Source organism: Nannocystis punicea, assembly GCF_026965555.1.
GTDB lineage: Bacteria > Myxococcota_A > Polyangia > Nannocystales > Nannocystaceae > Nannocystis > Nannocystis punicea.
In genome coordinates, this window is the sequence record NZ_CP114040.1 from 10,990,001 (window position 1) to 11,047,671 (window position 57,671).

Here is a 57,671-nt window from a genome sequence, read left to right on the forward strand (position 1 = left end):
GTTCTAGTCTCTCGGCCCCGCGGGGTCAAGCTTTTCTCGAGGCTTTTTCGAAACTCTTTTCAGAGGAAAGTGCGGGAGCTGCGCGGGCGGCATCGGCGCGGATCGACGACGCCTTCGCGCCCTCGACGCGTCGGAGCTCCGCGCCGATCGAGGACACCTCGGACGAGCGCGAGCGCCGGCCCTGCAGGCGGTGGATCCGGGATGAACGAAATGCATGTCCTAATGAACATGTACTTTTGCCCATGTCCGAAAGGACTCCTCACGCCGCCGCGCGCAGGCGCAACAGCTCGCGCCACTTGCGGGCGCTCATCACCAGGATCGCCAGCACGCACGTCAGCAGCGTCCCGGTCACCGCGGTGTTGACGACGCCCATCGTCGCGGTCGCCGGGTCGCGGGTCATCGGCACGTAGACCTCTACCAGGGAGCGGAAGCCGGCCGTCAGGGTGGTCGTGCCGACGAACAGGAGCGGCCCCAGGGTCACCCACGCGTAGGCGGCTCGGCGGCCCTCCTTGAGCACGATCGTCGTCCCGACCGCCAGCGCGACCGCGGCCAGCAATTGATTGGCGATGCCGAACATCGGCCAGATCGTGGCGATCGAGCCGGTCAGGATGAAGTAGCTCCAGCCGGCCACGATCACCAGCGACGACAGCACCGCGCCCGGCATCCACGACGGGTCGCCGAGCTTGCGATGAAAGCGCCCCAGGAACTCCTGCAGCAGGAACCGGCCCACCCGCGTCCCCGTGTCGATCGTCGTCAGGATGAACAACGCCTCGAACATGATGGCGAAGTGGTACCAATAGTCGAGCAGCGTCCGCATGCCGGGCAGGCCGGAGAACACCCGCGCCATGCCGACCGCCAGCGACACCGCCCCGCCCGTGCGCGCCGCGATCACCTCGTCGGTCGCCTCGGCCAATGTCGGCAGGTCCTCGACCTTCACGCCCAGGCGCTTGAAGTCGGCGGCGCTGAGCTCCGACGCGTGCAGCGAGCCCGGGTCGGCGTGGTAGCCCAATGCTGCGAGTGTCCCATTGGACAGGCGCAGCACCTCCGACAGCTTGAGCGTCTTGCCCGCCGCGACCGTCGCCGACTGGCCCTCGGCGAGGCCGAGCCGGCGGCGGTCGTCGCTCGTCATCACCGGGTCGAGCGCGGCCAGGGCCTCCTTCGACGGCGACAGCCCGCCCTTGCCGTCGGCGACCACCGCGATCTTCGGGTCGGTGTTGATGGCGAAGTAGTCGGCGGGCGGCAGCGCGGTGGCGGCGAGCAGCGCGGTGATGCCGACCAGCCCCTCCATCAGCATCGCCCCGTAGCCGATCGGCCGGCAGTCGGACTCCCTGTCGATCATCTTCGGCGTGGTGCCCGAGGCGATCAGCGCGTGGAAGCCCGAGATCGCCCCGCAGGCGATGGTGATGAACACGAACGGGAACAGCGAGCCGCGGACCACCGCCGGGAACACCTCGCCGTCGACCGCGATCGTCCCGGCCCCGACCGCGTTGACGAGCGGCATCTCGATCACCGGGTTGACCAGCACGATCCCCAGCACGAGCAGCGCGATCGTCCCGATCTTCATGTACGACGACAGGTAGTCGCGCGGGCACAGCAGCATCCACACCGGCAGCACGCTGGCGACGAACCCGTAGGCGGCGATGAGCAGGGTGATCGTCGTCTCCGACAGTTGCAGCAGCTGGCCGGGACCCGAGTCCTGGACCTGCTTGCCGAACACCACGCACACCAATAATAATAGCACCCCGACGGCGGTCGCCTCGCGCACGCCCCGGGAGCTGCCGGCGCGCACCTTGTAGATGTAGAGGCCCATCGCCAGCGCGATCGGGATCGACGCGCCGATGGTGAACACGCCCCACGCGCTCTCTGCCAGCGCGCCGACGACCACGCGGCCGAGGCCGGCGAGGGCGATGACGACGATGAACAGGATCGCCACGCCGGCGACCGCGCCGACGCCGGGGCCGAGCTCGTCGCGGGCGATCTCCGCCAGCGAGCGGCCGCCGCGCCGCACCGACGCGGTCAGCATCACCAGATCGTGGACTGCGCCGCCGAGCACCACGCCGATCAAGATCCACGAGTACCCGGGCAAGAAGCCGAACTGGGCCGCGAGCACCGGGCCGACCAGCGGGCCCGCGCCGGTGATCGCCGCGAAGTGGTGGCCGAACAGCACCCAGCGCGACGTCGGGTGGTAGTTCTGGCCGTCGTTGCGCTCGTGGGCCGGCGTGGGGCGGGCGTCGTCGAGGGCCAGCACCTTGGCCGCCAGGAACGCCGAGTAATAGCGGTAGGCGATCGCCAGCACCGCCAGAGCCAGGATCATGAACCACAGCGCATGCATGGACGGGGCGACAGGTTACCACGCCTGCGCCCGCGCGACGTCACCGGGCTCAGACGTGGCGCCCCACCCTCAAACGCGGCGCCACCACCTCAAGCGCGGCACCACCACCTCAAACGCGGCGCCACCACCTCAAGCGCGGCGCTTTGCGGCGGTGGCGAGGGCGTGGGCCACCCCGGCTTTGAGGTCGCCGAGCACGGTGACCTGGCCGAAGTCGACGCCCAGGCGCACGATCGCCTGCGCCACCGTCGAGCCGACGCCCGTCACCACCGCGGCCGCGCCGAGCAGCCGCACGCCCGCGGCGGCCCGGGCGAGCGCCTCGATCGCCGTGGCGTCCATGCGGCGCACGCCGGTGACGTCGAGGATCGCGGTGTGGGCCCGGTGCTGGGTCACCCCGGCGAGCAGCGTTTCGGTCATCTGCGCCGCCCGCTGGGCGTCGAGCTTGCCGATCAGCGGCATCACCAGCACACCGTCGGCCACCGGCAGGAGCGGCGTCGCCATCTCGAGCGTCGCCTCGAGCTGCGCCTGCGCCTCAGCGTCCTCGGCCAGCTTCCTGGTGGTCACGTCCTCGAACCACCCGATCACCCCGATGATCGCCCCGCTCGGGTCGCGCAGCGGGATGCGGTGGCGATCGATCCAGATCGTGCCGCCGTTCTCGCCGGGGAACGGCAGGCGCACGTACAACCGCTGCTCGCCCGACTCGATCACGTCGAGGTCGTCGGCGCGGTACTCGGCGGCGTTGTCACGCCACCACAGGTCCGTGTCTGCGAGCCCCACCAATTCGGTGGGGGCCGAGAGGCCCGACAACTTCGCCATCGCCTGATTGCCGCCGAGGTACCGCGAGTCGCGGTCCTTCCAGAAGATCGCCCACGGCATCGAGTCGACCACAGCCTGGAACAGCGCCAGTTGCCCGGCGAGATCGGGACCTTGAGTCATGCGCGGCGACCGTATCACGCCGCAAAACGCCGTAAGAGGGGGGTCCTCAGACGGCGCGTGCGGCCGACGGAGACGCCTGCGTCACCGGGAACGCGTGCTCCAGCGCGGCGAGGTCGTCGCTCGAGAAGGTGAGCGCCCCGGCCGCCGCGCTGTCGATCGCGCTGGTGATCTTGCTCGCCCCCGGGATCGGGATAATCACGGGTGAGCGGGCCAGGAGCCACGCGAGGGCGATCTGGAACGGGGACACGCCGTGGTCGGCGGCGATGCGACGCAGCGTCGGATCGTCGGCGATTCGGTGCTTGCCGCGGGAGCCCCCGACCGGGCTGTAGGCGAGGTAGGCGATCTTCTCTGCCTCGCACAGCGAGATCACCCCGTTGCTGAAGTCGCGGCGGTCGAACACACCGCAACGATTTTGCACGCTGACGATCGGCGCCACTTGTTGGGCGCGACGAATTTGCGCGGCTGTCACATTGGACAGGCCGATGTGAACGATCTTGCCGGCCCGGCGCAGCTCGGCGAGCGCACCGACGCTGTCCTCGAGCGGCACCACGTCATCGACCGAGTGCAGCTGGTAGAGCGTGATCGCCGGGACCTTGAGCGCCTTGAGGCTCGCCTCGCAGGCGGCCTTGAGGCGGCGGGGGTGGGCGTCGGTGACCCATGCGCCGCCGGGGCGGGTCAGCCCGCCTTTGGTCGCCACCACCACCGACTCGGGCTCCGGCCACTGCTCGAGCGCCGCTTCGATCAGCTTCTCGTTGTGGCCGATCTCCGACTGGTCGAGGCAGTACACGTCGGCGGTGTCGATCAGCGTCACGCCGGCGCGCAGCGACGCGTGGATCACCTTGATCGCCTCCGACTTGGCGGGCCTGCCCTCGAGCGAGAGCGGCATGCCGCCGAGACCGATGGAGGACACTTGAAGGCCTGTGGAGCCGAGCGGTCGGAGGTTCATGGGTTGCGTCCTCGCAGGTGCGAACCGACCACTTAGCACAGAACCCAGAACATCGGACACGGGCACTTCTGCCCGCGTACATGGCCTCTGCGCGTTGTCGCACGAGCCCGCGCCGGCGCGTGTCCACCGCCGTGAAGTCGATTTCATCTCACCAGGGATTTCGCGGTCGTCGATCGAAGGACGAGCGTCGTGTTGCGACCATGTCATCCGGCCGACGCGCGCACGTGCGCCGAGCGTCGCCTCGCTGCGACGACAGTCCCCGGCCGCGCGGGCTCGTGGTATGGCGGAGGCGATGGTCTGGACAACTCGCAGCTTGCTTACTCTTGGTGTCGCGCTCCCACTCGCCGCGTGCAGCGACGACGGAGGTCGCCTCGATTCGGCCTCGGCCACGTTGCCGACCACGAACCCGACGCTGAACCCGTCGACGACCGTGAGCACCACCGACAACGGGACGAGCACCGGCACGCCGACCGAGGGCGGCACCGTCAGCGACAGCGACACCGTCGGCAGCAGCACGACGGAGGGCGTCGACACGGTCACCACCCAGCCGACCTCGACCACCACGGTCGGCCCCACCACCGACGGCCCTGGCACCACCACCACCGGCGAGGGGCCCTGTCTCGAAGACCAGATCGAGTGTGACGGCAACACCGCCAAGGTGTGCGACGGCATGGGCGGCTACAAGTCGGAGACCCCGTGCGCGACGGTCTGCGCCGAGCCGCTGGGCTGCGTCGTCTGTGCCCCGGGCTCGACCCAGTGCAACGGTCAGGTCTCGCAGGTGTGCAAGCAGGACGGCAGCGGCTGGGAGGACCAGAACGAGTGCGACCCGGTGCAGGGCCTCGCGTGCGACCCGGGCACGGGTCAGTGCCTCGGCGCCTGCGCCGACCTCGGCCTGTCGTACATCGGCTGCGACTACTACCCGACGGTGCTGCAGCAGCTCGACGGCTTCATGTACAACCCGTACGCCATCGCCGTCGCCAACACCAGCGCGAGCCCGGCCAACATCACAGTCACCCGCGGCGCCAACCAGGTCGCCATGGACACCGTCCCGGCCAACAGCGTCAAGGTACTCGAGCTGCCGTGGGTCGCCGAGCTGTCGAACGGCACCGGCCCCAGCGTGCTCGTGACCGACGGCGCCTACCGCCTGCGCTCGACCCAGCCGGTCACCGTCTACCAGTTCAACCCGCTCAACGCCGACGTCACCAACGACTCCTCGCTGCTGCTGCCGGTCAACACCTGGACCGGCAACTACCTGGTCGCCTCGTGGCCGTTCTGGGACGCCGGCTACCCCGGCTTCTACGCCGTCACCGCGCGCTACGACAACACCACGGTCACGCTCAAGGCGCCGAAGGGCGGCACCCCGACCCAGGCCGGTGGCGGCGTCGACGGCCAGGGCAACGGCGTCGTCGTCCTCAACGAGGGCGACGTCATCCAGGTCATGGCGGCCAGCAACGGCGACGAGACCGGCGCGATCGTCACCGCCGACAAGCCGGTCCAGGTGTTCGGCGGCCACGAGTGCACCCAGGTCCCGATCGGCGTCACCGCCTGCGATCACCTCGAGGAGTCGATGTTCCCGATCGAGGCGCTGGCCAAGGAGTACATCGTCGTCCCGCCGGCCCAGTCCAACGGCAACGCCGAGAAGGCCGTGATCGTCCGCATCATCGCCTCCGAGGCCAACACCACCCTCACCTTCGACCCCGACCAGCCGGTGGGCAAGGTCCTCGCCAACGCCGGCGACTTCGTCGAGATCCCGACCACCGTCGCCAAGTTCGTCGTCAAGGCCGACAAGAAGATCCTCGTCGCCGAGTACATGGTCGGCCAGGACGCCGGCTACGGCACCTCCGACCCGGCCATGCTCCTCGCCGTGCCGACGGCCCAGTTCCGCTCCAACTACCTGATGTACGCCCAGCCCGGCTGGAGCGCCAACTTCGTCGACATCCTCGCCCCCACCGGCGCCAACGTCCAGGTCGACGGCGCCGCCGTCGGCAACTTCACCGCCATCGGCGCCACCGGCTTCAGCCTCGCCCACGTCCCGCTCAACAACGGCACCGGCGGCAGCCACAGCGTCACCGCCGATCAGAAGGTCGGCATCAGCGTGTACGGCGTGCTCAACTACGGCAGCTACTGGTACCCCGGCGGCCTCGACCTCGACGTCATCCCGCAGTGACGCTCAACGATGTCTCAAGGGACATGTCTCGATCGACATGTCCCGCGAGACTCACGCCTCGCGCCGCTCGAGCGTGCGGAACAGGTCGGCCGTGAACTGCACCTCGTCGGTGGTCGCGTGCAGGTCGCGGCCGAGCGTCAACGCGGCCACGGAGATCAGCATCGCCACCACCTTCGAGCGGACCAGGTACTCGACGTGGTCGAACGCGTCGTTGTGCTGCTTGCCCCACCGCTTGAGCTCGTCGCGGGCCGCCGGGTCGTAGCCGGCCATCTCGGCCCACTCGTGGAACACTGTCAGGCGGCCGAGGCTCATCTCGCGCTCGGCCCGGCCCATGTAGAACTGCAGCGCCCCGAGGGTCGCCTGTCCCTTGAGCCTGGTGATGAGGAACCGCTCGGCCGGGCGCCACAGCAGCACCTCGGTGCCGCCCACCTGATAGACGTCCGCGTCTGCGTCGTTCCAGGCGAAGGCCACCTCCGCAGGTGTGCCCGAAACGCTCGGCGGTGGGAAGTGCGCAAACGGCGAGCGGACATTATCGCCCGCCCTCGCGGCCGTTCACGGCGTCGTATCGGCGGTCAGCTCGACCGTCACGCCGCGCGCCAGACCGAGGCGCAGCGTCGTGCCGACCGGCACGCGCGTCAGCTGGTCGTACAGGTAGCGCCGCTCGCCGGTCACGTCCTCGCCGTCGACGCTGACGATCACGTCGCCGGCTTGCAGTCCGGCGATGGCCGCCGGCGAGCCGGGCCTGACCAGCGCGACCTCGAACTTGCGCTGCGTCGGGTCGGCCGCCGGCGCCCCGAGCTTGATCGCGTAGCCGAGGTCCCCGCTCGTCTCGCCGGACTTGACCCGCTGCTTGGCGACCCGGATCGGCGCCAGCTCGATCTCCGGCCCACCTGCGAGGTTGGTCGTCATCACCGTCTGGCTGTACTCCGCCGCCGCGCCGCGCGGCGCCGCCACCAGGATCGTCACCAGCCCCACCGGCGCCCCCTCGACCTCGAAGCGACCCTGGGCGTCGGTGCGCGGCAGGTCGCGGTTGTCCACCACGAACACCTGCCCCTGGCTGACCCGCACCGCCGCCCCGACCACCGGCGCGCCCTCGAGGTCGACCACGGTCCCGCGCAGCTTGACCTTGGCCGCCAGCTCGACCCGCACCCCGGACCGCTCTTCACCTGACCCGAGAGACACCTCGGCGTCCTGCGTGCCCTCGGGCGCGCTCACCGACAGCTTGTAGTCGCCGGCCGGCAGCTCGGCGAAGCTCCACGCGCCACCTGTCCGAAAGAACCGGTCGGTGCGCTGATAGCCCGAGGACGGATCGACGAGCGTCGCCGAGAACTCCTGCGGCGCCCCGCCGCCCTTCAGCGCCACAGTCCCCGCCAGCCGGCCGGTCGGCGCGATCGTCAGCGTCACCTCCGTGCCGAGCGCCACGTGCTCGACCGACGTCTCGCCGCCGCCGCGGCGGAACGCGCGGACCGTGTACTTGCCGGGGAACAGCTCCTCGACGGCGAAACGGCCCTCGGGGTCGGTCAGGTGCGGCCGGTCGTTCAGCGCGAAGAACCGCGGCAGCGCCCCGCCGGGCCCACGCGCGCTCTCCGACTCGCGCGTGGCCTCGACGAACGCGTCGCTCACCGGCGCCCCGCCCTCGTCGCGCACGACCCCGACGATCTTCCCGTTGCCGGTCTCGACCACCAGCTTGACCGTCGCCACCGCGTCGGCTGCGACCGTAACCTTGACCCCCTGCACGTCGTCGTCGCCGGTCCCCGGCGCGCGCAGCTTGATCCCGTCGCGCGTCGCCGACACCCGGTACTCTCCGGCCGCCGCCTCCGCCACGTGGAACGACCCGTCGTCGCCCGTCATCGCCGAGGTGCGCCGCCCGGGCGCCTGCAGCGACACCTGCGCCCGCGCGACCGGGTTGCCGTGGACGTCGCGGACCTCGCCGCGGACCTGCCCCGCCGCCAGCAGCTCGACGCGGATGTCCTCGAGGTCCTGTCCCTCGGGCAAGGTCACTTCGAGCGGCTTGTCCGGGGTCGGCCGGGGGGTCCCCGTGGTGTACGCGCGCACCTCGTACTTGCCGGGCAACAGCCCCGCCAGCTCGAAGCGCCCGCGCGCATCGGAGTCGCCGAACGCCGGCCCCCTCGCGTGCGAGCTCGCCTGCCCGCCATCGATCTTCACCCGCGCAGACACGGTGAGCCCCGGCGCCGGCTCGCCCTTGGCCGTCGTCACGGTGCCGCGGATCGCTCGCCCCGGCGCCACGTCCCACCGCAGGTCCTCGATCGGTCTGTCCACGACCGCCACCGGCGGGTACTTCTCCGCCGACACGAACCCCTCGCAGCGCACCGACACCTCGTAGGTCCCCGGCAGCAGGCCCGGGATGCGCACCCGCCCGTCGGCCTCGATCTCCGCCCCGAACTCGCGCTCGCTGCCGCCGCGCAAGGTCACCTGTCCCTGCGGACAGGATGCTCCGCCCGGCGTCACCACCACCGCGCCGGCGATCGTCGTCGCCGGGTGGGCCTCGATCACGAGCGACTGCGACGTCTCGCCGAGCCCGAGCACCACCTGCTCCGCCGCCATGCCGAACGCGTCGTCGGCCGTCACGCTCGGCTTGTACGCGCCGGGTGACAATTGCGAGATGCGGAAGTTGCCGCCGGCGTCGGTGATCGACACCCCGCCGCCGCCGCCGAAGAACGTGTCGCCGCGCTCCGCGGTGACCTTCGCGCCCTCGACCGGCGAGCCGTCGCTCGCGCGCACCACCTTGCCGACCAGCACCGACTCGGGCGTCAGGTACAGCTCGAAGCGGTGCCCGGGCGCCGCCCCGCGGTCGCTGCCCGGCGCGTAGCCGTCGGCGCGCGCGAACACCTGCGGCTGCCCCGGCGCCACCCACAGCGAAAATTGTCCCTCCGCGCCCGACGTCGCGAACGCCATGCCCGTGCCCGCGAACACCCCGCCGGCGCTGACCACCGCGCCCTCGACCGCCCCGCCGCTGAGGTCCTTGACGACCCCGACGATCTCCACGCCCCCGCCGCGCAGGGTGATGTCGATGCCCAGCGCCTCGCCGCCGGGCGCGAGCGCGACCATGTCGAGGCGCGTCGGTCGGTCGCCGCGCGTGTAGAACGCCGGCACGTGCCCCGGCGCCGTCGCGCTCACCGAGTGCCGCACCGCCCACAGCCCCTCGATGCGGTAGTGGCCGTCGCGCTCGCTGGCGGCGCACGGCGGCGTGAACGTGTCGCGCGCGTCGAGCAGCCCGTTCGCCGCGATCGCACACACCTGCGCGCCGGCGATCGGCTGGCCCTTGTCGTCGCGCACGGTCCCGGCGATCGCCGCCTTCGCCAGCTTGCGCGGATCGATCTCCAGCGGCGCCGCGGGCAATGCCGCGCTCGGCGCGGCCGCCGGCGCCTTCACCGGTTCGGCCGCGACCGGTTTTTCTATCTGACCTTCAAGACATGTCGCCCAGGCCAGCCCCGCGACCCCGAGCCCGATCGGCAGAAACCACAAGATCCGCGACCGACCCTCGCGCCCGCCGTTCCGATTGGTCATGCGCCTCCTGTCTAGGCCGCCGGGCCGGCGATCGTCAAGGCGGCTTGACCTCATCGGGGGCTCTCGGGCATTGCTGCTGTCGTGGCCCGGAGGAGGTTCGTCGCGCTCGCCGTCGCCGCGCTGGTCGGCCTCGGCGGCGCGGTGTGGTGGAGCGTCACGCCGGCGCGGCGAAGCATCCCGCTGGTGCGCGGCCAGGCCCCGCCGGCGTCCTTGAAGGCGCACTGCGACGAGGCAGTCGGCGCCCCGCGCGTCGAGAGAGTCACCGACCGCGTGTTCCTGGCGATCGGCTACGACCTCGCCAGCACCGTTCTCGTGCGGACCGACGTCGGCAACGTCATCGTCGACGTCGGCATGAGCCCCGCTCGCGCCGCCCCCGTGCGCGAGGCGCTGCTTCACGCCAGCCCCGGCCCGATCGCCGCCATCATCTACACCCACAGCCACATCGACCACGTCGGCGGCGCCAGCGTGTGGGCCGACCCTGGCGTCCCGATCTGGGCCACCGCCAGCTTCACCGACCACTTTTTAAAACAATACGGCGCGTTTCGTCGCGCCGAGAGCCGACGCGGCGCGGCGCAGTTCGGCGAACATGTCTCGGAGGACAGCTTGCCTTGCTCGGCGATCGGGCGCCGGCCCGACCTCGCCGCCGCCACGACCACCGGCGCGCGCTTCCCCAGCCACACCTTCTCCGGCGCGCAGGACCTCGAGATCGGCGGCGTGCGCCTGCACCTGCGCGAGGCCCACGGCGAGACCCACGATCAGCTGTTCGTCCACCTGCCCGACGAGGGCGTGCTGCTCGCGGGCGACAACTTCTACCGCAGCTTCCCCAACCTCTACACCCTGCGCGGCACCAGCCCGCGGCCGATCGACGCCTGGATCGCCTCGCTCGACGCCATGCGCCGGCTCGCGCCCGAGCACCTCGTGCCCTCGCACACCGCCCCGATCTCCGGCCGCGACCAGGTCCGCGAGGCGCTGACGCGCTACCGCGACGGCATCCAGTGGGTCCGCGACCGCGTCATCCAGCTCGCCAACGCCGGCCGCAGCGTCGACCACATCGCCGCGGACGTCGGCCTGCCCCCGGCCCTCGCCGGCGCGCCCGAGCTGGCCGAGCGCTACGGCCAGGTCGACTGGTCCGCGCGCGCCATCTACGACGAGCGCCTCGGCTGGTTCGACGAGCGGCCCGAGCGGCTCTACCCCCACGCCCCGGCCGAGCGCGCGCGTCGCTTCGTCGACGCCATGGGCGGCGGCGAGGCCGTCCGCGCCCGCGCCCGCGAGGCCGTGGCCGCCCGCGATCCGCGCTGGGCCGTCGAGCTCTACTCCCTGCTGCGCGACGCTGCCCCCGAGGGCATGTCCCCGGGGACACCTCTCGCCGGCGAGCTGGCCGCCGCCCTCGACGCGCTGGCCAGCGAGGTCGGCAACACCAACGGCCGCGCCTACCTGCTCGAGACCGGCCAGCGCCTGCGCCACGGCGAGCCGCCATTATCGGCGCCGACGCTCGACCCGGCCTTCCTCGACGTCCTGCCGGTCTCCCATTTCTTCACCATCATGGCCACGCGCCTCGATCCGGAGCTGGCCGCGGACGTGCACGAGTCGGCCCGCTTCGAGTTCACCGACACCGGCGAGCGCCTCACGGTCACCATTCGCCACGGGATCGCCGAGGTCGTCGCCGGCGAGCCGCTGCCCGGCACGCCCGAGCCGCTGGCCATCGTCACCACCACCACCGCGACCTGGCGCCGCCTCGCCACCGACCTCCGCAGCCCGCTGGCCGCCGCCGCCAGCGGCGAGCTAGCGATCGCGGGCGACGCTCTGGCCTTTCGCCGCTTCACCGGCCGCTTCCGCCGCGGCCTTTGACCTGTCTCCAAGGACATGTCGAAGAAAGGCGGGGGTGCAGGCCAGGCCTCGTCCGGACCGCGGCGGCCGTCCGTGCGCGCGGACGACCGCCGCGATCCGGGCCGAGAGGTGGTCGAGATCCCGCATCGAGCCGGGCGCTCATCGGCCGTCGTACGTGGTGGCGGCCGCCACATCGGGGGCGGCCAGGGCGGACAGGGCGGCGATCGAGCCGCCGAAAACAAGGACCCCGAGCAGATAGAGCGCACTGGGGCCGCGAGGGCGATAGCGTGAGCGCGTCATGATTCGGGTCAACGACACAACCTCCTTCGCGGTCTGCCGGCGCTGTCACACTTCTCGCGCCGGGCGACCTCGGGTACCCTCGGCGTCGGTTTGGCCACCTCATCCACTTTCTTGCGCGACGCCTGGCTGATCGCCGGCTTCGACCTGCGTGAATCGATACGGACCCGCCGCGCCCTCGTCCTCGCGCTCCTCTATCTGCTGGTCGCCTCGGTCACGAGCTACATCTACGTCGAGGTCGTCAAGTTCGCCCAGCAGGCGACCTCCGAGGCCATCAGCGGCATCAGCGACACCGGCGAGAAGATGGCCGCCGCTGCTGCCGCCGGGGCCGCGCAGGGCGCCGGTTACACCGGCCTCCTCTACGTCATCGCCGGCGGCGACCAGCAGATCGCCGGCCACCTGGCGACCTATCCGCCGATGGTCCTCGTGTTCGCGTGGTTCTCGCTCGGCGCCCTGCCGTGGCTGATCGCGCTCACCAGCTACGACCTCGTCGCCGGCGACCTCCACCTGCGCACCGTCCGGTTCGTCGCCCTGCGGACCAGCCGCGGCGCGTTCGTCCTCGGCAAGCTGCTGTCGCAGGTGCTGCTGGTCGCGCTGATCGCCGGCCTCGGCATGATCCCGGTGCTGGTGATCGGCGGCGCCTACCTGCCGAGCTTCGACGTCCTCGACTGCTTCCTCGCCCTCCTGCGCGCCTGGCCGATCCTCGCCCTGTTCGCGTTCGCGGTGCTCGGCCCGGTCGCCTGCGCGTCCCAGCTGGTGCGCGGTCCCGGGGCCGCGCGCGCCCTGGCGACCTTCTTCCTGTTCGTCCTGTGGATCCTCGGCGTGTGGGCGCTGTTCACCCCAGCGCCGCTGTCGCTGCTGCGCTGGCTGACCCCGTTCGCCTACAAGACGCAGTTCTTCCACCCTGACCTTTTGCACAGGTTGATGAACGCGGCCGGCTGCGCCGCCCTGTGCGCCGGCTACACCTGGCTCGGCTTTCAAGTGTTCCGCCGGAGGGACCTGTGAACGCCCCCGCGCTCGCGCTCACCGCCGTGCACAAGCGCTTCGGCGCCGTGCACGCCCTCCGCGGCGTCGACCTCCGCGTCCCTCGCGGCTCGATCTTCGCCCTCATCGGCCCCAACGGCGCCGGCAAGACCACCCTCTTCTCGGTCGTGTGCGGCTTCCTCCGCGCCGACCAGGGCACCATCACCGTGCTCGACGGCCCGCCCGACGTCATGCGCTTCAAGGGCCGCCTGGCGGCCCTGCCGCAGGACGCGGTGCTCGGGCGCGAGCTGACCGTGCGCGAGCATCTGACCTTTCTAGCCCGCCTTCAGGGCATGTCCCCGGAGACAGCTCGCCGCGAGGCCGAGCGCGTGCTCGGGATCGTCGACCTGAGCGAGCTGGCCGGGCGGCGCGCCGGCACCTTGTCGCACGGGCAGGTCAAGCGGGTCGGGGTCGCGCAGGCGTTCCTCGGCGACCCCGAGCTGATCCTCCTCGACGAGCCGACGGCGGGCCTCGACCCGCGTCACGCCCACGACCTGCGCGAGGCGCTCCGCAGCCACCGCGGCCAGCGCACGATCGTGGTGTCGTCGCACAACCTGCAGGAGCTCGAGGCGATCTGCGACGAGGCGGCCTTCATCGAGAAGGGCCAGACGCTCGAGGCGGGGGCGGTGTCGGCCCTGACCGCGCAGGACGCCGAGGTGTTCGTGGTGCTCGCGCCGGGCCCCGAGCCGATCGATCAGCTGCGCGCGCACCTCGGCGACGTCGCGGTCGAGTGGGACTCGCAGCGTCGGGTGCTCCGGGTGTCCTTTCAGCCAGGTCCGAACCGCGCCGCCGAGGACGTCATCGCCGCGGCGCTGCGCGAGCTGCTGGCCCAGGGCGCGCGCATCTCGGGCGTCGGCAAGGGGCGCTCGCTCGAGCAGCGCTACCTCGAGGCGACGCGCTGAGCTGTGACGCCATCCACGGTCCTCGGCGCCGAGACGGCGCTAAGGAATCGGCATGGCTCGCTCGATGTCGCATCCTGTCCACCTGTGGTTCGCGTGGACGCTCGTGCTCGCGTGCACCGACAATGACGGACAGCGTGGGGACCTCACGGACGGTTCACCACCCCACGGGAGCGGCCTGCCACCGGGCCTCTTCGGCACCTCGGACACCGAGGGCGAGAGCGAGGCCGGGAGCGCGGCCGAGAGCGCGGCCGACAAGCTCGACCTGCCCGCAGGCGACAGCAGCGGCGGCGTCGTCGTCGAACCCCCCGGCTGCGACAAGGTCGACTTCCTGTTCGTCATCGACAACTCCAACTCGATGGCCGACGAGCAGAGCAGCCTGATCGCCTCGTTCCCCGGCTTCATCGCCGCGATCAACGAGACGCTCGAGGCCGACGACTACCACGTCATGACGATCTCCACCGACGACGGCAACCCCGGCGACGGCGACCAGGACTGCGACTTCAAGGAGTGCATCTGCGCCCCCGCGCCGACCTGCTGCCGCGACGTGTGCGACACGATCTTCAAGGGCACGACCTGCAACGGCGAGCCGTGCGACCTGATCAGCATCGACAGCTGCGAGTTCGAGTACGGCAGCGGCCGCGTCTACGATCAGTACGGCACGCGCTGCCCGATCGCCGCCGACCGCCGCTACATGCTCGCGTCGCAGCCGGACCTCGTGTCGACCTTCGCCTGCGCCGCCGGCATCGGCGCGTTCGGCAGCGGCGACGAGCGGCCGATCCAGTCCGCGCTGGCCGCTCTCGGCGCCGTGCAGAACGGGACCGGCGGCTGCAACGAGGGCTTCTTGCGCGACGACGCGATCCTCGTGCTCATCCTCATCACCGACGAGGAGGACGATAACCTCGAGGCCAACGAGGGCTCGCCCGGCGAGCCGGCCGGGTGGTACGAGGCGGTCGTGGCCGCCAAGCACGGCGTCCCGGAGGCCGCCGTGGTCCTCGGCCTGGTCGGCGACAGCAACCTCCCTGGCGGCCTGTGCCCGCCGGTCTGGAACCCCTACGAGGACGGCGGCGAGGCGGCCCCGCGCCTGCAGTCGTTCGTCCAGATGTTCTCCGGCGGCGTCCTCGGCAGCGTCTGCGCCGCCGACTACACGCCCTTCTTCCTCGAGGCGGTCAGCGTCATCGACACCGCCTGCGACATCTTCGTGCCGATCGGTTGAGCGTCCCGCCGGCACCAGCTCGCCCCGCCCTCGCGCCGCGCGCCCCGCCGGCTCGAGGGCGGACGACGTCCGGCGCCCGGCTCGCCGCGGGCGCGCGCGGCGGCCCCTATGATCATACCGAGCGCGGACGCGGCGATGATGGTCGTCACGCCTCATGGCATTCGCCGGATCCGCCCGTCCGCCCGAATCGGCCCTTGGAACATTGTTATTGCGGGTAACACCCTGTATGATGATTGCCGCCGCCGGTGATGGCACCCACGGCGCCGGTCATCTGTTCGCACGGTCGGGGCTAAATAGTTGGACATGACTCGCACTACGAAGACCGTTCTCGGCGGGTGGCTGATGTGCGCCTCGGCCCTCGCCGCCTGCGTCGACAACGACACGCCAGGGGTCGAATCCGACACCGACGCCACGGCCGGCGCCGTCACTGCCACGCCGCCGCCGACCGGTGTCGCCGACACCGAAGCGCCGTCGGACTCCTCGTCCGTGCCGCCCGACGACAGCTCGGGCGGTGGCTCGGGGGCCGAGAGCGCGGGCAGCTCGGACACGTCGACGCCCGGGACCACCGGCGTCGACGACCCGACGGGCTCCGCCGCGACCGGCTGCCAGAAGGTCGACCTGCTGTTCGTCATCGACAACGACCTCACCATGAAGTCCGAGCAGGAGGGCCTGATCGGCGCGTTCCCGGCGTTCTACGACGGCATCAAGTCGACCCTCGGCATGCAGGACACGCACGTGATGGCCATCGGCGCCGACGACGGGAAGGGCGTGTCCAACACCAGCCAGTGCCTCGGCCCCGGCAAGTGCTTCTGCGGCCCGGCCCCGCTCTGCTGCGCCATGACCTGCGAGGGCGGCAACGCCGAGACCTGCAACGGCATCCCGTGCGCCGGCCTGGCGATCAGCGAGTGCGCCTCGCAGTACGGCGCCGGCCGCGACTACAGCAACTCGGGCAAGTTCTGCGAGATCGCCGACGGCCGCCGCTACATGCTCGACAGCCAGCCGGACCTCCCCGCCGCCTTCGACTGCGCCGCCTCCGTCGGCCAGTACGAGGCGCAGAACGACAAGCGGCCGATGTTCGCGGCGACCGAGGCCGTCAGCGCGGCCATGAACGGCGCCGGCGGCTGTGACGAGGGCTTCCTGCGCAGCGACGCCCTGCTCGTGGTGGTGTTCGTGTCCGACAAGGACGACACCAACGAGAACGGCGGCACCGGCTCGCCCGGCGGCCCGCAGGAGTGGTACGACGCGCTCGTCGCGGCCAAGGGCGGCAACGCCGGGTCGGTCGTCGTGCTCGGCCTCGTCGGCGACGGCAACATGACGGGCGGCGGCTGCGCCCCGAACATGGCCCCCGACATGGAGGCGCTCGCCGGCGGTCCGGCGCCGCGCCTGCAGGAGTTCGTCAGCAAGTTCAGCCACAGCGCGATCGGCAGCATCTGCGCCGCCGACTACGGGCCGTTCTTCACCAACGGCATCACCGTCGTCGACCAGGCCTGCGACGCCTTCACCCCGGGCTGAGCCCCTCAGGACGCGAGCCGCCGTCACTGCCCGGCGGCCCGCGGCGCCTGCAGCTGCGCGACCGCCAGCCGCGTCACCGCGCGCAGCGTGTCGAACACCCCGTCCCCGCGGACGGCCACCGCCGCGAACTCGGGCCACCCCGCGGGGTTGAGCGCCGCGCGCAGCTCCGCCAGCGGGAGCGCGTCCGGCGTGTCGCGCTTGTTGTACTGCATGACGTAGGCGTCGCCGAGATCGAGCCGGTGCTCGGCGACGTCGCGATGGAGGTTGTCGAGGCTCTCGACGTTGGCGTCCATCCGCTGCTCCTGCGAGTCGGCCACGAACACCACCCCGTCGGCCGAGCGCATCACCAGCTTGCGCGTCGCCGCGTAGTAGATCTGCCCCGGCACCGTGTACACGTGCACGCGCACGCGGAAGCCGCGGATGGTCCCGAGCGTCAGCGGCATGAAGTCGAAGAACAGCGTGCGCTCGCTGTCGGTCGTCAGCTGCAGCAGCGCCCCGCGCCGCTCCGGATCGGTCTTCCGGTGGATCCACTTCGCGTTCTCGGTCTTGCCCGAGAGACCTGGCCCGTAATACACGAGCTTCAGGTTGATCTCCTTGGCCGCGTAGTTCACAAACGGCATGATCACCCTCCCCGGGTCCAGCCCGGACGGACTTGTTTTCAACGACTACAAGATGTCCTTCGGGACATACCGACCCGAAGCTGCGACAGGCTGGCGAACAACGATCAGCGGGCGAGCACCGACAGGCCGACGTCGAGCATCTGCCGCAGCGCCGCGCGCGAGGCCCCCGAGCGGCTCATGACGCCGAGCCCGTAGAGCGTGTTGACCAGGTGCCGCGCCAGCCCCCGCGGCTCGCTGCCGGCCGGGAGCTCGCCGGCCTCGTGGGCGCGGGCGAGGGCGGCGTGCAGCGCGTCCTCGACGCGCACGAAGTAGGCGCGCACGACCCCCTGGATCTCCGGGTCCGCCGGGCCGACCTCGATCGCAGTGTTCGCCATCAGGCACGAGCCGCGATCGCGGTCGAGCACCACCTCGGCGAGGAACAGCTCGAAGAACCCGCGGATCGCCACCAGCGCCGTCAGCGGCCGCTCGATCGGCCGGCTCCAGTTGGTGCGCGTCAGCGTGTCGAGCATGCCCTCGACCGCCAGCGCCTCATAGCGGGCCAGCACCTTCAAAAAGAGCGAGCGCTTGTCGCCGAACGTGTCGTAGAGGCTCTGCCGCGAGATCTCCATGTGCTCGAGCAGGTCCCGCAACGAGGTGCCCTCGTAACCCCGGCGCCAAAACAGATCGAGCGCGCGGTCGAGCGCCTCTTCGGGTTCGAACTCCTTGATGCGCGGCATCGCTTGTAAGTGCTGGTAGTAGGCCCGCGGACGGGGGCGCTCTTGAGCGTAGAAATTCTGGACCACCCAGTCAAGATAGTGGTACCAGACCGGTCGGTCAAGAAAAATTGCGGCGCAGCCGGCCCTGCGCTCGCGCTCCCGAGGCGGTCAGGTGCCGATCTCGCGGGGCTCGGCGGAGCCATGTCCGAATGTACATGTTCCATTCAACATGCCCTGAGAAGCATGTTTCATCGAACATGTAAACGCGCAGCGACCGTCCCCGCGGGTCGTCGACCCGCCGGCGCACAACCCGTCGCTCTCACCACCGTCGCTGCGCGACGGCCCTGTTCACCGCGGCGCGACGGACACCCGGCGCGTGCCGCCGGGCGCGTCGGTCACCTCGAACTGGACCGGCAGGAAGCGACCGACGATCTCCATGTTGGTCATGGTGTGCTGGGTCAGCGCGTGCGAGCGGAAGCTGCCGCCGCCGGCGAGGGCCAGCGGGATGAGCAGTTGGTCGGCGAGGTGGGGCCCGACGGGCGCGTCGGAGCCGAGGTGTTCGCCGAGCTCCTTGACCACGCGGGCGGCGACCTGCTCGGCGGAGATCCGCTTCTCGCCGAAGGCGGAGAACAGCTCGCTGCCGTGCTCGAACTCGACGGACAGCAGCAGCGCGTTGCCGGGCCCGGCGCTCTCGACCTCGATCGCGCGCAGCTCGGAGCGCTCCCAGCCGAGCAGGTTCTGCACCGCACGCAGCTCGCGGTCGGCGATCGACTTCGGCAGGTTGGCGTAGATCGCCCGCGCCTGGCGGCGGACGATCTGGCCGCGGTCGTGCCACTGCAGCGGCTGCAGCGGCTCGCCGCCCGTGACCTTCGCCGTGAAGCGACCGCCGCCGGCCGGGTAGAAGCCGACGCGGTCGAGGTTCGCCTGCACCTGCGCGCCCATGCGGCGCAGCAGCGGCAGGAACACCTCGGCGATGAACTCGAACGGCGGCGCCATCGGGTTGTGCGTCCCGCCCTCGAAGCTGAGGGTCGACGTGCCCGGCGCGTGGAGCAGCGGCCAGATCACCGTCTGCAGCACCAGCGTCACGCTGCCGGCGCTGCCGACCGAGAACGAGTAGTCGCCGTGCTTGACCGGACCTGGCTGAAAGACCAGCTCTTGCGAGCCGAGCGCGTCGCCCTGGACCTTGGCCCCGCCGACGCCGGTGGCCGCGCGGACGGCCGTGAGGTGCTGGCGGAGCAGCCCCGGCTTGTGCCTGCGGGCCCGCAGCTTGACCAGGTGAAAGGGCCGCCCCGTGATGAGCGACAGGGCCAGCGAGGTGCGGAGGATCTGGCCTCCGCCCTCGCCTTCCGAGCCGTCGATCACGATCGCGTCCTTGGGCGCCTGCATCCTATCCCTTCACGCAGACGACCTGGCGCAGGGTGTGGACGACCTCGACCAGGTCGCGCTGCGCCTCCATCACCGCGTCGATGTCCTTGTACGCCATCGGCGTCTCGTCGATCACGTCCTCGTCCTTGCGGCACTCGACGCCGGCGGTCGCCTTGCGGTGGTCGGCCACCGTGAACCGCTTGCGCGCCTCGGTCCGCGACATCGCCCGCCCCGCCCCGTGGCTGCACGAGTGGAAGCTCTCCGCGTTGCCCTTGCCGCGGACGATGTACGAGCGGGTCCCCATGCTGCCCGGGATGATCCCCAGGTCGCCGGTGCGGGCCCGCACCGCCCCCTTGCGGGTCACGAGCACGTCCTTGCCGTAGTGGTGCTCGCGCGCGACGTAGTTGTGGTGGCAGTTGACCGCCGTCGCCTCCGCGGAGAACGGCGGGATGCCCTTGCAGCCGGCGACCGCCTTGATCGTCGCCTGCATCATCAGCTCGCGGTTGTACCGCGCGAAGTCCTGCGCCCACTCGACCGCCTCGACGTAGTCGTCGAAGTACTTGGTACCTTCGGACAGGTACGCCAGGTTCTGGTCGGGCAGGTTGACGAACCACCGCTTCATCTCCTCCTTGGCGAGGGCGATGAAGTGCGAGCCGATGCGGTTACCGACCCCGCGCGAGCCCGAGTGGAGCATGAACCACACCTGGTCGCGCTCGTCGAGGCAGACCTCGATGAAGTGGTTGCCGGTCCCGAGCGTACCGAGGTGGACCGCCGTGTTGCTCTTCTCGATCGCCTTGTGCTTGTCGACGATCGCGTCGAAGCGCCGCTCGAGCTGCTTCCACACCGTCGCTACCGGCGCCGGCGGGTCGTGCCACGCGCCCTTGTCCCGCCCGTGATTCGTGGTCCGGCCGTGCGGCACGGCCTTCTCGATCGCCGAGCGGACCTCGCTCAAGTTGTCCGGCAGGTCCGACGCCTTGAGCGTCGTCTCGACCGCCATCATCCCGCAGCCGATGTCGACGCCGACGGCCGCCGGGATCACCGCGCCGACGGTGGGGACCACGCTGCCGACCGTCGCGCCGATCCCGAGGTGGACATCCGGCATCGCCGCCACCCAGCGGTGGATGAACGGCATCTGCGCGATCCGCTCGAGCTGCGCGATCGCGTCCTCTTCTACTTGCACCCCACGGGTCCAGCGCTTGATCGGGACCCCGCCCTTGGGTTGATGGACCTCGTAGTTTTGCGCGTCACGGTTGGACATCGGCGTTCTCCTGAAGCCCGGTATCGCAGAGAACGTGCCTGGCGGCCGTGACTCAGGGAATAACGAGATAGTTTCAAGATCTTACCGAAGGGCACCGACCCTTGGCCAGCACAATTTTCTATCCCAATCTATAATCTTTGATAGATTGGGCGCCGCATGCGGAGGCCCACGGTCGTCCTGGGGATCCTCGGCTCCCAGATGGACATCGGCGGACGCAACCGCTGGGACCGCTGGCGGCCCACAGTCGACCTCTGCCGTCACGACGACCTCATCGTCGACCGGCTCGAGCTCATCCACGGCAGCGCCCACGCCGAGCTGGCCGAGGCCGTCACCGCGGACATCGCCCAGATCTCGCCGGAGACCCGGGTGCGCCTGCACCGCCTCGATTTCGCCGATCCGTGGGCCTTCGAGGAGGTGTACGCCGGCCTCCTCGACTTCGTCCGGGCCTACCCGTTCCGCCCGGACGACGAGGACTACCTGGTGCACATCACCACGGGTACGCACGTGCAGCAGATCTGCCTGTTCCTGCTGACCGAGTCGCGCTACCTGCCCGGTCGCCTGCTGCAGACGATCCCGCCGGCGCGCCGCGACCAGGGCGACCCCGGCGCCCACGCGATCATCGACCTCGACCTCGCCCGCTACGCCCCGATCGCCGAGCGCTTCGCCGAGGACGCCCGCGCCGGCGAGTCCTTCCTCAAGGCGGGGATCGCCACCCGCAACGCGGCCTTCAACGAGCTCATCGCCCAGATCGAGCAAGTCGCCGGGGTGACGCGCGCGCCGATCTTGCTGACTGGCCCGACCGGCGCCGGCAAGACCCGCCTGGCCCGCAAGATCTTCGAGCTCAAGCAGAACCGCCACCAGATCCGCGGCACCTTCGTCGAGCTCAACTGCGCCACCCTGCGCGGTGACGCGGCGATGTCGGCGCTGTTCGGCCACGTCCGCGGCGCCTTCACCGGCGCCGTCCGCGACCGCGCCGGCGTGCTCAAGATGGCCGACGGCGGCCTCCTCTTCCTCGACGAGATCGGCGAGCTCGGCCTCGACGAGCAGGCGATGCTGCTGCGCGCGATCGAGGACCGCGTGTTCCTCCCGGTCGGCAGCGATCGCGAGATCCGCAGCGAGTTCCAGCTGGTCGCCGGCACCAACCGCGACCTGCGGGCCGACGTCACCACCGGCCGCTTTCGCGAGGACCTGCTGGCCCGCATCGACCTGTGGTCGTTCCGCTTGCCCGGCCTGCGCGAGCGTCGCGAGGACCTCGAGCCCAACCTCGACTACGAGCTCGAGCGCTGGTCACAGAGACATGGCCGAAAGGCCAGCTTCTACGGCCAGGCGCGCGCCGCCTTCCTGAAGTTCGCCACCGCCAGCGACGCGGCGTGGTCGGGCAACTTCCGCGACCTCGCGGCGGCCGTCGAGCGCATGGCCACGCTCGCGCCGGGCGGGCGGATCTCCGTGCGCGAGGTCGAGGCGGAGCTCGCCCGCCTGCGCGCCGCCTGGTCGAGCACCCCGGTCAACGTCGGCGACGACCAGCTGACGCGCCTGCTCGGCAAGGAACGCCTGGCCGAGGTCGACCCGTTCGACCGCGTGCAGCTGGCCGAGGTGGTGCGCGTGTGCTCGGCCGCCCGCAACCTGTCCGACGCCGGCCGCACCCTGTTCGCCGCCTCGCGCCTGCGCAAGCGCTCGAGCAACGACGCCGACCGCCTGCGCAAGTACCTGCAGCGCTTCGACCTCGAGTGGGCCGACATCCATCCTGAGGACGCCTAGCCCCGCCCGCTTGCCGCTCGCCCCGGCCGCGCTCCCCTGCTCGCATGACCACGGAGCCCAAGCCCTCCCTGTACGAGCGCCTCGGCGGCGTCTACGCCATCGCCAGCGTCGTCGACGACTTCATCGACCGCATCATGGTCGACTCGCGCCTCAACGCCAACCCGCGCGTCGACGCGGCGCACCACCGCGTCTCCCCACCCGGCTTCAAGTACCTGGTGACCGAGCTGGTCTGCGGGGCCACCGGCGGCCCGCAGCGTTACACGGGCCGGTCGATGCAAGAAACGCACGCGCACCTGGCGATCACCACCGCCGAGTGGGACGCGTTCGTCGACGACTTCCTCGCCACGCTCGACAAGTTCGGCGTCCACGGCTCCGAGCGCGAGGAGCTGCTGGCGATCCTCGGCAGCACCCGCGGCGACATCGTCGTCGGGTGAGCGCCGATCTTCGTCGGCGACGCCCTCGTCGGCAGTCGGCGTCTCGTGCCCTCTATAATGTCTCAAAGGACATGCTCATAAGAACCTTTCCTTGGAGACATATCGTCGTCACGCGCCACTTCGGCCCGCGGCAAATGCTCGCTGCTCGGTCGGCTGCGCGCCTCCACTCGCCCGCGCAAACTCGCCCGCCTCGCCCGGTGTAAGCGCCCCGTTCCTGGCGCGTTCTGGTCGCGCAACCGGACGAACGCCATGCCCCGCACCACCGTCGTCGCCTCGCTCTTCCTCGCCTCCGTCGCCGCCCTCGCCGCTTGCAGCAAGCACTCCGACGTCGCCCGCCTGAACGCCCCCGACGCGGCCGGCTACACCCCCGCGGAGGCCCCCCAGTTCCAAATCACCGCCTCCACCGCCGACGCAGCCGGCCCGATGGCCCCGGGCGGCGGCGAGGCCAGCGTGAGCGGCGAGGTCGCCGAGCGCGAGCGGTCGCGCGGCCTCGGCACCGCCTACGGCGAGCAGCGTTCGAGCTCGGTGCGCGGCACCCAGTTCCAGCGCGCCGACGCCTACAACCCCGATCTGGTGCTCAGCATGCGCTACAACGACGCTGCGGGGGTGCAGCAGATCGCCCAGCACAAGACCGGCTCGCCCTACATCCTCCCCGCGAGCCAGCAGAACGGCCCCGTCAGCCTCACCTTGCGCGACGAGTACGGCGCGCCGCTGTCGGCCGCGCAGGTCGGCGGCGACGTCTACGCGATCGGGGAGATCGGCGCGCGTTACAGCATCGGCGTCGAGAACCACACCGCGCAGCGCCTCGAGGTCGTCGCTTCGGTCGACGGCCTCGACGTCCTCGACGGCGGCGAGGCCGACTTCCACAAGCGCGGCTACGTCGTCGCCCCGTACACCAGCTTCGCCATCGAAGGCTGGCGGACCTCCGACGACACCGTCGCCGCCTTCCGCTTCAGCGACACCGACAGCGGCTACGCCGCGCAGACGGGCAAGCCGCGCAACATCGGCGTCATCGGCGTCGCCTTCTTCCGCGAGGCCGGCCACGACGACCTGTTCCGCCGCGACACCGCCGACCCGTTCCCCAACCGCTACGCGCCGCCGCCGCCGTCCCACCGCGGCTACTGACTCCTCCGGGGTGCGACCTCGACGCGTGTCCACGAGGCGCGCGTCGATGTTTTTTTTCTCCGCGCTGTAACAGCGACGCGAGCCCGGGGACTCAGGCAGCGAAGGACGCACGCTTATGCTGATTCGCTCCCTGCCCCTCGTACTCCTCACTGCGCTCTCGCTTGGCCTCACCGGCTGTGACGACAGCTTGAACGGCTCCGTGTTCGATCGCGACGGCGACGGCATCGCGGACCCCGACGACAAGGATGACGACAACGACGGCGTCGACGACGACAAGGACGACGACGACGACGACGACGGCATCGACGACCACGACGACGACGACGACAAGGACGACGTCGACGACGACGGCATCGACGACCACGACGACGACGACGACGACGCCCCGGACGAAGAGGACAACGACGACGCCGACGACGACGCCGACGATCCGGGCGACCAGGACGACGACGACAACGACGGCACTCCCGACGCCGAGGATCCCGGCGACCAGGACGACGACGACGACGACGGCACCCCGGACCCCGAGGGCGAGGGCGAGGGCGAGGACGAGCCCGAGGACGAGGCTCCCCACCCCGAGGACCCCGAGGACGAGGCTCCCCACCCCGAAGAAGAGGGCGACACCGGCGAGAGCGAGGACACCCTCTGATCGCTCAGCGAGCGAGCGGTGCACTCCTGACGCAACAGCGCCGACCGGTTCGACGAACCGGCCGGCGCTCTTGATTCCGATCAATTCATTCAGCCGCCAGGACCACCCCGGCGCCGACGGTCTTGCCGCCCTCGCGGATGGCGAACTTCATGCCCGGCTCGAACGCCACCGGCTTGCCGAGCTTGAAGCGCACCGTCGCGCGGTCGCCCGGGGTCACCGAGCCGAGTGAGCCGACGTCGAGGATCGCCGTCGAGTCGCAGGCGCCGAAGAAGAACTGCGGCGCGTAGCCGGTGCCGAAGCCGGTGCGGCGGCCGCCCTCCTTTTCGGTGAGCGTGAAGATCTCCGCCGTGCCGGCCGAGTGGGGCCGCATCGAGTCGGGCGCGATCACGACCTGCCCGCGCTCGACCTGGTCGCGGTCCACCCCGCGCAGCAGCATGCCGACGTTGAGCCCCGCGCGGGCCTCCGGGATGTTCTTGTGGAACATCTGGATCCCCGTCACCACCGCCTCGAGCGGGCGGCCGTCGACGCGACCGACCACCTGGATCGTCGTCCCGGGGGTCAGGGTCCCGCGTTCGACGCGGCCGGTCACCACGGTGCCGCGGCCGGCGATCGTGCACACCCCCTCGATCGGCATGAGGAACGGCCCGGCGACGTCGCGCTCGGGCAGGGTCATGCGGTCGAGCTCGGCGAGCAGCGCGAGGATCGATCGCTCGTCCTCGCCCCGCAGCGCCTGCAGGGCCGACCCGCGCACGAACGGGATGCCGTGGTACCCCTGGCGCTCGAGCATCTCCGTGACCTCGAGCTCGACCAGCTCGAGCATCTCGGGGTCGGCGACGTCGACCTTGTTGAGGAACACGACCATCTGCCGCACCCCCACCTGGCGGGCCAGGAGGATGTGCTCGCGCGTCTGCGGCTGCGGCCCCTGGCTGGCGTCGACCAGCAGGATCGCCGCGTCCATCTGCGACGCGCCGGTGATCATGTTCTTGACGTAGTCGGCGTGCCCCGGGCAGTCGATGTGCGCGTAGTGGCGGTTTTCCGTCTCGTACTCGACGTGCGCGGCGTTGATCGTGATCCCGCGCTCCCGCTCCTCGGGGGCGTTGTCGATGTCCTCGAAGGCCCGCGCCTTCGAGCCGAAGTGCGCGGCGCAGACGCGGGTCAGGGCCGCGGTGAGGGTGGTCTTGCCGTGATCGACGTGGCCGATCGTCCCGCAATTCAGGTGGGGCTTGATGCTCATGACATACTCACATCTTCTCCTGGTCCTTCCCAGGCATTACACAATGAGATCCCCTCGGGACTTTCACCCGATGGTCTCGTCAGGCCAATGCATCGCATGTCCCTTCGGACATGCGGTGCATTGAAAACAATGCGAGGCGCCCGCGCGTCACCGCCGATCGCCTGCGCGATCGCGGCCGCGTGCGGCGCCGGCGCTCAGGCGCCGAAAGCCTCGCAGACCGGGTCTGCCACCCGGTCAGAGCACGTCCTGCAGCTCGCCCGGAGCCGCCGCCTCAGGCGCACAACAAGTCCAGGAGCTGCGGCTGCGAGAGCGCGAGCTGCGACTGGAGCGTGATGGTGGCGCGAAGCATGACGGACGGGGAATACCACGACCCCGTCGCCTCGTCAACTATCATCATTTCTTGAATCCGACGACCGCGCCGCCGGGCCGTCGAGCGCGATTGTCGACACCGGCGGGCGCGCCGGTGCTCGGCTCAGAAGCGCATGCCGCCGCCGAACATCACCCCGCCGGTGAAGGTCGGCGCCGCGCCGAAGTTGACGCCGTGCTTGCGCAGCTTGGCCATGCCTGGCGACTCGCGGTGGACGAACATCAGGGTGGTGAAGGCGATCGTCGAAGCCAGGGCGACGCCGCCGAGCACGAGCATGCCGGTGGTCGCCTTGGCCATGTTCTCGCCGCGGGTGCACTGGTTGGCGACGGCGGCGTTGGTCACGCCGTCGCCGAGCGGCGCGCGGGCGTTCCTACAGATGTCCTCGCCCTCGCCGTAGGCGACGTTGTCGTCGGGGTTGTCGTTGTCGTACGAGTCCTCGGCCAGCTGCAGCATCTTCTTGAAGACCGGCCCGTTCGGCTTGCGCCACGCCATGAACAGGCCGATGCCCGCGCCGAACGCCAGCACGGCGATGCTCGCCGACGCCGCCAGGCCGGCCTTCTTCCACTTCGGCTGGTCCTTGTAGCGGCCCCACACCAGCTTCGACTTGCCCGCCTCCGGCTCCGGCTGCGGCTCCGGCTCCGTCTGCGCGGGCTCCGGCTCCGCGACCTTCTCGGCCCCGAGCACGCGCCCGACCAGGTCCTTCGCGGTCGCGTTGACCTGCCCGCCCTCGAGCGCCGACGCCGGGTACTCCGCGGTCACCGACTCCTTCACGCTCGCGCCGCCGACGTCGAGCAGGTTGAGCTGGACCACGTACCCGCCGCCGCTCTTCGCCAGCGACCCGTAGACCATGTTGTCGACGCCGAGCGTGCGCCCGCCCTCGGCCAGGCACTTCGGCGACGGCGGCTCGTCGCAGCCCATCGTCAGCTTGAGCTCCGACAGCGACATGTCGCGCCCGCCCCCGACCCCGCGCGCCGCGAACTCCGCCTGCAGCGCCTTCGTCAGCGCCGCCGCCTTGGCGGGATCGTCGCCCTCGAGCGTGAGGACCGAGCCCTTGCCCGCCACCGGCGCGGCGGCCGCGGTCGTGGGTAGGCTGAGCGACAGGGCGAGCGCCAGCGACAGGGCGGTCGCGGGCTTGGACAGTCGGCGCGGGCGGGGCGACATCGGGGCCCAAACGTCGCACGGGATGCGCCGACAGGGAAGAGGCCCGCGTCATCAGGCCTCCTGCGGCGACCCCGACCGCGCACCGGTTTTCCCACCGGATTTCCCACCGACCGGAGCCATACAGTCGCTTGCCGGTTTTGCCGGCCGCGCCGACACGGCATCATCGCCGCGCGTGCCGCCCGGGCTCCCCCCACCGCCTGCTCCGCCTCTGCGCCTGCGCCACAGCCTCGCCGCGCGGATCACCGCGCTCGTGGTCCTCGTGGTCATCACCAGCGGCGTCACCTCGCTGCTCATCATCCGCGAGCTCCGCGCCCTCAAGGTCAGCTTCGACCTCCTCACCATCATCTACGTCAAGTTCAACCAGGACCTCACCACCGCCTATCGCCAGTCGGTCCGCATCACCACCCACGCCCGCGAGCGCCGCGGCAGCGAGGCCCAGCGCCTCAGCGGAGGCCTCGAGGCCACCCTCGCCGAGGCCTTCGAGACGCGCGCCGAACAGGTCCAGCAGGCCCGCTCGGTGCTCGACAGCGCGATCGCCCACCCCGAGCGGCTCGGCGGCGAGGAGGCCGTCCGCACGCTCCGCGAGTTCCGCGAGGTCCTGAGCCGCCTCGAGGACCTGGCCGCCGCCGCCGCCAACCTGAAGCCCGCCGAGGCGCTGGCCGACGTGCGCAGCGAGAACGAGATCACCGAGCTGTTCCGCCGCCTCGACGAGCAGGTCTCGCGCGCGATCATCGACCTGCAAATTCAGGTCAGCGAGCGCGAGCGCGAAACCGAGCGCACCATCGCCCTGCTGACCGCCGCCACCGGCGTCATGGCGCTCCTGGCGGCTCTGGGCGTGATCTGGACGCTGCGGCCGCTGCGGCGGCTGGCGACCAGCGTGCGCCAGCTCGGCGAAGGCGACTGGGCCCAGCGGGTGGCCGCCCCCGGGGCCCTGCGCGGCGACGAGGTCGGCCGCCTCGCGCTCGAGTTCAACCACATGGCCGAAGCGCTGCAGGAGCGCGAGCGCCGGCTGATCCGGGGCGAACGCCTCGCCGCCGTGGGCCAGCTCGCGGCCCAGGTGACGCACGAGATCCGCAACCCGCTGTCGAGCGTGGCCCTCAACGTCGAGCTGCTCGACGACGAGATCGCCTCTGCGAGCCCCGAGGCGCAGCAGCTGCTGCGCAAGATCACCGCGGAGATCGATCGCCTCACCGCGATCACGGAGGACTACCTCGGGCTGGCGCGGCGCAAGCCGCCGGAGCGCGTGCCGACCGACCTCGCGGCGGAGCTCCACAGCTTGCTCGACTTCATGGGCGAGGAGCTGGCCGGCGCGGGCATCGAGGTCGAGCTCGACGTGCCCGGGCCCGCGTGGGTGCTGGGCGACGCGGGGCAGCTGCGGCAGCTGTTCATGAACCTGCTGCGCAACGCCCGGGAGGCGCTGGTCGGCAGCCGCGGCGGGGCCGCCGACGACGTGAGCGACCTCGGCGATCTCTCCTCGGACCTCGCGCGGACCCCGAGGATCGCCGTGCGGCTGCGCCAGGGCGCGGGCGTCGTGCGCGTCACCGTCGAGGACAACGGCCCCGGCCTGCCGGTCGCCGACGTCGACAAGGTGTTCGAGGCGTTCTTCACGGCCAAGCCGCAGGGCACGGGCCTCGGGCTGTCGATCGTCCAGCAGCTGGTGCAGGACCACGAGGGCAGCGTCCGCGTCGCCGCCACCGGCCCCGCGGGGACCGCCTTCGAGGTCCAGATCCCGGCTTGCGCTCCTCCGCCCCCCTCCGTATCCTCGGCGGGCGCACCTGATTAAGGCCGCACTCCGCCCATGCCCATCCGCTCGCTCGTCGCCTCCGCCCTGTTCGCCGTGGTCGCCTCGCTCGGCTGCAACTTCATCATGAACCCCGACGGCGACGGCGTGTTCCGCTGCGACAACCCGGGCGACTGCGACGCCCCGCTGCGCGAAGCGCTGGCCGACAACCGCGGGCAGTCGCGCTGCGCCGCCGACGGCGGCGGCGGCGGCGGCTTCACCCAGAGCCAGGACAACAAGGTCTGCAGCGTCCTCGACAAGGAGGACGTCGACTGCAACCCGGCCCCGTACCCCGCGGACGACAACATCCCGGTGGCCAAGGCCTGGAACGACGCGATCGCCCAGGCGGGCGCCTACTCCTGCGCCCAGGAGCAGTACGGCAGCGCCGGCTGCCCGCCCAACGGCAGCGCCTGCAACGAGGGCCTCGAGGTCCGCACCTACCAGACCCTGAGCGGCGACGCCGACAACCCGGAGCCGACCGAGGCCAAGGTGTGCGCGCCGAAGGGCGTCGACGCGGTCGGGGGCAACAGCGCCGTGCGCGGCTTCGACGTGCTCGACCAGCACTGCCGCTCCTACTTCTGCGACGACGCGTTCGTGTGCAACCGCGGCACCGGCACCAGCAGCGGCTGGCGTTGCGTCCGCTGCGACCCCGACAAGGCCTACGGCAACGGCGGCTGCGGCACCATGTTCCTCCAGGGCGCCCCCTCGACGGTCTACACCAGCGACCTCGGCGGCGACGCCTGCGAGGAGGAGGCCTCGCCCGACAAGACCGACTTCGGCCCGGTCGTGAAGGCCCCCGTCCCGAACCCCTGAGCCGCGGCCCCGCGCCCCTCGGCGCCCCCCTCCCGGCGCCCGACCGTCGGCGTCCCCGCCCGCAGACCAGCGCTTTCGGACATGTCCCTCTCGACATGTCCTTTGTCGCAGCCGCCTCCGCAGAGCCTTCCCGGCCCCGTCGCGCTCGGCTAGACTCGCCGGTCGATGGCCGGACCCTCTGGTGGTACTGACGGACATGTCCCTTCGGCCAGCCCGGGCGCGCCGCCCCTGCTGCAGCTGCTCCGCGGGGCCGAGGTGTTCGCCCCGGCGCCGCTCGGCGTGTGCGACGTCCTGCTCGCGGCCGGCAAGATCGCCGCGATCGCCCGCGAGCTGCCGGCCATCGCCCCCGAGCTGTGCAGCGTCCACGACCTCCGCGGCGCGCGGCTGATCCCCGGCCTCATCGACGCCCACGTCCACCTCGTCGGCGGCGGCGGCGAGGCCGGCCCGAGCACCCGCGTCCCGCCGGTCAGCCTCACCCAGCTCACGCGCGCCGGCATCACCACCGTCGTCGGCGTCCTCGGCACCGACGGCACCACCCGCACCGTCGCCGACCTCGTCGCGCGCACCCTCGGCCTGCGCGACGAGGGCCTGTCGGCCTGGTGCTACACCGGCAGCTACGAGCTCCCGGTGCCCACCCTGACCGGCAGCGTGCGCCGCGACCTCGTGTTCGTCGACCCGATCATCGGCGTCGGCGAGCTCGCCCTGTCCGACCACCGCTCCTCGCAGCCGACCCTCGACGAGCTGCTGCGGGTCGCCGCCGACGTCCACGTCGGCGGCATGATGTCCGGCAAGGCCGGCATCGTGCACCTGCACATGGGCGACGGCCTGCGCGGCCTCGACCTCGTGCGCCGGGCCCTCGACCTGAGCGAGCTGCCGCCGCGGGTGTTCCATCCGACCCACGTCAACCGCAACCGCCGGCTGTTCGTCGAGGCGGGCGAGTTGGTCGCGCGCGGCTGCAGCGTCGACGTCACCGCCTTCCCGCCCGAAGATGACCCCGGGGACAGCCTCTACGCCGCCGACGCGATCGACCGCTGGATCGCGCAGGGCTTGCCGGTAAGCCGGCTCACATGTTCGTCGGACGGGGCCGGCTGCATGCCGGTGTTCGACGGTCACGGGCACATCTGCGCCATGGACGTCGGGCGGCCGACCACCCTCAGCGACACCCTGACCGAGCTGTTGGCGCGCGGACAGCAGCTCGCCACCGTCCTGCCGATCTTCACCACCAATGTGGCCGACCTCCTGCGACTGCCGCACAAGGGCAGGCTCACCGCGGGGGCCGACGCCGACCTCGTCGTCCTCGACGACCACGGTCACATCGCCGGCGTGATCGCCCGCGGACGATGGCTGATCCAGGGCGGCCAAACAGTGGTATGCGGGCCCTTCGAGAGGTCTGCCTCGTGAGCCCAGCACGCATCGAAGAGCACCACAGCCGCGGGTGGATCGTCCCCGTCGGCGGCGCTGAAGAGAAGGAGCAGGACCCGGTCATCCTCCGCCGCTTCGTCGAGGTCAGCGGCGGAGCGGGCGCCCGGATCGCCGTCATTCCCACCGCCTCTCGCCTGCCCGACACCGGGTCGCGCTACGAGAAGATCTTCCGCCAGCTGGGCGCCCACAGCGCTCGCGCCCTGCCGTTCGAGACCCGCGCCGACGCCGAGCGCGAGGACTGGCTCGGCATCCTCGAGCAGGCCACCGGCGTCTTCTTCACCGGCGGCAACCAGCTGCAGCTCAGCACGATCCTCGGCGGCACCCCCGTCGCCAAGGCCATTCGTCGGCTCAACGCCCGCGGCGTCACCGTCGGCGGCACGTCCGCCGGCGCCGCAATTCTCTCGGAGCACATGATCGCCTTCGGCCAGGGGGGCGCGACCCCCAAGGCCGGGCTCGCATCGCTGGCGCCGGGCTTCGGCCTGACCAACCGCGTCGTCATCGACCAGCACTTCCGCCAGCGCGACCGTCTGGGCAGACTGCTGTCGGTCCTCGCCTTCAACCCCTTCGCCGTCGGCATCGGCCTCGACGAAGACACCGCCGCCTTCCTCGGCCCCGACGACGTCATGCACGTCGACGGCGCCGGCGCCATCACCCTGGTCGACGTCGCCAACCTCGAGCATTCGTCGATGGCCTTCGCAAAACCTGGCCAGCCCATCTGTTTGACGGGCATCAAGCTGCATATCCTCACCAAGGGCGCGCGCTACAACTTCGTCACCCGCGAGGCCGTCCCGCCGCTGCCGCCGCCCGACGACGACGACTGACAGACCCCGCCTCGCGGCGCCTTGCCTCTTTTCCCCGCCTCGCGGCGGTCCTCGACAACCTGACCCAAGGGACATCATGCAGATCCTCGAGCGTCGCGTCTACCGCGGTCCCAACCTCTACGCCCACTTCCCGGTCATCCGGATGAACATCGACCTCGGCGAGCTGGAGCAGTGGCCGAGCGCGACGATCCCGGGCTTCGTCGACGGGCTGCTCGAGGCGCTGCCGACCCTGCAGCAGCACACCTGCTCGTACGGCGACGCGGGAGGGTTCGTCCGCCGCCTGCGCGAGGACAGCGGCACCTGGCTCGGCCACGTGCTCGAGCACGTCGCCATCGAGATCCAGGTGCTCACGGGGGCCAAGGTCAGCTTCGGCAAGACGCGCAGCACCGGCGCCACCGGCCAGTACTACGTCGTCTACGAGTACGAGGAGGAGCGCGTCGGCGAGGCCGCCAGCGACCTCGCGCTCGACCTCCTGCACTCGCTCTTGCCCGACGGCTTCGAGGGCCGCAAGAGCGTGCCCGCCGGCTTCGACTTCAAGTCCCGCCTCGAGGACCTGATCGCCTTCGCGCAGAAGCGTCAGTTCGGCCCGTCGACGGCCTCGCTGGTGCGGGCGGCCGAGCGGCGCGACATCCCGTGGATCCGCCTCAACGATCAATCGCTGGTGCAGTTCGGCCACGGCCGCTACCAGAAGCGGATCCGGGCCACGGTCACCTCCGAGACGCGGCACATCGCCGTCGAGATCGCCAGCGACAAGGAGGAGACCAACAAGATCCTCGGCGACCTCGGCCTGCCCGTCCCGCGCCAGCACCTCGTGCGCAACGCCGACCGCGCGGTCGCGGCCGCCAACCGCCTCGGCTACCCCGTGGTCGTCAAGCCGCTCGACGCCAACCACGGCCGCGGCGTCTCGATCGACCTGCAGAGCGAGGCCGCGGTGCGAGCCGCCTTCGACAAGGCGCAGGAGCACTCCAACAGCGTCATCGTCGAGACCTACATCCCCGGCTTCGACCACCGCATGTTGGTCGTCGCCGGCGAGCTGATCGCGGTCGCCAAGCGGGTCCCGGGCCACATCGTCGGCGACGGCGAGCGGACCATCGCCCAGCTGATCGAGCAGGTGAACAGCGACCCGCGCCGCGGCATCGGCCACGAGAAGGTGCTGACGCGCATCGAGCTCGACTACCAGGCCCGGCGCCTGCTCGAGCTCAAGGGCTACAGCGCCGAGACCGTCCCCGCCGCCGGCGAGGAGGTCTACCTGCGCAGCACCGGCAACCTCAGCACCGGCGGCACCGCGATCGACCTGACCGACGTGTGCCACCACGACAACCGCGAGATGGCGGTGCGGGCGGCCAAGGCGATCGGCCTCGACATCTGCGGCATCGACTTCATCACCCCCGACATCACCCGCAGTCATCGCGAGGTCGGCGGCGGGATCTGCGAGGTCAACGCTGCTCCGGGCTTCCGCATGCACGTCGCCCCGACCGAGGGCACCCCGCGCGACGTCGCCGGCCCGGTGATGGACATGCTGTTCCCGCCGGGCACGCCGAGCCGGATCCCGATCGCCGCGGTCACCGGCACCAACGGCAAGACCACCGTCTGCCGCATGATCGCCCACATCCACAAGATGTCCGGCGCCACCGTCGGCCTGTGCACCACCGACGGCGTCTACATCGACGGCGAGCGCACGGTGGTCGGCGACATGACCGGCCCGGTCGCCGCGCAGATGGTCCTGCGCGATCCGCTGGTCGACCTCGCCGTCCTCGAGACCGCGCGCGGCGGCCTCTTGCGCGCCGGCATGGGCTATCGCGCCTGCAACGTCGGCGCGGTCCTCAACGTCACCTCCGATCACCTCGGCCTCGGCGGCATCGACAACCTCGACCAGCTGGCCGAGCTCAAGCGGATCGTCGTCGAGGTCGCGCGCGACTGCGCCGTCCTCAACGCCGACGACGAGCACTGCCTGCGCATGGCCGACTACACCCAGGCCACGCGGATCGGCTACGTCACGACCAGCCCCAAGCACGACCTCGTGCGCCGGCACATCCGCGCCGGCGGCCTCGCGGTCGTGCTCGAGGAGGGCATCAACGGCGACATGATCACCGTCTACGACCGCGGCTCGCACATCCCGCTGCTGTGGACGCACCTGATCCCCGCCACCCTCGAGGGCAAGGCGCTGCACAACGTGCAGAACGCGATGTTCGCCACCTGCGTCGCCTACGCGATGGGCGTCAAGCTCGAGAACATCCGCCAGGGCCTGCGCACCTTCGACAGCACCTACTTCCAGGCGCCCGGCCGGCTCAACGTCTTCGAAGAGCTGCCGTTCAAGGTCATCCTCGACTACGGCCACAACCCGGCGGCGGTGCGGGCCATGGCGAGCCTGGTGTCGCGGCTCGACGTCAAGGGCAAGCGGGTCTGCGTGCTGGCGGCCCCCGGCGACCGGCGCGACGCCGACATCGCCGAGATCGCGCGCCACGCCGCGCCGGCGTTCGACCAGTTCATCATCCGTCAGGACGACGGCCTGCGCGGCCGCGCCTCCGGCGAGGTCGCCGACCTGCTGCGCGCGGGCCTGCTCCAGGCCGGCGTCGCCGAGGACAAGATCCAGATCATCCTCGACGAGCAGCGCTCGATCGACACCGCGCTGGCCGCCTGCGACCAGGGCGACCTGCTGCTGATCTTCGGCGACAACATCTCGCGCTGCTGGAAGCAGATCGTCCGCTTCCGCGAGGACCGCTTCGCCCCGGCGAACCGCGCCGTCGCCACCTCGAGCGTCGGCCAGCTCGCCGTCGGCCTGCCCAGCAACCCCACCGGTCACCTCGCGGGGCAGCCCGCCGGCCTCACCGGCCCGGTCAACGACGACCGCCCGCTCGAGGCCCATCCGGCGCCCGCCGGCGTGGTCGAGGACGCCCGCGGCGTCCGCCTCGCCCGCGAGACCGGGAGCGAGGACTGACCTGACCCGAGGGACAGCACCATGCGCCTCCTCGACGCCCGCCGGCTGACCGGGGTCAACCTCGACCTGGACGGCCCGGGCGCGATCGCCGAGGTCGAGTTCGACGCCCGCGACGACGTCGCGCGGGCGATCGCCGTGTGGCAGGACGCGGTCGCGCAGGCGGCCCGCTTGCTCGGCTGGGACGCGCCCACGGTCGTGCGCCGGTGGACCGGCGATCGCGGCGCGGCGCTGGTGTTCCCGGCCCCGCCCGACGCCCTGTACGTCGCGGTCGACGTCACCGAGTGGGCCGTCGAGTGCGCCGCGCGGACCCTGGGCGGCGAGCCCCCGCGCGCGCTCGACGAGTTCGCGGCCGACCTGCTCGCCGCCCGCGAGCGCGAGCGCCTGGCCGTCCTGCCCGCCCTGCAGGCCGCCGCCGAGGCCCACTGCGTGCCGCTGCTGCTCGACGACGACCACCTCTCGCTCGGCGAGGGCGCCGCGTCGCGCACCTGGCCGCGGGCCCTCGCGCCGGCGCCCGAGGATGTCCCCTGGGACAGCCTGAGGCCGATCCCCGTCGCGCTCGTCACCGGCACCAACGGCAAGACCACCACCGCGCGCCTGCTGGCGCGGATCGCCCGCACCGCCGGACATGTCCCCGGGAACACCTCCACCGACGGCCTCGTCGTCGCCGAGCAGCTGGTCGAAGCCGGCGACTGGACCGGCCCCGGCGCGGCGCGGATCGTCCTCCGCGACCCGCGGGTGACCCTCGCGGTGCTCGAGGTCGCCCGCGGCGGGATCCTCCGCCGCGGCCTCGCGGTCGACCGCTGCGACGCCGCCTGCATCACCAACGTCTCGGCCGACCACCTCGGCGAGCACGGCATCGACGACCTCGACGCCATGGCCCGCGTCAAGGCCGTCGTCACCCGCGTGGTCGCCCCCCACGGCCGCATCGTCCTCGGCGCCGACACCCCGGCCGCCGTGCCACCTGTCTCTTCGGGCATGCCCTCGACGACCTTGCCGATCGGCCAGGTCCCCGAGGACATGTCCTCGAAGACGCTCGAGGCAGGCTCCGCCTCGCCCGCCGCACTTTCGCACGTCGACGCCGGGCTCTCCGCGCCCGCGGGCGATGCCCTCGCCACCTCCCCCTCCCCCGGCGCTCCGCTCGACTCACCCACCGGCCCCGCGCTCGCCGCCTCGCACGCCGCGGCCGCGCCGACCGATTCACCTGTCCTTTCGGACATCCCGGCCAACCCCCTGCTGGCCCTGCCCGCGGAGGCGTTCCCGGCGCCGGTCGTGTGGTTCTCGCGCGACCCGCAGCACCCGCAGCTGCTGCGCCACCGCGCGGCCGGCGGCGAGGTGTGGTTCGTCTCGACCGCGGGCGAGCTCACCCGCGGCCGCGGCGGCGAGCCCGACGTCGCGCTCGTGCCGATCGACGAGCTACCGTTCTGCTTCGGCGGCGCCGCCACGCACAACGTCGCCAACGCGCTGGCCGCCGCGGCGCTGGCGGCCGCGCTGGGCCTGCCGGACGAGGCCATCGCGGCCGGCCTGCGCAGCTTCGTCGACAACCCGGGCCGCGCGCAGCTGGTGCGGCTCGACCACGCCAAGCTGTTCCTCGACTTCGCCCACAACCCCGCGGGCATCGCCGGGCTCGCGCCGCTGCTCGCGCAGATCCGCGCCGGCGCGCGTCTGCTGGTCAGCCTCGGCATCGCCGGCGACCGGCGCGACGACGACATCCGCGACATCGCGCGCGCGGTCGCCTCTCTGGGGCCCGACCTGGTGCTGACCCGCGACCTCGAGCACTACCTGCGCGGACGGAGCCCGGGCGAGGTCCCAGCGCTGCTCGAGCAGAGCTTCGCCGGGCTCGGGATCGCATGCGAGCGCGTCGAGAGTGAGGTCGCGGCGATCCGCCGCGGCCTGGAGTGGGCGCGGCCGGGCGACGTGATCGCGATCCTCGTCCACGTCGACCGCGACGAGGTCTGGGCCGAGCTGCGCGCGCGTGGGGTCACACCCGAGTCCGGTCGGGATCGATCCGGGCACCCCGGACCGGCGTAAGAGCGTGACTGCCTCGCACGCTCGCCATGCTTGACGCGCACGCATACGCCCGAGCATATAGTCCAGCACCCGTGTCACGGCTGGGCCCAAGCTCGCCCCCCGGTCCTTCGGGCCCGCGAACCGAGCGCAGCGACGTCGAACTCCTCGCCGCCATGGCGTGCGGCGACAGCGACTCGCTCGGCGACCTGCACGACCGCTACGCCGGCCTCCTCCTGGCCACGGCGATCCGGATCCTCGGCAACCGCCGCGAGGCCGAGGACCTCGTGCACGACGTGCTGATGGAGGTCTGGCAGAAGTGCACCGACTACGACCCCGAGCGCGGCAGCGTGCGCACGTGGATCCTCGTCCGGCTGCGCAGCCGTGCCCTCGACCGCTGCCGCCGGGCCGGCCGCTTCCGCGTCGAGACCCTCGAGGGGCGCGACCTCGACGACCTCGGCCAGGCCGGCGGCGACGAGCCCGGCCAGAGCCTCGACCACGCTCGCGTGCGCCGCGCACTGCTCGAGCTGCCGGCGGCGCAGCGCCAGGTGCTCGAGCTGGCCTACTTCGACGGCCTGTCGGCCAGCGAGATCGCCGAGCGACTCGCCGTTCCGATCGGCACCGTCAAGTCGCGGACCGCCGCCGGCCTCGCCAAGCTGCGCGCCGCCCTTCATGCTGAAGACAGGGGGGACCGATGACCGGCCGCGACCGCGAAGACCCGCCGCCGGACTCCCAGCCCCGGCTGCAGGAGGATGGCCTGAAGGACATGCCCCTTTGGGCAGCCGAGGAAGACATGCCGGACGCCGCCGTCGCCGAGGCCTTCACCGCCCTCTCGCTCGCCCTGTCGCCGACTCCGGCGGCCGCCGGCGGCCGCGCGCGCCTGCTCGCCGCGGCGACGACGCCCGCGGCCCGCTTCAGCCCGTTCGTCGCCCGCCTGGCGCGTCTCCTCGACGTCGCCCACGAGCGCGTCCGCCAGCTGCTCGTCAGCCTCACGCGTCCGGACGCGTGGGAGCACGTGCTGCCCAGCGTCGAGCTGTTCCACCTCGAGGGCGGTCCGGCCACCGTCGGCGCCGACGTCGGGTTCGTCCGCGTCGCCGCCGGCGCCCACTTCCCGCACCACCGCCACCTCGGCGACGAGCACGTGCTCGTGCTGCAGGGCGGCTTCGTCGAGGACGACGGCACCGTCGTCCGCGCCGGCGCCAGCTGCTTCCGCGCGGCCGACACCGCCCACAGCCTCACCGCCCTGCCCGAGCAGGACCTCCTGTACGCGGTGGTGGTCTTCGGCGTCGAGTTCCCCGGCCTGCCCCCGCGCCCCGAGCCGCCTGCCCCATAGAACATGTCCTCTCGGACATGCCTCGGCACATGTCCCTTAAAACATGTCGCCGAAGCCATCTCCTGTGCTTCGCGCTCCCGGGCGTCGCCCCGGACCTGGGGCGGCCGCCCCCCGACGGCGCTCTAGCCGCTGTTCCTCAGGAAGGTGGCGGTGTCGGCGAAGAACCCCCGCAGCGTCGCCGTCGCCCCCGGCTCGAGCTGGACCTCGGCGAGCGCGGCCTCCATCAGCGCGACCCAGCGATCGCGGGCGCGCTGGTCGAGCTTGAACGGCATGTGCCTGGCCCGCAGCCGCGGATGGCCCCGCTGCGCGATGTAGCGCTGCGGCCCGCCGAATCGACCGACCAGGAAGTCGCGCAGGCGGGCCTCGGCCCCGACCATGTCGTGACGCGGGTACATCGGTCCGAGGATGTCGTCGTCGGACACACGGCGGTAAAAGGCCGCCACCAGCCGCGCAAAGCCCTCTTCGCCGATCCGGGCATAGATCTCGTCTTCCGGCGCCAGCTCGCTCATCGGCCGCAGTGTGCCACGAGCGCACGCCGCATCATGCGTCGCGCACCGTGAGACAGGTGCGAAGCCCCCTGCGCCGCCGGGCCGATCGCCGTGAGCACCGCCATCGGCCGCGTGAACAAACCCCGGGCCGCGCCCACCCGGAAGTTCGCCGGATCGCGGTGTCCCCGGCCCGGCGGGCTCGACCTGTCCCAAGGGAGGGGCTGGCCGTCCGCGGCGGGCGCCCCGCCCCTCCTGCGTCGAGTTCTCCCGCGTGCGACGGACCCCGTGGTAGCCTGGAGGCAGGTGCAGAGCCTGGTGCAGGACGAAGAGGACACCCTCGAAACGGGCACTCTCGTCGCGACCTACTTCCGCGTGCTCGAGTTCATCGGCCCCGCCAACTTCGGCGAGCTTTACCGCGGCGAGCACATCCAGATGGGCAGCCGCTGCGCCGTGCGGGTGCTGAGCCCGCAGTGGAAGAGCCTCGTGCGCGGCGACGAGGACGTCGACCGCTTCCGCCGCATGGCCCGCGCCGCCAGCGACACCTCGCACCCCAACATCGCGCAGGTGTTCGACGGCGGCCGGCTGGCCGACGGCCGCCTGTTCCTCGTCACCGAGCTGCTGGTCGGCCGCAGCCTCTTCGAAGAAGTCTCCGAGCGGCGCTACCTGCCGGTCCTGCGGGCCGCGCGGATCCTCCGCGACGTCGCCCGGGCCGTGCGCGCCGCCCACAACGCCGGCCAGGTCCACCGCGACCTCAAGGCCGAGAACATCATGCTCGTGCCGCTGCCCGACGGCGACGGCGAGGCCGTGCAGGTGCTCGACTTCGGCATCGCCGCCTGGGCCGAGGCCGAGGCGCGCAAGCAGAACCCCGGCGCCTTCGTCGCCACGCCCGAGTACATGGCCCCCGAGCAAGTCCTGGGCAAGCCCGCCAGCCCGCTGTTCGACATCTACGCCATGGGCGTGATGCTGTTCGAGGCCCTCGTCGGCGAGACCCCGTTCTCCGGCAACCCGCAGACGCTGATGAAGGCCAAGGTGTCCCGCCCCGCGCCCGCGCTCGCCAGCAAGCTGCCCGGCATGCCGCGCCGCCTGAGCGAGCTGGTCGACGATTGCCTCCACACGGACCCGGCCCTGCGCCCCCAGAGCGCCAACGAGTTCGTGGTCCGCATCGAGGAGATCCTCCGCACCTTGAACCGCACCTCGGGACCGCAGACATGAGCCCGCGGGCCGCCGCCGGCCGCCCCGCTCCCCCTGTCCCGAAGCACATGTTCAATGGGGCCTGTCCTCCCGGACCTGCCCTCGAGGCCAGCCCCACGCGCCCCGCCGAGACCCGATTCGCGCCCCTCGTCGCGTCTCGCCTCGCGCACCTTGCCGCGTCGCTCACCCCGCCTCGAATCGCGCCCCCCGCCCCCTCGCTCGTCCCGCCTCGAATCGCGTCCTCCGCCCCCTCGCTCCCCTCGCCTCCTCTCGCGCACTCCGCCGTCTCGCTCGTCCCGCCTCGAATCGCGCCCCCCGCGTATCGCTTCGCTCTCGCGATCCTTCTGTCCCTCGGGGCATGTTCTTCGAGCCCTGTCCCTTCCGACAGCCCCGGCGCCGGCAGCCCCGCGGTCGCCCCGGTCGCCGCCGCCGGCGAGTGCCCCGAGTTCACCGTGGCGCCGAGCCCCGGCGCGCTCACCCCCCCGGAGATCGTCGAGGCCTCGGGCCTGGCCGCCAGCCGGCGCAACCCCGGCGTCCTGTGGACCCACAACGACTCCGACGCGAACGGCCCCCTCGTCTACGCCTTCGCGGTCGACGGCGCGCGCTACCTCGGCCGCTGGCGCCTCGACGGCGCCGAGGTCCATGACTGGGAGGACATGGCCCTCGGGCCAGGCAAGGACGGCAGCGACGCCCTCTACATCGGCGACATCGGCGACAACCTGCGCAAGCGGCCGGACGTCGTCGTCTACCGCGTCGCCGAGCCGACCGTCGACCTCGCCGCCGCCGCCGCCGAGCACCGCTTACCCGGCGTCGAGCGGCTCGTCTTCACCTACCCGGGCGGCCAGGCCCACAACGCCGAGACCTTGCTCGTCGACCCTGTCCGCGGGGACATGTGCATCGTCACCAAGGGCCGCGGCGGCGCCTCGGTGTTCTGCGCCGCCGCTCCGCTGAGCTCGGGCGAGCTCAAGGCCGCCGGCGAGCTCGGCGCGCTCGGCCTCGCCACCGGCGGCGCAGTCAGCCGCGACGGCACTCTGGTCGCCGTCCGCACCTACCTCGCCGCCCGCCTGTGGCGCCGCGATCCGGCCCGCCCGCTCGCCGAGGCGTTCCGCGGCCCCGACTGCGACCTCTCGATGGCGCTCGAGCGCCAGGGCGAGGCCTTCACCTTCGCCGCCGAAGGCGACGGCTACTACACAATCAGCGAAGGCCTCGCCCCGACCCTGCACGCCTACGCGCCCCGCTGAGCCGGACACCGACGCGGCCACTACGTCCGCACCCAGCGGCATCGCGCCGCATGAGCCGTCCACGGACCACCCGCAACACCGCCGCGAAGTCGGACGATGATGCTCGCGCTGTCGAGCAGCTCCTGCGCCGACACCAGGAGCTCGCACACATCCGCGTCCGGCATCGCGCCCCGCTCATCACCCGCGAGTCCGGCCCCGCCGACGATCCGGGCCGCGTCGCCGCCAACTTGTGGCAGCTGGAGATGGCTACCCCCACCGGCCGCTGGGAACCAACTCCCTTCCGCGCCGCCGCGACGAGCTCCTCGGGATGACCGCGTCTTGACTTCGCGTCCCCCACCGCCGACGAGCGACGCCCTCTCGCTGCTCTTCAACTACAAATACAGGATCGTCACTCGCTGCACTGTCCCGTCGGCGCCGATGTTGAACTTCGCGTCGCGGTACTTCGGCGGCCCGAGCCGGCCCTTCGCGTTGTTCGAGGCCGCGTACCCCTCCTTGGGCATCCCCACCCAGTTCGTGTCCATCGCGTTGTTGCCGTTCTCGTCGTGCACGATCGCAAACGCGTACTCGCCGGAAGGCAGCGGCAGGTCGATGCGCGCCTGCCCGGCGGAGACCTTCGCCACCGCCGTCTTCCACGCCTTGTTCGGCTCGCCGGGGAAGCCGTCGGCGCCGCGGAACAGCGCCAGCAACACCTGCCCGTCGTCGCTGCGGAACCCGCTCATCCGGATCGACAGCTCGCTCTCCCCTCCCGCCGGAGCCGCGGCGACGAGGAGCGCGAGGATGCACGTGAGCGAGCTTTGTGCCAGCATGACGGACCACGATCGCAGGCAGGGGAGGGTCGCTGCAAGCGGTTGCAGGCCGCCCTGGATCGCAGTATACAAGCTTTGCGGAGAGTTGCGAGCAACCTTCCGCAAGCCCTGAACCTGTCGACCGAGTTCCGCGACCTCGTGAGTACCGGAAGATATCGCATTCAGTCGGTGGCCGAGATGACCGGTGTGTCCGCGGCCACACTCCGCGCCTGGGAGCGGCGCTACGGCCTCCCCGCCCCGCGCCGCTCTTCGTCGGCGTATCGGCTCTACAGCGACCGCGACGTCGAGCGGATCCGCCGCGTGCGTGAGCTGTGCGAGGCGGGCATGGCGCCGTCCGAGGCCGCGCGCAGCGTGCTGGCGAGCGACGACGAGAGCGCCGTGGCCGCCCGCGTCGAGGCCGACAACGATGAGCTCGCAGTGCAGCGGATCCTCGAGGCAGTCGACCACTTCGACCCCGACCGCATCGAGGCCGCAGTGAAGAGCTCCCTGTTCCTCGGCCCGGCCGTCACCCTGTTCGAGCGCGTGTTCAGCCCGGCGCTGGTGCAGATCGGCGAGCGCTGGGCCCAGGGCAGCGTCAGCGTCGCCCAGGAGCACCTGGCCGCCGAGATCCTCGGCAACACCATGCGCTTCCTGCTGCGCCTGGTGCAGCCCGAGCGCGCGCGCCGGCAGGTCGTCCTGGCCTGCTTCGCCGACGAGGAGCACACCGGCCCGCTCTACGGCGTCGGCCTGCGCCTGGCGACCTGGAGCATCAAGACGATCGTCCTCGGCGCCCGCACCCCGCCCGACGCAGTGCGCCACATGATCGACGAGCTGCGCCCCGACATCGTCGGCCTGTCCGCCACCGTCACCCCCGCCCCCGATCGCCTGCAAACCCTCCTCGACGGCTACGCCGAGGCCTGCGGCCCGACCCCGTGGATCGTCGGCGGCCTCGCCTCCGAAGCCATGCGCGAGCCCCTCGTCGCCCGCGGCGGCCACGTCGCCCCGACCGCCAAGGAGCGCCTCCACGAGCTGATCCAGAAGCTCTGCCCGCTCGACCCGACCGCCGGCGAGTGATCGTTCTCCGGGACAACCTCTGTCCTCGAGAGCATGTCCATTGAAACACCTCCAAGAGGACATGTCCTCGAAGTCATGCCACCGGCGGCTGCTCGACGCTCGCGGCGCTGAACCTGTGCCCTCGTGCCGGAGCTCGCCTCTCGCACGCGCGGACTTGCTGCCGCCGCTGCTCGTCTCTCGCGCCCGCTGAACCAGCCGACGCTCGTCTCTCGCACTCGCCGACTTGCACGGCCGCGCCGCGCTCATCGCTCTTACTCGCTGAATGTGCCGCCGCGCCGTTGTCCGTCGCTCGCACTGCTGATCCTGGGCCGCCGCGCCGCTTCCCGTCGCTCGCACTGCTGATCCTGCGCCGCCGCGCCGCTGCCCGTCGCTCGCACTGCTGATTCTGGGCCGCCGCGCCGCTGCCCGTCGCTCGCACTGCTGATCCTGGGCCGCCGCGCCGCTTCCCGTCGCTCGCACTGCTGATCCTGGGCCGCCGCGCTCGCACTGCTGATCCTGTGCCGCCGCGCTCGCACTCGCTGACCTGTGCCACCGCTGCTCGTTCTCTCGCGCCCGCTGAACCTGCCGACGCTCGTCTCTCGCATCGCCGACCTGGGCCGCCCGCGGCTCGTCTCTCGCATCGCCGACCTGGCCGCCCGCGGCTCGTCTCTCGCACTCGCTGACCTGTACTGCCACGCCGCCTTCGTCGCTCGCCCTCTCCGCCTTCGTCGCTCGCCCTCGCGCCGCTCGCCTCTGCCGGGCCCCGTCGTCTCCTGGCCCCCGCACCCGCACGCCGGGAGCCCGCTCGAGTGCATCCTCCGAGTCACCGGCCCTCGCTGGTCGCTGCAGCGCGCAGGCCTCGCGCTCGCGTGCGTGCTGCCCCTTTGACAACGACGGCGCGGCGCGTCAAAACCGCTCGACGATGTCGCCCCGTCGCTTCGCCCCCGCCCTGTTCGTCGCTCTCGCGCTGGCCTGCACTCGCAGCGGCGAGAGCACGCCGCCGCCGGTCGACGCACCGCCGTCCGAGCCGCCGGCAGTGGCCGCCGAGATCGCCCCGGAGCCGGCCCCCGAGGCCCCGCCCGAGCCCGAGCAGCCGCCCGCGCCCACGCTCGACCTCCTCGCCAGCGCCAGCGAAGCGGGCGGCCTCACCACCTTCCTCTCGGCGGTCGAGATCGCCGGCCTGCGCGAGACCTTGCAGGGCCCCGGCCCCTTCACGATCTTCGCCCCCAGCGACAAGGCGTTCGCCGCCCTGCCCAAGGGTGAGCTCGATCGCCTGCTCAAGAACAAGAAGAAGCTCGCCGCCCTGCTGCAGCATCACGTCGTCGCCGGCCCGCCGCTGCCCGGCAAGGCCTACCCCTCGGCAGCCACGCCTGCCCCCGAGCAGGCCGCTCCCGAGCAGGCCGCCCCCGAGACGCCGGCCCCCGCCTTCAATACCCTGGCCGGCGCCCCGCTGCCGCCCCTGCCCGAGTTGGTCCGCGCCGACATCCAGGCCACCAACGGCGTCCTCCACGTGATCGACGTCGTCCTGCCCGCCCCCGGCAAGGCCAAGCCCGCCAAGCCCGCCGCCACCAAGCCCGCCGAGCCCGCCACCAGGCCCGCCGCCACCAAGCCCGTCGAGCCCGCCAACAAGCCCGCCGAGCCCGCCACCAGGCCCGCCGCCAACAAGCCCGCCGAGCCCGCCAACAAGCCCGCCGAGCCCGCCACCAAGCCCGCCGCTGCCAAGCCTCCCTCGCCCTGACGCATGGCCTCGGCGCCATGTTCTTTCGGACATGCGCGATTGCACATGTCCGAAAGAACCGCCATCGCTCTCGCTGCGAGCGCCCGGCCAAGACATGCCCGAACGGACATGTCCCCGGCCTCTCTCCATTCACATCACGCTGGCCAGCTCGGTCTCGCCGCGGCGGACCTTGCCGTGGTGCAGCACCGCCGGCAGCACGCCGATCACGCACAGCACGGCCGCGAGCAGGAAGTGCTGCGCGTAGCCGAATTCCGCGGCCGAGAAGCCCGACAGCGACGAGCCGATCCCCGTGGCCAGCACCACCACGCTGGCCTGGATCGTGTAGTCCGTGCCGGCGGTGTGCGGGCGGGACGCGTCCATCATCATCGTGAACAGCGCGGCGGTGGCCATCCCGCTGGCGAAGTGCTCGAACGTGCACAGCGCGTAGAGCACCCAGCCGTCGCGCGCGCCTGCGGCCGCGATCGCGTACGAGGCGACCGCCAGCGCCTGCACCGCGGCGAACACGAACAGGCAGCGGTAGCGGCCGTAGCTGGCGACGAACGCCCCGCCGACCATCGCCCCGACCAGGCCGGCGAGGAACCCTGCGGTGCCGGTCAGCCAGCCGATGTCGGCCAGGCCGAGGCCCACGTCGATGAAGAACGGGCGCAGCATCCCGACCCCGAACGCCTCGCCGAGCTTGAACGCCGCGATCGCCGCCAGCCACGAGCCGACCCCGGGGCGGCGGAAGAACTCGGTGAACGCGGCCAGCCCCGGGCGCTCGGCCTGCTCCGGCGGCGGCTCGCGGAACGCCGCGATCGGCAGCGTCGTCACCGCGATCGCCCCGGCCATGCACTGGCACACGCGGGCCCAGCCGAGCCACGGGTACAAGATCAGCAGCACCCCGCCGCACAGGATCATCCCCAGGCGATAGGCCGCGACCTGCACCCCGTTGCCGAGCCCGCGCTCTGTGGGCGCCAGGATCGTCACCGCCAGGCCGTCGGTGGCGATGTCCTGCGTCGACGCCAGGAAGTTGAGGACCAGCACCCCGAGCAGCATCGCCTGCAGGTCGACCGTCGGCTCGACCGTCGCCAGCGCCAGCAGCGTGATCACCGTCAGCAGCTGCAGCGGCACGATCCAGCTGCGCCGATGACCGAAGCGAGCGAGCCCGTGGCGGTCGACCAGCGGCGCCCACGCGAACTTCAGCGCCCACGGCAGCGCCAGCAGCGACGCCAGCCCCACGCCCTCGAGCGACACCCCCTGCTCGCGCAGCATCGCCGGCAGGAACTGCGAGAAGAACCCGTACGGCATCCCCTGCGCGAGGTACAGCGATGCGAGCAGCGCGAGCTTGCCAGCGGGCGTCATCGACCCGCGCACGATAGCGCACCGCGCCCGCCGCCGCACGCGCCCTCGCTCGCCGCCCGCAATTGTCGGCCCGCTCGCGACACGCGCATCACGGTGCGTCCGCGACTTCGCAGCGTCCAAATGTCACCTGTCTCTTCGGTCATCTCCGCTTGACGCTCGCGCGCGCCCGGGCGTAGCGTCCTCCGATGAGACGCGCCTACACCTTGCCCTGCACGCTCGTCCTCGCGCTCGCCGGCTGCGGCGACAGCGGGCGCCCGGCCGACGACGGCACCGCCACGCTCCCGACCTCGACGACGCCGGGCCTCACCGAGCCGACCGGCACCACCGACGCCCCGACCGGCACCACCACCGCGCCGACCACCGGCGAGCCGACCACGAGCACCACCACCGGCGGCCAGGGCACCGGCGAGGCGGGCGAGCAGTGTGGCGTCAGCGCGGAGTGCAAGCCCGGCCTCGTGTGCGCCGGCGGCGAGTGTGCGCCGACCGACGGCGAGTGTCAGACCGACGACGACTGCTCCGGCGACTCCTACTGTTGCGCCGACAACTGCCTCCCCGTCGGCGAGAGCCCCGCCGTGTGCATCCCCTACGGCTTCGATCCGAACCAGTGGAGCAACGACGAGTGCGTCGGCGACGTCACCATCGGCCTGTTCGAGCCGGCAGTGCAGTGCGAGTGGACCGCCCCGCCCGACGGCGACCCGTACCCCAATCACAAGTCGGTGCTCACCACCCCGCTCATCTTCGACCTCCCGCACGGCGCCAACGTCGAGTTCCCGCAGGCCGAGATCGTCATCGTCACCTACAACTACACCGACGGCGGCGAGCCGGCCGGCTGGGGCTCCGACCCCAACTACTACGGCGTCATCCGCGTCCTCGACGGGACCACCTGCGAGCTCATCGAGTCGATCGACGACCCGGCCAACCGCATCATCGCCGCCAGCCCGCCGGCCATCGGCGACATCGACGGCGACGGCCTGGCCGAGATCGTCACCCACCGCGCAGTGTCCGGCACGATCGCCTTCGGCTGGGACGTCGCGCAGAAGAAGTACGTCACCAAGTGGGTCGCCACCGACACCAACTACAGCATGACCGTCCGCTGGGACGGCCCCTCGCTGCACGACCTCGACGACGACGGCGTCGCCGAGGTCATCACCGGCAGCGAGGTCTATGACGGCGCCACCGGCACCCGCCTCAACCCGGGCCAGACGATCGCCGGCGCCGGCTCGCACCGCTTCTCCGTGATCGGCGACCTCGACCAGGACGGCGCCGCCGAGCTGATCGGCGCCGGCGTGTGGCGCTGGAACGTCGGCACCAACACGTGGGAGATGGCCTGGCCGGGCGACCCCGACGGCGGCCAGCACTACGGCTTCGCCGACTTCGGCACCCCCGGCGCCGACCCGGCCAGCTTCAACGCCACCGCGCTCGACGGCCGCGCCGAGATCGTCAGCGTCACCGGCGGCGTGGTCGAGCTCTACACCCTCGAGGGCCAGCTGATCTTCACCGCCACCACCGACCTCGGCAGCGGCGGCCCGCCGACCATCGGCGACTTCGACAACGACGGCTACCCGGAGATCGCCAGCGCCGGCGGCAAGGCCTTCAGCATCTACGACCTCGACTGCAAGGACGTGATGGCGCCCGGCTGCGTGGCCCCGTGGATCCGCTGGTCGCAGCCGTCGCAGGACGCCTCGTCGCAGAACACCGGCTCGTCGATCTTCGACTTCGAGGGCGACGGCGCCGCCGAGGCCGTCTACGCCGACGAGTGCTTCCTCCGCGTCTACGAGGGCGCCACCGGCGAGGTCCTCTACTCGACCTTCCGCACCTCGTGCACCTGGTACGAGAACCCCGTGGTCGGCGACCCGGACTACGACCAGAACACCGAGATCCTGGTCGGCTCGAACGACAACTGCGGCGTCGTCTGCCCCGACATCGACCCGATCCACCGCGGCCTGCGCTGCGAGACCGGCGAGGAGTGCGGCGAGCCGTTCATCTGCGACGCCGGCTTCTGCCGCTGCAGCGACAACACCCAGTGCGTCGCCGGCCACGCCTGCACCGAGCCGCTGGCCGGCACCCCGGGCGCCGGCAACGTGTGCCGCGCGGTCCACCCGCCGGGCGTCGGCCTCACCGGACTGCGTGTCCTTCGGGACAGGCTCGACCGCTGGGCCTCCTCGCGCCCGCTGTGGAACCAGCACGCCTACTCGGTCACCAACGTCGACGACGACGGCGGCATCCCGGCCATCTCGCAGTGGCCGGCCAACTTCCTCCAGCCCGACCTCAACAACTACCGCCAGAACCGCCAGGGCGACACCCCGCCGGCCGCGCTGCCCGACATCACCGGCAAGCTGGGCGACCAGAGCTGCATGGGCAAGGACGGCAAGGTGGTCCTGACGAGCACAGTCTGCAACCGCGGCAAGAAGGCCGTGGGCGCCAACCTGCCTGCGACCTTCTACCTCGGAGATCCAGCCGACGGCATGGTCCTGTGCGTGGCCTACACCTCGGAGCCGGTGCCGGTCGAGGAGTGCCGCGACGTCTCGTGCACCATCGACGACACCGTCAACGGCACCGTCACCGTGGTCGTCGACGACGACGGCCAGGGCGGCGAGTTCGCCCTCGAGTGCTTCGAGAACAACAACAGCGACGCCATCCAGATCAAGGACTGCAGCCCGATCGGCTGAGCGCCGCCGCCCGGTGAAAAATCGCGCTCGTCGAGCGCCTGCACCGCCCTGGGCAGGCCCGCGGCGAGCGCCTAAACTCGCCGCGTGCTGCCCCCTGTCTCGCGGCCCGCCGCCGCGCTGCCTCTGCTCCTGCTCTCGGCCTGCTTCAACCCGACCGGCGCCACCTCGACCGGTTCGACCGACCCGGGCACCACCAGCGACAGCGAGGGCAGCACCGCTCCGTCCGCGACGTCGACGTCGACGTCGACCGGCAACACCACGCCGCCGACCACGCTGCCGTCGCAGACCGACCCGACCACCGAGCCGGTCACCACCACCGAGCCGGTCACCACGACCGCACCGCCGCCCGGCTGCGGCGACGGCAACGTCGATGACGGCGAAGAGTGCGACGACGGCAACACCGACAACACCGACGACTGCCTCGACAGCTGCACGAACGCCTTCTGCGGCGACGGCTTCGTCCACGCCGAGCTCGAGACCTGCGACGCCGGCCTCGACAACGCCGACGACGCCACCTGCACCCTCGATTGTCGCCCCGCCGAGTGCGGCGACGGCAAGCTCTGCCCCGCGTGCGACGAAGAGTGCGACGGCGCCAAGGGGTGCAACGGCGCGTGCAAGTTCTCCGAGCGCTACGTGTTCGTCACCAGCGGGACCTTCCAGGGCACCCTGCTCGGCGGCCTGTCCGGCGCCGACGACCAGTGCACCAACGCCGCCGCGACCGCGGACCTGCTGACCGGGCGCAAGTTCGTCGCCTGGCTGAGCACCAGCACCGTCGACGCCAGGGACCGCATCGGCGCCGCGGAAGTCCCGTTCAAGCGCACCGACGGCATGCAGATCGCCGCCCACAAGAAGGACTTCCTCGACATCGTGTCGCCGATGCAGGTCAAGATCAACCTCGACGCGAAGGGCGAGCTGGTGGCGGGCGAGGCGATGGCGTGGACCGGCACCCTCGCCGACGGCCAGAAGACCGACCCCAGCTCGATGTGCGGCGACTGGATCGCCGACGGCAACGGCCGCAAGGGCACCATCACCGCCACCGACTACCGCTGGACCGACGACGGCACCGTCGCCTGCCAGATGTACGCCCACCTCTACTGCGTCCAGACCGGCTTGTAGCGCCCGACTCGAAACTGCTCAAGAGGACATGTGCGAAGGCACATGTCCTCTCGTGCGTCCAGAGTCACGGCTTCTCGGGGTGGAGCTTGGCGCAGCGGGCCACCGCGGCGGCGTCGACCTTGGGCAGCGTGACCGCCGGCGGCGTCGCGTGCGGCGGGGCGGAGAAGTCGAACATGTCCCACGGCGCCAGCGCGTTGGCGTCGCGGGCGGTCAGCGCCGGCAGGACGAAGCGGGCCTCGATGAAGCGGAGGATCGACGTGTGGTCGTAGACCTCGTGGCCGACGTAGTGCTTCTTCGCATAGGGCGACACGACGATGAACGGCACGCGCGGCCCGAGGCGGTCGAAGCGGCCCGACTGGTCGTGCGGCTGCAGCTCCGGCGTGTGCGCGTCGGGCGGGCAGGCGGCCGGCGGCGGCACGTGGTCGAACAGCCCGCCGTGCTCGTCGTAGGCGAAGAACAGCGCCGAGCGCGGCCAGTTCGGGCTCTTCAGCAGCGCATCGATTACCTGGGCCGAGAACAGCTGCCCGAGCTGCGAGACCGACGGCGGGTGCTCCCACGTCGCCTTCGACTCCGGCGCGTCGAACGTCGCGTTGACGAACGACACCGCCGGCAGCTGGCCCGCCTTCGCGTCGGCGAAGTACTGCGAGATCGGGTGCCGCTGCGTCCTCGAGTCGGGCAGCATCCCCGTCAAGAAGTCGCCGAGGCCGCCCTCGTCGCTGAAGTACACCCGGTAGCTGACGCCGCGGGTCGTCAGGTGATCGAAGATCGTCGCGTCCGGCTTGAAGTTGACGTTGACCGTGCGACCGTACGACGAGCCCGCGTAGAGGTACATCCGGTTGGGCCAGGTCGGCCCCGGCACCGAGCTGAAGTAGTGGTCGCCGAGCGCGAACTCGTTGGCCAGCCAGTAGTAAAACGGCAGGTCGGGCTCGTCGTAGTAGCCCATCGCCCGCTCGCCCCGCAGGGTCACGTCGATGACGTCGTCGCCCTTGCCCTCGTTGGTGCTGACGAACCCGTCCATCTTGCCGCCGCCGATCTGCTCGTGCACCGCGTCCCACGAGTGATTGGTGTTGCCGAAGCAGGGCTGCGTCTGGTGGTAGATCGCCACCGGCGCCCCCTCGGGCCCGGGGTTCGAGAAGTTCACCGGCGCCACCTCGGCCTCCGGTTGCCCGCGCACCGGCAGCATCTGAAAGTAGTGATCGAACGAGCGGTTCTCCTGCATGAGCACGACGATGTGATCGATGGGGATCTGCTCGCCGTTCGGGTACGACTTGCCCTGCGTCTCCGCGGGCAAGGCTCCCACCTCGTACTTGCAGCTGCTGCGGCCCTCGGCCGCGTCCGCGTCGCTCGGCGGCTTCACCTTCCGGTCCCAGTCCGCCTCCTGCTCGCCCGCTCCCGGGGCGCACGCCGTCATCAACACCAGCGCTCCGATACCTGCTCGTCGTGCCATGCCTTGGCTCCTCTCGTGAACGCGGGCACCGCTCGCCGATCGGCCGGTGCGCGCGGCCAGCCGGGTAGCACGGGCGCGCGGAGGCGCGAGGCCGCGAGCGCGCACGCGTCCACATGCGCGCGCAGCCGGCCTCCCGCATCGGCCTCGCGCTCTCGGGCGCGGCCTCCGCCCACCAGACCGGCGTGACCGCGCCTCGGCATGCCCCTTACGACATGTCCCTCAGCTCCCACGTCCGCCGCCGGCTGCTGCGCGCGCTCCGCCTGTCCGTTCGGACAGCACGCCGGGCTGAGCCGCAGCCTCGCTTACCTGTCCGTTCGGACATACGAATCCGCCGCCTCGTCGTCGTCGACTCCGCTCGCCGAGCTGAGCCGCAGCCCCGCCTACCTGCTGTTCGGACATCTCGATGCGAGCCACGGCCGGTCCACCGGCAGGCCCGACGCCGAACAGCCGCATCCGCTCTACCCTGCCGTTCGTCCACCTCGTGGCGCGCTGAGCCGCCGTTCGAGCGGCGGCCGACCACCCCCGGCCGCCGCTCTCACCTGTCCGTTCGGACATCTCGGCGTGCCCGCCGTCGCCGTCCCAGCCCGAGCAGGCCGAGGCCGACCAGCGGCGCGAGCATCCGCTCCCCGTCGGCTGCGCTGGTGCACGCGCACCCGTCCTTCGCCGTGCCGCCCGGCGCTCCGCCGTCGGTGTCCGCCCCGCCCGGCTCGTCGCCGCTCTCGCCGGGTGCACCGGTGCCCGGCTGCCCGCCCGTCGTCGGCGTGTCGGTCGTCGCCCCGTCCGTCGTCGCCCCGCCGCTCGTCGGCCCGCTGGTGGGCGCGCTCGTCGAGCCGTCGGTCGTCGCTCCGTCCGAGGTCGTCGCTCCGCCCGTCGTCGTCGACGTCGCGGCCCCGGTGGTCCCCGGCTCCTCGCCGGTGGTCGACGAGCTGCTGTCCGTATCGCTCGGGTCCGGCACCGGATCGGGCTCGAGATCGTCGCCGCCGTCGAGCCCGCCGCACGCGAGCAGGCTACAGCACGGATCGATCATGGTCTCGCTGAGCACTTCGGTGAACATGTGCTCGAAGATCGCCGCCAACGCCGCCTGCAGCTCGACCTGCGAATCGCCCGCAGGGAAGAAGTCGAGCCCGCCGCCCGAGCCCCAGGCCGCCATCATCGTCAGCTGCTCGACCGCCTCCGGCGCCGCGGCCAGCTCCCCGAGCCCGACCACGTAGGTCCGCACCCCGTCGACCACCATCTGCTCGAGCGAGGCCTGGACCGCCGCGTCGTCCGAGTCGTACGGCCCGTCCATGATCAACACGTTGTAAAACTTCGTCTGCGCGTCGCACGTGAACGGCGCGTCGACGGCCATGCAGCTCGCCCTGGCCGCGGCCAGGTGCCCCTGCACGAGCTCGAGCCCGAGATGGACGAACGCCCCCGAACCGGCGCACGCCCCCGGCTTCTGCGGGTCGACGTCGCACCGCGGCACGTGGCTCTGCACCGGCGTCGTCGGCCCCGGAAACTCGATCTCGTCGGTCTTGAAGGTCCACGAGATCGGCGGCCCGCCCCACGGCTCGTCGCACCCGGGCGCGTCACAGGAGGTCTGCGGATCGAGCGCCCAGTCGAGCACGCTGCCGCGACACGGCGCATAGTCGACGAGGAGCTTCTGCTCGGCCGGAGAATCACCGCCGAACACCGCCGCGCCGACGATCGTCCACAGATCGAGCGGCACGACATCACTCAGCGGCGGCGTCGGGTCGTTCAGCGCGACCGCGATCCCGCCCGTGCGCAGCAGGTCCCAGCGCGTCTGCCCCATCGCCCCGTGGACGCTGTCGCCCATCACGTTGAGCATCGACGACGAGCCGTCGAGGATGAACATGATCCGTGGCCGCGCCGGGTCGCAGATCGGCTCCTCGACCTGGTTGATGATCTCCAGGACCAGCACCTTCAGCGCGTCCTTGAACACCTGCGGCTCGACCACCGCCTGACCGGTCCCGCCGGCGGCGGCGAGCTTGTTCGCCTCCGCCGTCCCCGCCGCGTCACCGACCGACAACACGTAGGTCGGGATCGCTTCGTTAATCCACATGTCCGAAGCGACAGGTACCGGATCGGCCGACGGCGGCTGCAGCACCTGAGTGCCCTCCGCGTCGGTCCACACCCCCTGGGTGATCACGATCAGCACCGGCCGGCGCGCGTCCGGTCCGACCTCCTCCGGATGATCCGCCTTCCCCGCTGCGAACAGCGCCTCCGCCCGCGCCAGCGCCCCCGCAGTCCACGCGCCGATGCCCGTCGGCGCCCCCGCAAGCGGCGGCGGCACCGTCGCCAGAGCGTCCTTCACCGCCTCACCGTTGCACTGGAAGTACTGCTTGTCGGGGGCCTGCGCGTCGTACCAGGCCACGTCGAGCTTCTGCCCGTCGACCAGCCCGCTCGCATCGCCGGCGATCGTCGTGCCCGGCTGATCGACGTCCGGGTCGTGCCCGAAGCGCATCAACGCAAGCATGATGTTGCCCTGGATGTAGCCGTTGTTGGTGTCGACGATCGCCTGCACCGCCGCGACCGCCCGCTGCCAGCGCGTCTCGTCGGCGTCGAACATCGCGTTCATCGCCGTCGAGTAGTCGAGCGCGATCAGGAAGACCGGCTTGACGAAGGTGCACTGGTCCTCCTCGATGCAGATCGGGGCCGCGCGCGACGGTTCGCTCCCACCCACCAGCGCCAGCCCGACGCCGGCGAGGATCCCGAGTTGCAGGCCGAGGCGCTTCCACGATCGCTAGGGTCCGCTCATGCCCCGCCACCTGGCCGCCGTTCGCCGCCCGCGTCAATTCCACCGGCGCTGCCGCGCCCTCGTCGCACCGCTACAGATCTAGCGAACAATCCCCGCATCCCGGCCGATCGCCGGACGCATCCCGTTCCGTCGTCGCCACCACTGGCACGATCCGCACACCACTCGCCGCTTCAAGAATCTGACATCACGCGCTCGCAACCTCGACCCGATCGGTCGACGCCGTGTTTCACCGCGACCTCGTGCGACAGCTGTCGCCGGTCGCAAGCCCGCTCACGAAGCGTTCTGCTCGACCGCGGCCCGTAGCGCCGAGACCGACGCGGTGCGCAGGTACACCACCTTGGTGTCGTCGGTGACGAGCTCTTTGATCTGATCGCGGAGCGCGTGAGAGACCATGCCGACCATCACCACGACGAGCGCGATCTTGCCGGCCCCGTGGCGCACGCCCGGGGGGATCCGCTGCTCGAAATGCCGCAGGGTGCAACCGAAGCGCTGCGCGACCTCGCGATAGCGGCTCGACATCCCACCGTGTCCACCCACGACCACGACCGTCGACTCGCTCGCCTCTTTTTTCTCCTGTTTGGTAGCCATGCCCCTGGTTGTGCAACGCCCGGGCCAACCTCGATCTCGCTCGTAAGCAGTCCAGAACCCCCCTGCGCCCTATTCCCAACTTTCTTCGTTTGCCAAAATGGCACGCACCCCGCGGGCTCGGTGCCACCGCGGATGGTCTACCCTGCGACTGCATGCGTCTCCGCTCGTGCGCCGCGCTCCTCGCCCTCGCCCTCGCTTCCTGCGATGGCGGCTACAAGCCTCCGCCGCGCCCGCCCACGCAGGGTCCGCCGACCCCGCAGCCCCAGCCTCCGCCGCGCCCCCAGCCGCAGCAGCCGGCGCCTCCACCAGCGGACCCGGCCGTCGCCATCTCCGCGCACGGCGAGCACAGCTGTATCCGCCGCAAGTCGGGCGCGGTCGCGTGTTGGGGCAAGAACAGCGACGGTCAGCTCGGCGACGGCGGCCGGGCCGACCTCCCGCGGGCCGCGCTCGTACCTGGTCTTTCGGGCATGTCTGAAGTGTCAGCCGGGGGCAACTTCACGTGCGCGCGCAAGTCGAGCGGGCAGGTGCTGTGTTGGGGCAACAACGAGGACGGCCAGCTCGGCGACGGCGCCGGCGCGCGCCCGGGCGCCCGCAGCACCAGCCCGGTGGCCGTGGCCGGCCTCGCCGACGCCGTCGAGATCGTCGCCGGCGGCGCGCACGCCTGCGCCCGTCGCAAGGCCGGCGGCGCGGTCTGCTGGGGCCTCGGCGAGAACGGCCAGCTCGGCGCCCAGGCCGACCGCTCGGCCCGACCCGTGACTGTCCCTTCGACCAGCCGCGCCGTCCAGCTCGCCGCCGGCGACGCCCACACCTGCGCCCGCACCGACGCCGGCACCGTGCTCTGCTGGGGCCGCAACACCGAGGGCCAGCTCGGCGACAACCTCCACGCCGGCCGCTCGACCCCCAAGCCCGTCCAGGGCCTCGCCGACGCCGTGGACCTCGTCGCCGGCGCCAAACACACCTGCGCCCGCCGCAAGACCGGCGGCGTGGTCTGCTGGGGTCACAACCAGGACGGCCAGCTCGGCGACGGCACCACCGGCACCTTCGCCCAGCGCAGCCCTGTCGCCGTCGCCGGCCTCACCGGCCCGCTCGAGCTCGCCGCCGGCGGCGCGCACACCTGCGCCAAAGTACAGGGTGATAAGGTCATGTGCTGGGGAGCAGGTCGCGACGGACAGGTCGACGGCGGCGCCGCCTCGCGCCCGCGGCCCGCTCCGGTGCCCGGCCTCACCGGCGCCGTCGACCTCGCCCTCGGCGCCGCCCACTCGTGCGCCCTGCAGTCGACCGGCAACATCACCTGCTGGGGCAGCGACGAGCACCGCGCCCTCGGCCCGCGCCGCCTGCCGTGAGCCGGCGCGTCCACATGACCCTCAGGACACGTCCTCGAATCAGACCATGCATTGCGGTGTGCGCCCGGGCCTCCGCATGCCCATCAGGACATGTCCTTATAAACAGCAGGCATGACATCCCGAGCCCGCCTCACGGCGGCGCCCGTCCCAGGGACCTCGAGCCGACCGGGGTCAGCCGATCACGCCCGCCGACCTGACCGTGAACTCGCGCTGGTTGCGGAACACCACGTCGTACACCGGCAGCCCCTTCGCCAGCACCGACAGCGTCGCTGCTTGCTGGATCTCCGCCAGGCGGCGGATGTCCTTGCGGAGGATCCCGTACTCCGCCTCGCCGAGCGGCAGCAGCTCCGGGTGGGTCGTGAAGTAGCGCGCCACCTGCTCGCGCGTGAAGTCGGCGACCTGCGGGTGGTTGACGAAGATCTGCACGCCCGCGGTGCCGCACGCCGGCGAGATCAGCGGCACGCGGGTGAACGCCCACACGCCCTGCTCGAGGCGGACGTTGACGACCGCGCCCTCCTCGTGGCCGCCGCCGAGCATCACCAGGTCGAGCTCGACCATGCCGTTCCAGCGCATCGAGAACAGCGCGCGCAGGAACGCCTCCACCAGCGGGCGGCGGATCAGGTAGCGCTCGGGGTGCTGCAGCATCAGGCGCAGGTGGCCGCAGCCGATGTTGCCGGGCGTGATCACGTGCTCCAGCACCAGCGGCCGGAGCGCCTCGGGCGGGCTGTTGAGGAACGCGCGCCACTCCTTCGGCCCCGAGCTGGTCGGCGGCAACCTGTCCGAAAGCGCAGGGTCGGCCCGCATCGCCCCGATCAGGTTGTTGCCGGCGGTGGTGTCGGAGTGGATGTAGAAGTGGCCGAACGTCTCGACGTAGCCCTCGAGCAGCGCGGCGATCCGCTCGAGCGGCACCGGCTGGCCGGTCACGCGCTCCACGGCCGCCAGCGCCAGCAGGAACTCGCCGGCGTCGCCGCCCGGGGTGCCGACCACCGCGTGGTCGTCGCGGCCGTCGACGCACGACGTCTTGCTGTGCAGCATCAGCGCCGCCATCTTGACCCACCGGACCCGCTGGGCGTCGCCGATGTGGGCCTCGATCTGCGCCTGCGTCAGCGGCCGCCCTTCGGCCGTCTCGACCTCGATCGGGGCCGGCGGCGGCCCGGCGATCCGGCGCAGGACCGCCTCGTCGCGCATGGTCGCGAACCCGAACTTGCGCCACGCCGAGATCCCGCCGTCCATCACCGCGACGTACTCCATGCCGAGGCACTCGAGCGCCTGCGCGGCCTGAGCCGCCCTGGGCCCGCCGTTGCGCGACACCAGCACCACCGGCGTGCCGGCGGCCCAGCGCTCCGCGGCCTCGTGGATCCGCGCCAGCGGCAGCCACACGCTGCCGGGCACGTAGCCGAGCGGCCCGGTCAGCTCCTCCGCCTCGCGCACGTCGACCAGCTGGACCGCGCGGCCC

The 57,671-nt window shown here is 71.7% G+C and carries 44 protein-coding genes (1 of these 44 cut by a window edge); 26 read left to right on the forward strand and 18 right to left on the reverse strand.

Annotation, left to right across the window (positions count from 1 at the left end; genetic code table 11):
• Positions 1-259: 259 nt before the first annotated feature.
• The 3 genes from O0S08_RS42070 to O0S08_RS42080 all read right to left on the reverse strand — a co-directional run bounded on the left by O0S08_RS42070 (position 260) and on the right by O0S08_RS42080 (position 4,712).
• Positions 260-2,332, reverse strand: a complete 2,073-nt coding sequence (locus O0S08_RS42070) for a carbon starvation CstA family protein (RefSeq protein ID WP_269035160.1) — start codon at positions 2,330-2,332, stop codon at positions 260-262.
• 129 nt (positions 2,333-2,461) lie between these two features.
• Positions 2,462-3,265, reverse strand: a complete 804-nt coding sequence (locus O0S08_RS42075) for a PAS domain-containing protein (protein ID WP_269035161.1) — start codon at positions 3,263-3,265, stop codon at positions 2,462-2,464.
• A 46-nt stretch (positions 3,266-3,311) separates the two neighbouring features.
• Positions 3,312-4,712 carry an aldo/keto reductase gene (locus O0S08_RS42080; protein WP_269035162.1) on the reverse strand — a complete coding sequence of 467 codons (1,401 nt, stop codon included), beginning with the start codon at positions 4,710-4,712 and terminating at the stop codon, positions 3,312-3,314.
• Here O0S08_RS42080 and O0S08_RS42085 point away from each other — a divergent pair.
• Positions 4,642-6,378 (forward strand): IgGFc-binding protein, encoded by a 1,737-nt coding sequence (locus tag O0S08_RS42085; RefSeq protein ID WP_269035163.1) that lies wholly within the window; start codon positions 4,642-4,644, stop codon positions 6,376-6,378. The genes O0S08_RS42080 and O0S08_RS42085 overlap by 71 nt on opposite strands.
• Positions 6,379-6,429: 51 nt before the next feature.
• On the opposite strand, the gene O0S08_RS42090 is transcribed toward O0S08_RS42085, so the two are convergent.
• Entirely contained in the window at positions 6,430-6,849 is a 420-nt protein-coding gene (locus O0S08_RS42090; protein WP_269035164.1) for a hypothetical protein, read from the reverse strand.
• Positions 6,850-6,930: 81 nt separating this feature from the next.
• Complete coding sequence (locus tag O0S08_RS42095) at positions 6,931-9,906, reverse strand: carboxypeptidase regulatory-like domain-containing protein (protein WP_269035165.1); 2,976 nt, start codon at positions 9,904-9,906, stop codon at positions 6,931-6,933.
• Between the two features lie 81 nt (positions 9,907-9,987).
• Here O0S08_RS42095 and O0S08_RS42100 point away from each other — a divergent pair, with 81 nt between their 5' ends.
• The 5 genes from O0S08_RS42100 (at position 9,988) to O0S08_RS42120 (ending at position 16,680) form a co-directional block, all read left to right on the forward strand.
• Positions 9,988-11,754 carry an alkyl sulfatase dimerization domain-containing protein gene (locus tag O0S08_RS42100; RefSeq protein WP_269035166.1) on the forward strand — a complete coding sequence of 589 codons (1,767 nt, stop codon included), beginning with the start codon at positions 9,988-9,990 and terminating at the stop codon, positions 11,752-11,754.
• 369 nt (positions 11,755-12,123) lie between these two features.
• The gene (locus O0S08_RS42105) at positions 12,124-13,035 is read left to right on the forward strand and encodes an ABC transporter permease (protein ID WP_269035167.1); all 912 of its coding nucleotides are present in this window, start codon (positions 12,124-12,126) and stop codon (positions 13,033-13,035) included.
• Complete coding sequence (locus O0S08_RS42110) at positions 13,032-13,955, forward strand: ABC transporter ATP-binding protein (RefSeq protein ID WP_269035168.1); 924 nt, start codon at positions 13,032-13,034, stop codon at positions 13,953-13,955. Before O0S08_RS42105 ends, O0S08_RS42110 begins: the two co-directional genes overlap by 4 nt.
• A gap of 52 nt (positions 13,956-14,007) precedes the next feature.
• Positions 14,008-15,168: a hypothetical protein gene (locus O0S08_RS42115; protein WP_269035169.1), complete on the forward strand. Its 1,161-nt coding sequence runs from the start codon at positions 14,008-14,010 to the stop codon at positions 15,166-15,168.
• Positions 15,169-15,471: 303 nt separating this feature from the next.
• Positions 15,472-16,680, forward strand: coding sequence for a hypothetical protein (locus tag O0S08_RS42120; RefSeq protein ID WP_269035170.1), 1,209 nt, complete (start codon positions 15,472-15,474; stop codon positions 16,678-16,680).
• 23 nt (positions 16,681-16,703) lie between these two features.
• Here the strand turns inward: O0S08_RS42120 and O0S08_RS42125 are convergent, their stop codons facing one another.
• The 4 genes from O0S08_RS42125 to O0S08_RS42140 form a co-directional block, all read right to left on the reverse strand.
• A complete protein-coding gene (locus tag O0S08_RS42125; RefSeq protein WP_269035171.1) occupies positions 16,704-17,300 on the reverse strand; it encodes a GTP-binding protein in 597 nt (198 codons plus the stop codon).
• A 104-nt stretch (positions 17,301-17,404) separates the two neighbouring features.
• The gene (locus O0S08_RS42130) at positions 17,405-18,082 is read right to left on the reverse strand and encodes a TetR/AcrR family transcriptional regulator (RefSeq protein ID WP_269035172.1); all 678 of its coding nucleotides are present in this window, start codon (positions 18,080-18,082) and stop codon (positions 17,405-17,407) included.
• Between the two features lie 261 nt (positions 18,083-18,343).
• Positions 18,344-19,381, reverse strand: a complete 1,038-nt coding sequence (rtcA, locus tag O0S08_RS42135) for an RNA 3'-terminal phosphate cyclase (protein WP_269035173.1) — start codon at positions 19,379-19,381, stop codon at positions 18,344-18,346.
• A gap of 1 nt (position 19,382) precedes the next feature.
• A complete protein-coding gene (locus O0S08_RS42140) occupies positions 19,383-20,618 on the reverse strand; it encodes an RtcB family protein (protein ID WP_269035174.1) in 1,236 nt (411 codons plus the stop codon).
• A 156-nt stretch (positions 20,619-20,774) separates the two neighbouring features.
• Between O0S08_RS42140 and rtcR the strand changes: the two genes are divergently transcribed.
• From rtcR to O0S08_RS42160, 4 genes are all read left to right on the forward strand, one after another.
• The gene (rtcR, locus tag O0S08_RS42145; protein ID WP_269035175.1) at positions 20,775-22,376 is read left to right on the forward strand and encodes an RNA repair transcriptional activator RtcR; all 1,602 of its coding nucleotides are present in this window, start codon (positions 20,775-20,777) and stop codon (positions 22,374-22,376) included.
• A gap of 44 nt (positions 22,377-22,420) precedes the next feature.
• Positions 22,421-22,810 (forward strand): group I truncated hemoglobin, encoded by a 390-nt coding sequence (locus tag O0S08_RS42150; protein WP_269035176.1) that lies wholly within the window; start codon positions 22,421-22,423, stop codon positions 22,808-22,810.
• A gap of 249 nt (positions 22,811-23,059) precedes the next feature.
• The gene (locus O0S08_RS42155; RefSeq protein ID WP_269035177.1) at positions 23,060-23,935 is read left to right on the forward strand and encodes a hypothetical protein; all 876 of its coding nucleotides are present in this window, start codon (positions 23,060-23,062) and stop codon (positions 23,933-23,935) included.
• Between the two features lie 115 nt (positions 23,936-24,050).
• Positions 24,051-24,584, forward strand: coding sequence for a hypothetical protein (locus tag O0S08_RS42160; protein ID WP_269035178.1), 534 nt, complete (start codon positions 24,051-24,053; stop codon positions 24,582-24,584).
• Between the two features lie 85 nt (positions 24,585-24,669).
• Here O0S08_RS42160 and O0S08_RS42165 read toward each other — a convergent pair whose 3' ends face one another.
• Together O0S08_RS42165 and O0S08_RS42170 are read right to left on the reverse strand one after the other, a co-directional pair.
• Positions 24,670-25,818, reverse strand: coding sequence for an elongation factor Tu (locus tag O0S08_RS42165; RefSeq protein ID WP_269035179.1), 1,149 nt, complete (start codon positions 25,816-25,818; stop codon positions 24,670-24,672).
• 472 nt (positions 25,819-26,290) lie between these two features.
• Positions 26,291-27,346, reverse strand: coding sequence for a hypothetical protein (locus O0S08_RS42170; protein ID WP_269035180.1), 1,056 nt, complete (start codon positions 27,344-27,346; stop codon positions 26,291-26,293).
• A gap of 172 nt (positions 27,347-27,518) precedes the next feature.
• Between O0S08_RS42170 and O0S08_RS42175 the strand changes: the two genes are divergently transcribed.
• The 8 genes from O0S08_RS42175 (at position 27,519) to O0S08_RS42210 (ending at position 38,457) form a co-directional block, all read left to right on the forward strand.
• The gene (locus O0S08_RS42175; RefSeq protein ID WP_269035181.1) at positions 27,519-29,129 is read left to right on the forward strand and encodes a sensor histidine kinase; all 1,611 of its coding nucleotides are present in this window, start codon (positions 27,519-27,521) and stop codon (positions 29,127-29,129) included.
• Positions 29,130-29,144: 15 nt separating this feature from the next.
• Positions 29,145-29,939, forward strand: a complete 795-nt coding sequence (locus tag O0S08_RS42180) for a hypothetical protein (RefSeq protein ID WP_269035182.1) — start codon at positions 29,145-29,147, stop codon at positions 29,937-29,939.
• A 165-nt stretch (positions 29,940-30,104) separates the two neighbouring features.
• The gene (iadA, locus tag O0S08_RS42185) at positions 30,105-31,340 is read left to right on the forward strand and encodes a beta-aspartyl-peptidase (protein WP_269035183.1); all 1,236 of its coding nucleotides are present in this window, start codon (positions 30,105-30,107) and stop codon (positions 31,338-31,340) included.
• On the forward strand, positions 31,337-32,182 hold the full coding sequence (locus tag O0S08_RS42190; RefSeq protein WP_269035184.1) for a cyanophycinase: 846 nt from the start codon (positions 31,337-31,339) through the stop codon (positions 32,180-32,182). The genes iadA and O0S08_RS42190 overlap by 4 nt, the downstream gene beginning before the upstream one ends.
• Before the next feature lie 76 nt (positions 32,183-32,258).
• Positions 32,259-35,120, forward strand: coding sequence for a cyanophycin synthetase (gene cphA, locus O0S08_RS42195; RefSeq protein WP_269035185.1), 2,862 nt, complete (start codon positions 32,259-32,261; stop codon positions 35,118-35,120).
• Positions 35,121-35,141: 21 nt separating this feature from the next.
• Positions 35,142-37,148 (forward strand): Mur ligase family protein, encoded by a 2,007-nt coding sequence (locus tag O0S08_RS42200; protein ID WP_269035186.1) that lies wholly within the window; start codon positions 35,142-35,144, stop codon positions 37,146-37,148.
• A gap of 71 nt (positions 37,149-37,219) precedes the next feature.
• Positions 37,220-37,822 (forward strand): sigma-70 family RNA polymerase sigma factor, encoded by a 603-nt coding sequence (locus O0S08_RS42205; RefSeq protein ID WP_269035187.1) that lies wholly within the window; start codon positions 37,220-37,222, stop codon positions 37,820-37,822.
• A 68-nt stretch (positions 37,823-37,890) separates the two neighbouring features.
• Positions 37,891-38,457, forward strand: a complete 567-nt coding sequence (locus O0S08_RS42210; protein ID WP_269035188.1) for a cupin domain-containing protein — start codon at positions 37,891-37,893, stop codon at positions 38,455-38,457.
• A gap of 122 nt (positions 38,458-38,579) precedes the next feature.
• Here O0S08_RS42210 and O0S08_RS42215 read toward each other — a convergent pair whose 3' ends face one another.
• Complete coding sequence (locus O0S08_RS42215) at positions 38,580-38,966, reverse strand: globin domain-containing protein (protein ID WP_269035189.1); 387 nt, start codon at positions 38,964-38,966, stop codon at positions 38,580-38,582.
• A 282-nt stretch (positions 38,967-39,248) separates the two neighbouring features.
• Between O0S08_RS42215 and O0S08_RS42220 the strand changes: the two genes are divergently transcribed.
• The 3 genes from O0S08_RS42220 to O0S08_RS42230 all read left to right on the forward strand — a co-directional run bounded on the left by O0S08_RS42220 (position 39,249) and on the right by O0S08_RS42230 (position 41,688).
• Positions 39,249-40,157 (forward strand): serine/threonine-protein kinase, encoded by a 909-nt coding sequence (locus O0S08_RS42220; protein WP_269035190.1) that lies wholly within the window; start codon positions 39,249-39,251, stop codon positions 40,155-40,157.
• 431 nt (positions 40,158-40,588) lie between these two features.
• Complete coding sequence (locus O0S08_RS42225) at positions 40,589-41,377, forward strand: hypothetical protein (RefSeq protein ID WP_269035191.1); 789 nt, start codon at positions 40,589-40,591, stop codon at positions 41,375-41,377.
• A 50-nt stretch (positions 41,378-41,427) separates the two neighbouring features.
• A complete protein-coding gene (locus O0S08_RS42230) occupies positions 41,428-41,688 on the forward strand; it encodes a hypothetical protein (protein ID WP_269035192.1) in 261 nt (86 codons plus the stop codon).
• Between the two features lie 60 nt (positions 41,689-41,748).
• Here the strand turns inward: O0S08_RS42230 and O0S08_RS42235 are convergent, their stop codons facing one another.
• Positions 41,749-42,183 (reverse strand): DUF2141 domain-containing protein, encoded by a 435-nt coding sequence (locus tag O0S08_RS42235; protein WP_269035193.1) that lies wholly within the window; start codon positions 42,181-42,183, stop codon positions 41,749-41,751.
• A gap of 138 nt (positions 42,184-42,321) precedes the next feature.
• Here O0S08_RS42235 and O0S08_RS42240 point away from each other — a divergent pair, with 138 nt between their 5' ends.
• Positions 42,322-43,236 carry a MerR family transcriptional regulator gene (locus O0S08_RS42240; protein WP_269035194.1) on the forward strand — a complete coding sequence of 305 codons (915 nt, stop codon included), beginning with the start codon at positions 42,322-42,324 and terminating at the stop codon, positions 43,234-43,236.
• Between the two features lie 901 nt (positions 43,237-44,137).
• Positions 44,138-44,953, forward strand: a complete 816-nt coding sequence (locus O0S08_RS42245; protein WP_269035195.1) for a fasciclin domain-containing protein — start codon at positions 44,138-44,140, stop codon at positions 44,951-44,953.
• A gap of 129 nt (positions 44,954-45,082) precedes the next feature.
• On the opposite strand, the gene O0S08_RS42250 is transcribed toward O0S08_RS42245, so the two are convergent.
• Positions 45,083-46,294 (reverse strand): MFS transporter, encoded by a 1,212-nt coding sequence (locus O0S08_RS42250; RefSeq protein WP_269035196.1) that lies wholly within the window; start codon positions 46,292-46,294, stop codon positions 45,083-45,085.
• A gap of 185 nt (positions 46,295-46,479) precedes the next feature.
• On the opposite strand from O0S08_RS42250, the gene O0S08_RS42255 reads away from it, so the two are divergent.
• Together O0S08_RS42255 and O0S08_RS42260 are read left to right on the forward strand one after the other, a co-directional pair.
• Positions 46,480-48,963, forward strand: a complete 2,484-nt coding sequence (locus O0S08_RS42255; protein WP_269035197.1) for an FG-GAP repeat domain-containing protein — start codon at positions 46,480-46,482, stop codon at positions 48,961-48,963.
• An 84-nt stretch (positions 48,964-49,047) separates the two neighbouring features.
• Positions 49,048-50,079, forward strand: coding sequence for a hypothetical protein (locus O0S08_RS42260; protein ID WP_269035198.1), 1,032 nt, complete (start codon positions 49,048-49,050; stop codon positions 50,077-50,079).
• A gap of 64 nt (positions 50,080-50,143) precedes the next feature.
• Here the strand turns inward: O0S08_RS42260 and O0S08_RS42265 are convergent, their stop codons facing one another.
• The 3 genes from O0S08_RS42265 to O0S08_RS42275 all read right to left on the reverse strand — a co-directional run bounded on the left by O0S08_RS42265 (position 50,144) and on the right by O0S08_RS42275 (position 54,872).
• A complete protein-coding gene (locus O0S08_RS42265; RefSeq protein WP_269035199.1) occupies positions 50,144-51,526 on the reverse strand; it encodes a phospholipase C in 1,383 nt (460 codons plus the stop codon).
• A gap of 535 nt (positions 51,527-52,061) precedes the next feature.
• On the reverse strand, positions 52,062-54,209 hold the full coding sequence (locus tag O0S08_RS42270) for a vWA domain-containing protein (RefSeq protein WP_269035200.1): 2,148 nt from the start codon (positions 54,207-54,209) through the stop codon (positions 52,062-52,064).
• Positions 54,210-54,554: 345 nt separating this feature from the next.
• Complete coding sequence (locus tag O0S08_RS42275) at positions 54,555-54,872, reverse strand: DUF2325 domain-containing protein (protein WP_269035201.1); 318 nt, start codon at positions 54,870-54,872, stop codon at positions 54,555-54,557.
• 152 nt (positions 54,873-55,024) lie between these two features.
• Here O0S08_RS42275 and O0S08_RS42280 point away from each other — a divergent pair, with 152 nt between their 5' ends.
• Positions 55,025-56,215, forward strand: coding sequence for an RCC1 domain-containing protein (locus O0S08_RS42280; RefSeq protein ID WP_269035202.1), 1,191 nt, complete (start codon positions 55,025-55,027; stop codon positions 56,213-56,215).
• A gap of 171 nt (positions 56,216-56,386) precedes the next feature.
• Here O0S08_RS42280 and O0S08_RS42285 read toward each other — a convergent pair whose 3' ends face one another.
• Positions 56,387-57,671, reverse strand: the 3' portion of a protein-coding gene (locus tag O0S08_RS42285; protein ID WP_269035203.1) for a rhodanese-like domain-containing protein. Its footprint extends 149 nt past the window's final position; 1,285 of the gene's 1,434 nt are visible here — the last part of the coding sequence; its start codon lies beyond the right edge, outside the window; its stop codon occupies positions 56,387-56,389.

Excerpts from the sequence above, each read along its gene's own strand:
- O0S08_RS42070 (WP_269035160.1), bottom strand. The coding sequence starts at position 2,332 with ATGCATGCGCTGTGGTTCATGATCCTGGCTCTGGCGGTGCTGGCGATC.
- O0S08_RS42075 (WP_269035161.1), bottom strand. The coding sequence starts at position 3,265 with ATGACTCAAGGTCCCGATCTCGCCGGGCAACTGGCGCTGTTCCAGGCT.
- O0S08_RS42095 (WP_269035165.1), bottom strand. The coding sequence starts at position 9,906 with ATGACCAATCGGAACGGCGGGCGCGAGGGTCGGTCGCGGATCTTGTGG.
- O0S08_RS42115 (WP_269035169.1), top strand. The coding sequence starts at position 14,008 with ATGGCTCGCTCGATGTCGCATCCTGTCCACCTGTGGTTCGCGTGGACG.
- O0S08_RS42120 (WP_269035170.1), top strand. The coding sequence starts at position 15,472 with ATGACTCGCACTACGAAGACCGTTCTCGGCGGGTGGCTGATGTGCGCC.
- O0S08_RS42125 (WP_269035171.1), bottom strand. The coding sequence starts at position 17,300 with ATGCCGTTTGTGAACTACGCGGCCAAGGAGATCAACCTGAAGCTCGTG.
- rtcA (WP_269035173.1), bottom strand. The coding sequence starts at position 19,381 with ATGCAGGCGCCCAAGGACGCGATCGTGATCGACGGCTCGGAAGGCGAG.
- O0S08_RS42140 (WP_269035174.1), bottom strand. The coding sequence starts at position 20,618 with ATGTCCAACCGTGACGCGCAAAACTACGAGGTCCATCAACCCAAGGGC.
- rtcR (WP_269035175.1), top strand. The coding sequence starts at position 20,775 with ATGCGGAGGCCCACGGTCGTCCTGGGGATCCTCGGCTCCCAGATGGAC.
- O0S08_RS42150 (WP_269035176.1), top strand. The coding sequence starts at position 22,421 with ATGACCACGGAGCCCAAGCCCTCCCTGTACGAGCGCCTCGGCGGCGTC.
- O0S08_RS42155 (WP_269035177.1), top strand. The coding sequence starts at position 23,060 with ATGCCCCGCACCACCGTCGTCGCCTCGCTCTTCCTCGCCTCCGTCGCC.
- O0S08_RS42160 (WP_269035178.1), top strand. The coding sequence starts at position 24,051 with ATGCTGATTCGCTCCCTGCCCCTCGTACTCCTCACTGCGCTCTCGCTT.
- O0S08_RS42165 (WP_269035179.1), bottom strand. The coding sequence starts at position 25,818 with ATGAGCATCAAGCCCCACCTGAATTGCGGGACGATCGGCCACGTCGAT.
- O0S08_RS42170 (WP_269035180.1), bottom strand. The coding sequence starts at position 27,346 with ATGTCGCCCCGCCCGCGCCGACTGTCCAAGCCCGCGACCGCCCTGTCG.
- O0S08_RS42180 (WP_269035182.1), top strand. The coding sequence starts at position 29,145 with ATGCCCATCCGCTCGCTCGTCGCCTCCGCCCTGTTCGCCGTGGTCGCC.
- iadA (WP_269035183.1), top strand. The coding sequence starts at position 30,105 with ATGGCCGGACCCTCTGGTGGTACTGACGGACATGTCCCTTCGGCCAGC.
- cphA (WP_269035185.1), top strand. The coding sequence starts at position 32,259 with ATGCAGATCCTCGAGCGTCGCGTCTACCGCGGTCCCAACCTCTACGCC.
- O0S08_RS42200 (WP_269035186.1), top strand. The coding sequence starts at position 35,142 with ATGCGCCTCCTCGACGCCCGCCGGCTGACCGGGGTCAACCTCGACCTG.
- O0S08_RS42210 (WP_269035188.1), top strand. The coding sequence starts at position 37,891 with ATGCCCCTTTGGGCAGCCGAGGAAGACATGCCGGACGCCGCCGTCGCC.
- O0S08_RS42215 (WP_269035189.1), bottom strand. The coding sequence starts at position 38,966 with ATGAGCGAGCTGGCGCCGGAAGACGAGATCTATGCCCGGATCGGCGAA.
- O0S08_RS42230 (WP_269035192.1), top strand. The coding sequence starts at position 41,428 with ATGAGCCGTCCACGGACCACCCGCAACACCGCCGCGAAGTCGGACGAT.
- O0S08_RS42235 (WP_269035193.1), bottom strand. The coding sequence starts at position 42,183 with ATGCTGGCACAAAGCTCGCTCACGTGCATCCTCGCGCTCCTCGTCGCC.
- O0S08_RS42245 (WP_269035195.1), top strand. The coding sequence starts at position 44,138 with ATGTCGCCCCGTCGCTTCGCCCCCGCCCTGTTCGTCGCTCTCGCGCTG.
- O0S08_RS42250 (WP_269035196.1), bottom strand. The coding sequence starts at position 46,294 with ATGACGCCCGCTGGCAAGCTCGCGCTGCTCGCATCGCTGTACCTCGCG.
- O0S08_RS42255 (WP_269035197.1), top strand. The coding sequence starts at position 46,480 with ATGAGACGCGCCTACACCTTGCCCTGCACGCTCGTCCTCGCGCTCGCC.
- O0S08_RS42265 (WP_269035199.1), bottom strand. The coding sequence starts at position 51,526 with ATGGCACGACGAGCAGGTATCGGAGCGCTGGTGTTGATGACGGCGTGC.
- O0S08_RS42275 (WP_269035201.1), bottom strand. The coding sequence starts at position 54,872 with ATGGCTACCAAACAGGAGAAAAAAGAGGCGAGCGAGTCGACGGTCGTG.
- O0S08_RS42280 (WP_269035202.1), top strand. The coding sequence starts at position 55,025 with ATGCGTCTCCGCTCGTGCGCCGCGCTCCTCGCCCTCGCCCTCGCTTCC.